This window comes from Kribbella sp. NPDC004138, assembly GCF_053603655.1.
Genome location: NZ_JBSGFZ010000027.1, coordinates 1 through 53,976 on the forward strand (window position 1 = coordinate 1; position 53,976 = coordinate 53,976).

At 70.3% G+C, this 53,976-nt stretch carries 60 protein-coding genes (1 of these 60 only partly in view); 29 read left to right on the forward strand and 31 right to left on the reverse strand.

Annotation, left to right across the window (positions count from 1 at the left end; all coding sequences use genetic code 11):
• Positions 1 to 102: 102 nt before the first annotated feature.
• The 13 genes from ACWEOO_RS32510 (at position 103) to ACWEOO_RS32570 (ending at position 12,491) form a co-directional block, all read left to right on the forward strand.
• Entirely contained in the window at positions 103 to 1,815 is a 1,713-nt protein-coding gene (locus ACWEOO_RS32510) for a GMC oxidoreductase (protein ID WP_452146288.1), read from the forward strand.
• Between the two features lie 517 nt (positions 1,816 to 2,332).
• Positions 2,333 to 3,328 carry a biotin synthase BioB gene (gene bioB / locus ACWEOO_RS32515; RefSeq protein WP_452146289.1) on the forward strand — a complete coding sequence of 332 codons (996 nt, stop codon included), beginning with the start codon at positions 2,333 to 2,335 and terminating at the stop codon, positions 3,326 to 3,328.
• Positions 3,325 to 3,513 (forward strand): biotin synthase auxiliary protein BsaP, encoded by a 189-nt coding sequence (gene bsaP / locus ACWEOO_RS32520; RefSeq protein WP_359927565.1) that lies wholly within the window; start codon positions 3,325 to 3,327, stop codon positions 3,511 to 3,513. The genes bioB and bsaP overlap by 4 nt, the downstream gene beginning before the upstream one ends.
• A gap of 71 nt (positions 3,514 to 3,584) precedes the next feature.
• The gene (locus ACWEOO_RS32525) at positions 3,585 to 3,782 is read left to right on the forward strand and encodes a hypothetical protein (protein ID WP_452146290.1); all 198 of its coding nucleotides are present in this window, start codon (positions 3,585 to 3,587) and stop codon (positions 3,780 to 3,782) included.
• 51 nt (positions 3,783 to 3,833) lie between these two features.
• Positions 3,834 to 4,214 (forward strand): hypothetical protein, encoded by a 381-nt coding sequence (locus ACWEOO_RS32530; RefSeq protein ID WP_452146291.1) that lies wholly within the window; start codon positions 3,834 to 3,836, stop codon positions 4,212 to 4,214.
• Positions 4,207 to 5,163, forward strand: a complete 957-nt coding sequence (locus ACWEOO_RS32535) for a zeta toxin family protein (RefSeq protein WP_452146292.1) — start codon at positions 4,207 to 4,209, stop codon at positions 5,161 to 5,163. The genes ACWEOO_RS32530 and ACWEOO_RS32535 overlap by 8 nt, the downstream gene beginning before the upstream one ends.
• 137 nt (positions 5,164 to 5,300) lie before the next feature.
• Positions 5,301 to 6,572: an adenosylmethionine--8-amino-7-oxononanoate transaminase gene (gene bioA / locus ACWEOO_RS32540; protein WP_452146399.1), complete on the forward strand. Its 1,272-nt coding sequence runs from the start codon at positions 5,301 to 5,303 to the stop codon at positions 6,570 to 6,572.
• Entirely contained in the window at positions 6,572 to 7,693 is a 1,122-nt protein-coding gene (locus ACWEOO_RS32545; protein ID WP_452146293.1) for an 8-amino-7-oxononanoate synthase, read from the forward strand. Before bioA ends, ACWEOO_RS32545 begins: the two co-directional genes overlap by 1 nt.
• A 192-nt stretch (positions 7,694 to 7,885) precedes the next feature.
• Entirely contained in the window at positions 7,886 to 8,548 is a 663-nt protein-coding gene (gene bioD, locus ACWEOO_RS32550) for a dethiobiotin synthase (RefSeq protein WP_452146294.1), read from the forward strand.
• Positions 8,545 to 9,633, forward strand: a complete 1,089-nt coding sequence (locus ACWEOO_RS32555; protein WP_452146295.1) for a hypothetical protein — start codon at positions 8,545 to 8,547, stop codon at positions 9,631 to 9,633. The genes bioD and ACWEOO_RS32555 overlap by 4 nt, the downstream gene beginning before the upstream one ends.
• 11 nt (positions 9,634 to 9,644) lie before the next feature.
• Positions 9,645 to 9,842 carry a hypothetical protein gene (locus ACWEOO_RS32560; protein ID WP_452146296.1) on the forward strand — a complete coding sequence of 66 codons (198 nt, stop codon included), beginning with the start codon at positions 9,645 to 9,647 and terminating at the stop codon, positions 9,840 to 9,842.
• Positions 9,843 to 9,851: 9 nt separating this feature from the next.
• Positions 9,852 to 11,414: a glutamine-hydrolyzing GMP synthase gene (gene guaA / locus ACWEOO_RS32565; protein WP_452146297.1), complete on the forward strand. Its 1,563-nt coding sequence runs from the start codon at positions 9,852 to 9,854 to the stop codon at positions 11,412 to 11,414.
• Positions 11,415 to 11,513: 99 nt separating this feature from the next.
• Positions 11,514 to 12,491: an ArsR/SmtB family transcription factor gene (locus ACWEOO_RS32570; RefSeq protein ID WP_452146298.1), complete on the forward strand. Its 978-nt coding sequence runs from the start codon at positions 11,514 to 11,516 to the stop codon at positions 12,489 to 12,491.
• Positions 12,492 to 12,506: 15 nt separating this feature from the next.
• Here ACWEOO_RS32570 and ACWEOO_RS32575 read toward each other — a convergent pair whose 3' ends face one another.
• A complete protein-coding gene (locus tag ACWEOO_RS32575) occupies positions 12,507 to 13,310 on the reverse strand; it encodes a TetR/AcrR family transcriptional regulator (protein WP_452146299.1) in 804 nt (267 codons plus the stop codon).
• A 68-nt stretch (positions 13,311 to 13,378) separates the two neighbouring features.
• On the opposite strand from ACWEOO_RS32575, the gene ACWEOO_RS32580 reads away from it, so the two are divergent.
• From ACWEOO_RS32580 to ACWEOO_RS32590, 3 genes are read left to right on the forward strand one after another with little or no spacing between them, the layout of a single operon-like run.
• Entirely contained in the window at positions 13,379 to 14,242 is an 864-nt protein-coding gene (locus ACWEOO_RS32580) for an NmrA family NAD(P)-binding protein (protein ID WP_452146300.1), read from the forward strand.
• Positions 14,223 to 14,786 carry a DinB family protein gene (locus ACWEOO_RS32585; protein ID WP_452146301.1) on the forward strand — a complete coding sequence of 188 codons (564 nt, stop codon included), beginning with the start codon at positions 14,223 to 14,225 and terminating at the stop codon, positions 14,784 to 14,786. Before ACWEOO_RS32580 ends, ACWEOO_RS32585 begins: the two co-directional genes overlap by 20 nt.
• A 32-nt stretch (positions 14,787 to 14,818) precedes the next feature.
• Positions 14,819 to 15,847: an Rv2578c family radical SAM protein gene (locus tag ACWEOO_RS32590; RefSeq protein ID WP_452146302.1), complete on the forward strand. Its 1,029-nt coding sequence runs from the start codon at positions 14,819 to 14,821 to the stop codon at positions 15,845 to 15,847.
• Positions 15,848 to 15,859: 12 nt separating this feature from the next.
• On the opposite strand, the gene map is transcribed toward ACWEOO_RS32590, so the two are convergent.
• Positions 15,860 to 16,627, reverse strand: coding sequence for a type I methionyl aminopeptidase (map, locus tag ACWEOO_RS32595; RefSeq protein WP_452146303.1), 768 nt, complete (start codon positions 16,625 to 16,627; stop codon positions 15,860 to 15,862).
• A 106-nt stretch (positions 16,628 to 16,733) separates the two neighbouring features.
• On the opposite strand from map, the gene ACWEOO_RS32600 reads away from it, so the two are divergent.
• Together ACWEOO_RS32600 and ACWEOO_RS32605 are read left to right on the forward strand one after the other, a co-directional pair.
• Positions 16,734 to 17,873, forward strand: a complete 1,140-nt coding sequence (locus tag ACWEOO_RS32600; protein ID WP_452146304.1) for a CapA family protein — start codon at positions 16,734 to 16,736, stop codon at positions 17,871 to 17,873.
• 61 nt (positions 17,874 to 17,934) lie between these two features.
• Positions 17,935 to 18,477, forward strand: a complete 543-nt coding sequence (locus ACWEOO_RS32605; protein WP_363713294.1) for an rRNA adenine N-6-methyltransferase family protein — start codon at positions 17,935 to 17,937, stop codon at positions 18,475 to 18,477.
• A gap of 65 nt (positions 18,478 to 18,542) precedes the next feature.
• On the opposite strand, the gene ACWEOO_RS32610 is transcribed toward ACWEOO_RS32605, so the two are convergent.
• Both ACWEOO_RS32610 and ACWEOO_RS32615 read right to left on the reverse strand, forming a co-directional pair.
• A complete protein-coding gene (locus ACWEOO_RS32610) occupies positions 18,543 to 20,279 on the reverse strand; it encodes an ABC transporter ATP-binding protein (RefSeq protein ID WP_452146305.1) in 1,737 nt (578 codons plus the stop codon).
• Positions 20,276 to 22,003, reverse strand: a complete 1,728-nt coding sequence (locus ACWEOO_RS32615; protein WP_452146306.1) for an ABC transporter ATP-binding protein — start codon at positions 22,001 to 22,003, stop codon at positions 20,276 to 20,278. Before ACWEOO_RS32615 ends, ACWEOO_RS32610 begins: the two co-directional genes overlap by 4 nt.
• Before the next feature lie 169 nt (positions 22,004 to 22,172).
• Here ACWEOO_RS32615 and ACWEOO_RS32620 point away from each other — a divergent pair, with 169 nt between their 5' ends.
• Positions 22,173 to 23,138 (forward strand): glycerophosphodiester phosphodiesterase, encoded by a 966-nt coding sequence (locus ACWEOO_RS32620; RefSeq protein WP_452146307.1) that lies wholly within the window; start codon positions 22,173 to 22,175, stop codon positions 23,136 to 23,138.
• Here ACWEOO_RS32620 and ACWEOO_RS32625 read toward each other — a convergent pair.
• The gene (locus tag ACWEOO_RS32625) at positions 23,135 to 24,394 is read right to left on the reverse strand and encodes a M48 family metalloprotease (RefSeq protein WP_452146308.1); all 1,260 of its coding nucleotides are present in this window, start codon (positions 24,392 to 24,394) and stop codon (positions 23,135 to 23,137) included. The two genes, ACWEOO_RS32620 and ACWEOO_RS32625, sit on opposite strands and share 4 nt — an antisense overlap.
• 95 nt (positions 24,395 to 24,489) lie before the next feature.
• Complete coding sequence (locus ACWEOO_RS32630; RefSeq protein ID WP_355699568.1) at positions 24,490 to 24,825, reverse strand: PspC domain-containing protein; 336 nt, start codon at positions 24,823 to 24,825, stop codon at positions 24,490 to 24,492.
• Positions 24,826 to 24,954: 129 nt separating this feature from the next.
• Here ACWEOO_RS32630 and ACWEOO_RS32635 point away from each other — a divergent pair, with 129 nt between their 5' ends.
• From ACWEOO_RS32635 to ACWEOO_RS32645, 3 genes are read left to right on the forward strand one after another with little or no spacing between them, the layout of a single operon-like run.
• Entirely contained in the window at positions 24,955 to 25,446 is a 492-nt protein-coding gene (locus ACWEOO_RS32635; RefSeq protein ID WP_452146309.1) for a SigE family RNA polymerase sigma factor, read from the forward strand.
• Entirely contained in the window at positions 25,443 to 26,300 is an 858-nt protein-coding gene (locus ACWEOO_RS32640) for a PASTA domain-containing protein (protein WP_452146310.1), read from the forward strand. Before ACWEOO_RS32635 ends, ACWEOO_RS32640 begins: the two co-directional genes overlap by 4 nt.
• Before the next feature lie 37 nt (positions 26,301 to 26,337).
• A complete protein-coding gene (locus tag ACWEOO_RS32645) occupies positions 26,338 to 26,673 on the forward strand; it encodes an MmcQ/YjbR family DNA-binding protein (protein WP_359927508.1) in 336 nt (111 codons plus the stop codon).
• Here ACWEOO_RS32645 and ACWEOO_RS32650 read toward each other — a convergent pair.
• Positions 26,654 to 27,217 carry a GNAT family N-acetyltransferase gene (locus ACWEOO_RS32650; RefSeq protein ID WP_452146311.1) on the reverse strand — a complete coding sequence of 188 codons (564 nt, stop codon included), beginning with the start codon at positions 27,215 to 27,217 and terminating at the stop codon, positions 26,654 to 26,656. The two genes, ACWEOO_RS32645 and ACWEOO_RS32650, sit on opposite strands and share 20 nt — an antisense overlap.
• Before the next feature lie 234 nt (positions 27,218 to 27,451).
• Here ACWEOO_RS32650 and groL point away from each other — a divergent pair, with 234 nt between their 5' ends.
• On the forward strand, positions 27,452 to 29,077 hold the full coding sequence (gene groL / locus ACWEOO_RS32655; RefSeq protein WP_355699573.1) for a chaperonin GroEL: 1,626 nt from the start codon (positions 27,452 to 27,454) through the stop codon (positions 29,075 to 29,077).
• Between the two features lie 210 nt (positions 29,078 to 29,287).
• Here the strand turns inward: groL and ACWEOO_RS32660 are convergent, their stop codons facing one another.
• The gene (locus ACWEOO_RS32660; protein ID WP_452146312.1) at positions 29,288 to 30,235 is read right to left on the reverse strand and encodes a glycoside hydrolase family 6 protein; all 948 of its coding nucleotides are present in this window, start codon (positions 30,233 to 30,235) and stop codon (positions 29,288 to 29,290) included.
• Between the two features lie 55 nt (positions 30,236 to 30,290).
• Positions 30,291 to 30,725 (reverse strand): ribonuclease domain-containing protein, encoded by a 435-nt coding sequence (locus ACWEOO_RS32665; protein ID WP_452146313.1) that lies wholly within the window; start codon positions 30,723 to 30,725, stop codon positions 30,291 to 30,293.
• A 215-nt stretch (positions 30,726 to 30,940) separates the two neighbouring features.
• On the opposite strand from ACWEOO_RS32665, the gene ACWEOO_RS32670 reads away from it, so the two are divergent.
• A complete protein-coding gene (locus ACWEOO_RS32670; protein WP_452146314.1) occupies positions 30,941 to 31,873 on the forward strand; it encodes a GNAT family N-acetyltransferase in 933 nt (310 codons plus the stop codon).
• 70 nt (positions 31,874 to 31,943) lie between these two features.
• Positions 31,944 to 32,405 carry a hypothetical protein gene (locus ACWEOO_RS32675; RefSeq protein WP_452146315.1) on the forward strand — a complete coding sequence of 154 codons (462 nt, stop codon included), beginning with the start codon at positions 31,944 to 31,946 and terminating at the stop codon, positions 32,403 to 32,405.
• Here the strand turns inward: ACWEOO_RS32675 and ACWEOO_RS32680 are convergent.
• From ACWEOO_RS32680 to ACWEOO_RS32735, 12 genes are all read right to left on the reverse strand, one after another.
• The gene (locus ACWEOO_RS32680; RefSeq protein ID WP_452146316.1) at positions 32,402 to 33,142 is read right to left on the reverse strand and encodes an FHA domain-containing protein; all 741 of its coding nucleotides are present in this window, start codon (positions 33,140 to 33,142) and stop codon (positions 32,402 to 32,404) included. The two genes, ACWEOO_RS32675 and ACWEOO_RS32680, sit on opposite strands and share 4 nt — an antisense overlap.
• Positions 33,139 to 34,416, reverse strand: coding sequence for a vWA domain-containing protein (locus ACWEOO_RS32685; RefSeq protein WP_355699579.1), 1,278 nt, complete (start codon positions 34,414 to 34,416; stop codon positions 33,139 to 33,141). The genes ACWEOO_RS32680 and ACWEOO_RS32685 overlap by 4 nt, the downstream gene beginning before the upstream one ends.
• 28 nt (positions 34,417 to 34,444) lie before the next feature.
• Positions 34,445 to 35,500 (reverse strand): protein phosphatase 2C domain-containing protein, encoded by a 1,056-nt coding sequence (locus tag ACWEOO_RS32690; RefSeq protein WP_452146317.1) that lies wholly within the window; start codon positions 35,498 to 35,500, stop codon positions 34,445 to 34,447.
• A complete protein-coding gene (locus ACWEOO_RS32695; RefSeq protein ID WP_452146318.1) occupies positions 35,497 to 37,842 on the reverse strand; it encodes a tetratricopeptide repeat protein in 2,346 nt (781 codons plus the stop codon). Before ACWEOO_RS32695 ends, ACWEOO_RS32690 begins: the two co-directional genes overlap by 4 nt.
• Positions 37,839 to 38,954 carry a hypothetical protein gene (locus ACWEOO_RS32700; protein ID WP_452146319.1) on the reverse strand — a complete coding sequence of 372 codons (1,116 nt, stop codon included), beginning with the start codon at positions 38,952 to 38,954 and terminating at the stop codon, positions 37,839 to 37,841. The genes ACWEOO_RS32695 and ACWEOO_RS32700 overlap by 4 nt, the downstream gene beginning before the upstream one ends.
• On the reverse strand, positions 38,954 to 39,949 hold the full coding sequence (locus tag ACWEOO_RS32705; RefSeq protein ID WP_452146320.1) for a glutamate ABC transporter substrate-binding protein: 996 nt from the start codon (positions 39,947 to 39,949) through the stop codon (positions 38,954 to 38,956). The genes ACWEOO_RS32700 and ACWEOO_RS32705 overlap by 1 nt, the downstream gene beginning before the upstream one ends.
• Positions 39,946 to 41,277, reverse strand: a complete 1,332-nt coding sequence (locus ACWEOO_RS32710; RefSeq protein WP_452146321.1) for a hypothetical protein — start codon at positions 41,275 to 41,277, stop codon at positions 39,946 to 39,948. Before ACWEOO_RS32710 ends, ACWEOO_RS32705 begins: the two co-directional genes overlap by 4 nt.
• Positions 41,274 to 42,692 carry an AAA family ATPase gene (locus ACWEOO_RS32715; RefSeq protein WP_452146322.1) on the reverse strand — a complete coding sequence of 473 codons (1,419 nt, stop codon included), beginning with the start codon at positions 42,690 to 42,692 and terminating at the stop codon, positions 41,274 to 41,276. Before ACWEOO_RS32715 ends, ACWEOO_RS32710 begins: the two co-directional genes overlap by 4 nt.
• Positions 42,689 to 43,267: a hypothetical protein gene (locus tag ACWEOO_RS32720; protein WP_359927472.1), complete on the reverse strand. Its 579-nt coding sequence runs from the start codon at positions 43,265 to 43,267 to the stop codon at positions 42,689 to 42,691. Before ACWEOO_RS32720 ends, ACWEOO_RS32715 begins: the two co-directional genes overlap by 4 nt.
• A gap of 37 nt (positions 43,268 to 43,304) precedes the next feature.
• The gene (locus ACWEOO_RS32725; RefSeq protein ID WP_452146323.1) at positions 43,305 to 44,579 is read right to left on the reverse strand and encodes a toxic anion resistance protein; all 1,275 of its coding nucleotides are present in this window, start codon (positions 44,577 to 44,579) and stop codon (positions 43,305 to 43,307) included.
• 120 nt (positions 44,580 to 44,699) lie between these two features.
• A complete protein-coding gene (locus tag ACWEOO_RS32730; RefSeq protein ID WP_452146324.1) occupies positions 44,700 to 45,155 on the reverse strand; it encodes a dihydrofolate reductase in 456 nt (151 codons plus the stop codon).
• A complete protein-coding gene (locus ACWEOO_RS32735) occupies positions 45,152 to 45,943 on the reverse strand; it encodes a thymidylate synthase (protein WP_452146325.1) in 792 nt (263 codons plus the stop codon). The genes ACWEOO_RS32730 and ACWEOO_RS32735 overlap by 4 nt, the downstream gene beginning before the upstream one ends.
• 33 nt (positions 45,944 to 45,976) lie before the next feature.
• Here ACWEOO_RS32735 and ACWEOO_RS32740 point away from each other — a divergent pair, with 33 nt between their 5' ends.
• Complete coding sequence (locus ACWEOO_RS32740; protein ID WP_452146326.1) at positions 45,977 to 46,654, forward strand: peptidyl-tRNA hydrolase; 678 nt, start codon at positions 45,977 to 45,979, stop codon at positions 46,652 to 46,654.
• 5 nt (positions 46,655 to 46,659) lie between these two features.
• On the opposite strand, the gene ACWEOO_RS32745 is transcribed toward ACWEOO_RS32740, so the two are convergent.
• Genes ACWEOO_RS32745 through ACWEOO_RS32760 form a run of 4 tightly spaced genes read right to left on the reverse strand, consistent with a single transcriptional unit; the run spans position 46,660 to position 48,647 of the window.
• Positions 46,660 to 47,247: a dihydrofolate reductase family protein gene (locus ACWEOO_RS32745; RefSeq protein ID WP_452146327.1), complete on the reverse strand. Its 588-nt coding sequence runs from the start codon at positions 47,245 to 47,247 to the stop codon at positions 46,660 to 46,662.
• Positions 47,247 to 47,846, reverse strand: coding sequence for a dihydrofolate reductase family protein (locus ACWEOO_RS32750; RefSeq protein ID WP_452146328.1), 600 nt, complete (start codon positions 47,844 to 47,846; stop codon positions 47,247 to 47,249). Before ACWEOO_RS32750 ends, ACWEOO_RS32745 begins: the two co-directional genes overlap by 1 nt.
• Position 47,847: 1 nt before the next feature.
• On the reverse strand, positions 47,848 to 48,318 hold the full coding sequence (locus tag ACWEOO_RS32755; protein ID WP_452146329.1) for an SRPBCC domain-containing protein: 471 nt from the start codon (positions 48,316 to 48,318) through the stop codon (positions 47,848 to 47,850).
• 2 nt (positions 48,319 to 48,320) lie between these two features.
• A complete protein-coding gene (locus tag ACWEOO_RS32760) occupies positions 48,321 to 48,647 on the reverse strand; it encodes an ArsR/SmtB family transcription factor (RefSeq protein ID WP_452146330.1) in 327 nt (108 codons plus the stop codon).
• A gap of 124 nt (positions 48,648 to 48,771) precedes the next feature.
• Between ACWEOO_RS32760 and ACWEOO_RS32765 the strand changes: the two genes are divergently transcribed.
• A complete protein-coding gene (locus ACWEOO_RS32765; RefSeq protein ID WP_355699594.1) occupies positions 48,772 to 48,996 on the forward strand; it encodes a hypothetical protein in 225 nt (74 codons plus the stop codon).
• Positions 48,996 to 49,478: a Clp protease N-terminal domain-containing protein gene (locus ACWEOO_RS32770; RefSeq protein WP_452146331.1), complete on the forward strand. Its 483-nt coding sequence runs from the start codon at positions 48,996 to 48,998 to the stop codon at positions 49,476 to 49,478. The genes ACWEOO_RS32765 and ACWEOO_RS32770 overlap by 1 nt, the downstream gene beginning before the upstream one ends.
• 10 nt (positions 49,479 to 49,488) lie before the next feature.
• On the opposite strand, the gene ACWEOO_RS32775 is transcribed toward ACWEOO_RS32770, so the two are convergent.
• From ACWEOO_RS32775 to ACWEOO_RS32800, 6 genes are all read right to left on the reverse strand, one after another.
• Positions 49,489 to 50,994 (reverse strand): multicopper oxidase family protein, encoded by a 1,506-nt coding sequence (locus ACWEOO_RS32775; protein ID WP_452146332.1) that lies wholly within the window; start codon positions 50,992 to 50,994, stop codon positions 49,489 to 49,491.
• Positions 50,991 to 51,425 carry a hypothetical protein gene (locus ACWEOO_RS32780; RefSeq protein ID WP_452146333.1) on the reverse strand — a complete coding sequence of 145 codons (435 nt, stop codon included), beginning with the start codon at positions 51,423 to 51,425 and terminating at the stop codon, positions 50,991 to 50,993. The genes ACWEOO_RS32775 and ACWEOO_RS32780 overlap by 4 nt, the downstream gene beginning before the upstream one ends.
• Positions 51,422 to 51,787, reverse strand: a complete 366-nt coding sequence (locus ACWEOO_RS32785; RefSeq protein ID WP_452146334.1) for a hypothetical protein — start codon at positions 51,785 to 51,787, stop codon at positions 51,422 to 51,424. The genes ACWEOO_RS32780 and ACWEOO_RS32785 overlap by 4 nt, the downstream gene beginning before the upstream one ends.
• A 58-nt stretch (positions 51,788 to 51,845) precedes the next feature.
• Positions 51,846 to 52,190 carry a hypothetical protein gene (locus tag ACWEOO_RS32790; protein WP_355482883.1) on the reverse strand — a complete coding sequence of 115 codons (345 nt, stop codon included), beginning with the start codon at positions 52,188 to 52,190 and terminating at the stop codon, positions 51,846 to 51,848.
• Positions 52,191 to 52,303: 113 nt separating this feature from the next.
• A complete protein-coding gene (locus tag ACWEOO_RS32795) occupies positions 52,304 to 52,528 on the reverse strand; it encodes a hypothetical protein (protein ID WP_363713357.1) in 225 nt (74 codons plus the stop codon).
• Between the two features lie 84 nt (positions 52,529 to 52,612).
• Complete coding sequence (locus ACWEOO_RS32800; RefSeq protein WP_452146335.1) at positions 52,613 to 53,650, reverse strand: LacI family DNA-binding transcriptional regulator; 1,038 nt, start codon at positions 53,648 to 53,650, stop codon at positions 52,613 to 52,615.
• 100 nt (positions 53,651 to 53,750) lie between these two features.
• Between ACWEOO_RS32800 and ACWEOO_RS32805 the strand changes: the two genes are divergently transcribed.
• On the forward strand, positions 53,751 to 53,976 hold the 5' end (the start) of the coding sequence (locus ACWEOO_RS32805) for a copper homeostasis protein CutC (protein ID WP_452146336.1). Its footprint extends 479 nt past the window's final position; the window shows 226 of its 705 coding nt (coding positions 1–226); its start codon is at positions 53,751 to 53,753; its stop codon lies beyond the right edge, outside the window.

Below are 53,976 nucleotides of genomic sequence, written 5' to 3' on the forward strand. Positions count from 1 at the left end.
CTCGCTCCCGCGGGGGGGGTCTTGGGGGGGTGACTCCGGGTCTTCCCTGGGCGCACCGGTCGCTTCGCTCCCTCCGCTCCTCAGTCCAGACCGGGAGGCCCCATGACCAGCCACGACTACGACGTCGTGATCATCGGGTCCGGCTTCGGTGGGTCGGTGTCGGCGCTGCGGCTGACCGAGAAGGGCTACCGGGTTGCCGTCCTGGAGGCCGGGGCGCGGTTCGAGGACGCCGCCTTCGCGAAGAACTCGTGGGACGGCAAGCGGTTCCTGTTCGCTCCGAAGCTCGGGATGTACGGGATCCAGCGGATCAGCGCTTTGCGCGACGTGATCATCCTGTCCGGCGCCGGGGTCGGCGGCGGGAGCCTCAATTACGCGAACACGCTGTACGAGCCCCTGCCCGCGTTCTACACCGACCGGCAGTGGGCGCACATCACCGACTGGCGGTCCGAGCTGGCGCCGTACTACGACCAGGCGAAGCGGATGCTGGGCGTGACGACGTACCCGGGGTTCACGCCGGCCGACAAGGTGATGAAGCAGGTTGCCGAGGAGATGGGTGTCGGCGAGACGTTCCGCCCGACACCGGTCGGTGTCTTCTTCGGTGAGCCCGGCGTGGAGGTCGACGACCCGTACTTCGGCGGCGCGGGCCCCCGCCGTACCGGCTGCATCAACTGCGGCGAGTGCATGACGGGCTGCCGGCACAACGCGAAGAACACGCTGACCAAGAACTACCTGTACCTCGCGGAGAAGGCCGGCGCGGAGGTGTACTCGCTGACCACGGTCACGTCGGTCGAGCCGCTCCCTGAAGAAACCGGCGGCGGGTACGCGATCGACACCCGGCGGACGTCGAACAAGAAGGCCACCCGCCGGTTCACCGCGCAGCAGGTCGTGTTCGCGGCCTCGGCCCTCGGGACCGCGAAGCTGCTGCACCGGCTCCGCGACGAGGGCAAGCTGCCCCGGCTGTCGGACCGGCTCGGCGTCCTCACCCGGACGAACTCGGAGTCGCTGCTCGGCGCGATCTCCCGCGACCGCGACGTCGACTACAGCTATGGCGTCGCGATCACGTCGTCGTTCCACCCCGACGAGATCACCCACATCGAGCCCGTGCGGTACGGGAAGGGCAGCAACGCGATGTCGCTGCTGCAGACTGTGCTGACCGACGGCGACGGGGACAAGCCGCGCTGGCGGACCTGGTTGCGCGAGCTCGGCGTGCAGCGGAAGAACATCCGCTGGCTGTACGACCTGAAGCACTGGTCCGAGCGGACCGTGATCGCGCTGGTGATGCAGACCGCGGACAACTCGATCACGACGTTCGGCAAGCGGGACCGGCTGGGCCGCTGGCGGCTGACGTCGAAGCAGGGCCACGGCGCGCCGAACCCGTCCTGGATCCCGGTCGCGAACCAGGTGGTCCGGCGGATGGCGCGGCTGATGAACGGTACGCCGGGCGGCACGATCGGCGAGCCGTTCAACGTGCCGATGACGGCGCACTTCATCGGCGGCTGCGCGATCGGCGACTCACCGGCGTCGGGCGTCGTGGATCCGTACCACCGCGTCTACGGGTACGACGGCCTGCACATCGTCGACGGCTCGACGATCTCCGCGAACCTCGGCGTCAACCCGTCCCTGACGATCACTGCCCAGGCCGAGCGGGCCCTGTCGTTCTGGCCGAACAAGGGCGAGGCGGATCCGCGTCCGGCGGCCGGATCGGCGTACGAACGCGTGCAACCGGTGAAGCCGGCGCACCCCGTCGTACCGGCCGAGGCTCCGGGGGCGCTGCGGTTGCCGATCTTCCCGAAGCAGGCTGTGACGGAGCCGTAACAAAGCGGTGCGAAAAGAAAGCAAATGAAAAAGCCTCAGCAGTAGGTTGCTGAGGCTTTGTGAAAAGGTCCGGAAAAGGGAGCAGGTCCCTCGGGAACGTTTCCGCCCAAATCGTTTCCCGAGGGACCCACTCAAGCCGGGGTGAGGCGCCCGGCGCTTTGGGATCGGGTCACCAACCACAGCTGGCGACCCGAGCTCTTGGTCACTACCTTACATCCGATTTCCGCGAGCTTCAGGGCTTGTGACCACTCTGCGTGCTGATCGTAATGATCGGCCTTGTCGCTCTTGGTAATCAGGTGGCGGTCTTCCTTGCGGTAACCGCCTTCGTACACATCAACGAGCCCTTCTACAGGGGGTTACGAGTTTCCCAGAAAAATCCAGAAACTTTTCCGGGAGAGTGCGGAGAGTGGCGATGAGGCACTCCGGGGGCATCTGTTCCACGTGACGCCCGCCGCAGCCCCGGCGTACCCCTCTGACCTACTGTGAGCCCGGACCGTTGAGTTGAGGCAGGAGAATGATGAGCGACATCCTGGACGTGGCACGTGGGCAGGTTCTGGAGCAGGGCGTCGGGCTGAGCCAGGAGCAACTGGTCGAGGTTCTCCGGACCCCTGACGACCGGCTGCCCGAGCTGCTCGCGCTCGCCCACGACGTCCGGGTGAAGTGGTGCGGCGAGGAGGTCGAGGTCGAGGGGATCATCTCGCTGAAGACCGGCGGCTGCCCCGAGGACTGCCACTTCTGCTCGCAGTCCGGCCAGTTCACCTCGCCGGTGCGGGCGGTCTGGCTGAACATCCCCGAGCTCGTCGAGGCCGCCAAGGAGACCGCGAAGACCGGCGCCACCGAGTTCTGCATCGTGGCCGCGGTCCGGGGGCCGGACGAGCGGCTGATGTCGCAGGTGAAGGCCGGTATCGAGGCGATCAACGCCGAGGTCGACATCAACATCGCCTGCTCGCTCGGGATGCTGACCCAGGCCCAGGTCGACGAGCTGAAGTCGTGGGGCGTGCACCGCTACAACCACAACCTCGAGTCGGCCCGCTCGTACTTCGGCGACGTCGTCACCACGCACTCGTTCGAGGAGCGCTGGGAGACCTGCCTGATGGTGCGCGACTCCGGCATGGAGCTGTGCTGCGGCGGTCTGGTCGGCATGGGCGAGTCGCTGGAGCAGCGCGCCGAACTCGCGGCCCAGCTCGCCGAGCTCGACCCGCACGAGGTGCCGCTGAACTTCCTCAACCCGCGGCCGGGGACGCCGTTCGGCGACCTGGACGTGATGGACGGCAAGGACGCGCTGCGCACCATCGCCGCGTTCCGGCTGGCGATGCCGCGGACGGTCCTGCGGTACGCCGGCGGCCGGGAGCTGACCCTCGGCGACCTCGGCACCCGCGAGGGCCTGCTCGGCGGCATCAACGCGGTCATCGTCGGGAACTACCTGACCACCCTCGGGCGTCCGGCCACCGCCGACCTGGACCTGCTCGCCGAGCTGAAGATGCCGGTGAAGGAACTCCAGAAGACGCTGTGACCGAGACGTACTGCGGCCGCTGCGGCCGCGAACTCGCCGACGGCAGTCACGAGGACTGCCGCCAGGCGCTGGCCCTGGAACCTCCCAGGTACTGCGGGACCTGCCGCCGCCGGATGGTCGTCCAGGTCCACCCGATGGGCTGGTCGGCGCGCTGCTCCGTCCACGGCGTGCTGACCGCGGGCTGATTCGAGCGCCCGTTTGCTCCTGCACGCTCGTAGAGTCGCCGCATTCCATCGATCGTGGGGATGTGATCGCAATGGGCAAGTGGGGACAGAAGCGGGCCGAGACGCGGCGAGTGGTGGCGAACGGCGGCACCGTGTCGGGCGGTCAGGCGAGGCGGGCCACGCAGGTCGGCGGTCTCGGTGACGACGGACTGGTCCGGGACCCGCAGGGCCGGGTCACCGGCGACTTCCGGAAGCGGACGAAGAAGGCGGAGAACCAGAACGGCGTCTGAGTCCCGGCGGCCGCCGTCGGGCTGACCCGAGGCGTCGGATATCGTTTATCTGTGGGTAATCTCGCCGACCTGACTGTGCTTCCGGCGCTGGGTAAGGCGAGGTGGACGACCGCGCAGATCTTCGGCTACGAGATCGCGCTCGAAGCGGTCCGGCAGGCGATCGGGGCCTGCGCCCGGCGGATCGCCGAGGCCGAGGCCGCCGACGAACCCGATCAGGACCTGATCGCGGCGTTGCGCGCCGAGCAGGCCGCCTGGGCGGCCCGCGGCGAGCAGCTCGACCCGCTCGACACCCGCGCCGTCAGCCGGGTTCGCGTCGACGCCGACAACCTGCTCAGCGTCGACGACGAGGACGAAGACGACGGTGAGGGCGCCGACGAGCAGGACGACGAGGCCGAGGAGGAGCCGGGCGGGCAGGATGGCCGAGGTGACTGAGCAGGACCGGTTCGTACCGAACGGCTTCTCGCCGAGCGGCTTCCGGCCGCGCGAGTTCGTGCTGAGTGACGCGGACAGCGAGCGCGTCTTCCGCGAGCGGATCGTCCCCGACCGGCTCACCGGCATCCCGCAGGACGATCCGCTGGTGGTCTTCGTCGCCGGTCAGCCCGGTGACGGCAAGGCCTCGATCACCGCGCTCGTGAAGGCCGTGCTGGCGCGTCGCGGCCGGCCGGTCGTGCTGAGCAGCTTCGCCCTCGAGGCGTACCACCCGCGGCTGTCCGAACCCATCAGCGACGAGCCCTCCACCGCCGATCGGTACGTCGAGACCGACGGCCGCCGCTGGCTGGCTCGCGCCGAGGAACTGGTCGCCGAGCAGCGGTACGACGTCGTCGTCGAGACCGAACTGGCCGACCCGGAGGCGTTCGCGGCATCGGCCCGCGCGTTCAAGGCGGCCGGCTACCAGGTCGAGGTCGCCCTCCTCGCCGTCCACGAGGCCGTCAGCCGCCTCGGCGTACTGCAGCGCCACATCCGCGCCCTGGAGGACTTCGGCTTCGGCCGCCTCGTCACGCAGGCCCGCCACGACGCCGGGTACGCCGGTGTACTGCGCGCGGCCGAGCTGATCGACGAGGGCGACTGGGCGGACCGCGTCGGCGTACTGCGACCCGACGGCCAGCTGATCTACGGCAACGAGCGCGACCCCGACTGGCAGCAACCACCCCGCGCCGCCGACGCGATCACCTGGGAGCGCGAACGCATCTGGTCGGTCACCGAATCCCGCGACTTCCTCGACGCCACCAGCTCCGTCGAACGCTTCGGCCTGTCCGCCCCGGTCCAATGGATCCGCGACGAGTCCGTCGACGGCGCCAGGGCCTTGATGACGCTGGCGAAGCCCCGCCTCGACCCCGTGGCTGTCACCTTGCACATCGCCAAGGCGGGGACCGCGTTCTAGCGGCGAGCGAGGTACTGATCACATCGGGCCCACCTGCGGGTCGCGCGTGCGGGAGAAGCGATTACCGTTGGGAATCCTCAGGACGGAGGAGGACGGTGTCACAGTCGGTCAATGCGTGGCGACAGCGGGACGCGGAGGTGCTCTGGCATCCGTACTCCTCGCTGACCGAGCCGTCGCCGGTGCGGATGGTGCGGGGCGCATCCGGCGTGCGGTTGCAGCTGGACGACGGCCTGGGCGGGACCGTCGAGGCGATCGACGCGATGGCGTCGTGGTGGTGCATGATCCACGGCTACCGGAACCCGGTGCTGGACGCGGCGCTGAAGCGCCAGGTCGACGAGTTCAGCCATGTCATGTTCGGTGGGCTGACCCACGAACCGGCGATCCGGCTGGCGGACCGGCTGATCGAGATCACGCCGGAGCCGCTGCGGCACGTGTTCTTCTGCGACTCGGGATCGGTCTCGGTCGAGGTGGCGATCAAGCTCGCCCTGCAGTACCAGGTTGCGCGCGGCAACCACGGCCGGACCCGGATGCTGACGGTGCGCGGCGGGTACCACGGCGACACGTTCGCGCCGATGAGCGTCTGCGACCCGGTCAACGGTATGCACTCGCTGTTCACCGGCGCCCTCAAGGAGCAGGTCTTCGGCCCGCAACCACCCGCCGGCTTCGACCGCCCGGACGACGACCCGGAGCTGCGGTCCTGGGCCGACGCGCTGGCAGCGCTGGCCGAGCAGCATTCCGGTGAGGTCGCGGGCATCGTCGTCGAGCCGGTTCTGCAGGGCGCCGGCGGCATGTACCCGTACAGCCCGGCCTGCCTGCGCGTTCTCCGCGAGATCGCCGACCGCCACGGTTTCCTGCTGATCTTCGACGAGATCGCCACCGGGTTCGGCCGCACCGGCACGATGTTCGCGTCCGAGCACGCGGGCGTCGACCCCGACATCCTGTGCGTCGGCAAGGCACTGACCGGCGGGTATCTGACGCTGGCGGCGATGCTGTGTACGACCGACGTCGCGCACACGGTGTCGAACGGGCCAGGCGGTGCGTTGATGCACGGTCCGACGTTCATGGCCAACCCGCTCGCCTGCGCGGTCGCCCTGGCCTCGATCGACTTGCTGCTGTCCCAGGACTGGGCCGCACGAGTGGACCGGATCTCGGCCGGTTTGTCGGCGGGGCTGGCCCCGGCGCGGGAGCTGCCTGCCGTGAAGGACGTGCGGGTGCTCGGGGCTGTCGGCGTGGTGCAGCTCGGCGGGCCGGTGGATCTGCCGCGGATGACCGAGGCGGCGTTGCGGCGGGGCGTGTGGGTGCGCCCGTTCCGCGATCTCGTCTACACGATGCCGCCGTACGTCTGCACCGACGACGACATCGCCGCCATCGGCGCGGCGATCACGGGTGCGGTCGAGGAGGCCGGCTGATGCTGGAGGACTGGCTCGCCCCGAAGGCAGCCGCGCTGGATGCCCGCGGCCTGACCCGGCGGCTGCACGCCCGCGCCGCGGACGCCGACCTGATCGACCTCGCAGGCAACGACTACCTCGGCCTGGCTCGCGATCCGCGGGTGGTGGCGGCCGCCGCGGACGCCGTACGGACGTGGGGCACGGGCGCGACGGCGTCCCGCCTCGTCACCGGTACGACGGAACTCCACGAGCAGCTCGAGTCCGCGCTGGCGGCGTACGCCGGGCAGGAGTCGGCGCTCGTGTTCTCGTCCGGGTATCTGGCCAACCTCGGCGTGGTCACCGCGCTCGGCGGCCCGGGCACGCTCCTGGTCTCCGACGAGCACGTCCACGCCTCCCTCGTCGACGCCTGCCGCCTGGCCCGCTCCCGCGTCGAGATCGTCCCGCACAACGACGTGGACGCCGTCGAGAAAGTACTTGCCGAGCGCAACGAACCGCACGCGGTGGTGATGACCGAGTCGGTTTTCAGCGTCCTCAGCGACGAGGCGCCGCTGTCCGAACTCGCCGCGATCACCGAGTCCCACAACGCCGTACTCCTGGTCGACGAGGCCCACGGTTTGGGTGTCACCGGCAACGGTCACGGATCCGTCCACGCGGCCGGCCTCGCCGGTCTCGAGCATGTCGTCGTCACGATGACGCTGTCCAAGTCCCTGGCCTCGCAGGGCGGAGTGGTTCTCGGGCCGTCCCTACTCCGCGAGCACCTCGTCAACCGGGCCCGCCCGTTCATCTACGACACCGGCCTCAACCCGGCCGCCTGCGCCGCCGCCCTGGCAGCCCTCCAGATCTTGCAAGCCGAGCCTGACCGCCCCGACGCAGTCCACGTAGCCGCAGCCCAACTGGCCACCGCCTGCGCGGTCCCGCAGCCCCGAGGCGCGGTCGTCTCCGTCCCCATGCCGGGCCCCCGCGAAACCGTTCAGGCGGCGGAGGCCTGCCTGGCCGCCGGGGTACGAGTCGGCAGCTTCCGCCCCCCATCCGTCCCCGACGGCATCTCCCGCCTCCGCCTCACCGCCCACGCCGGCCTGACCACCGCCGACCTGGACAGAGCCTGCACGGTGATCACCGCCGCAATCGCCGAAGCGTCCTGAGACCGGCGTCGGCTGAGGTATACCAGGCGGGCACCACCAATGCGGCGATGACTCCTGCCTCGCCATGGTCTTGATCGACGGCCCTCGTGCCTCCGCAGGACGTAGCGATCCCGCCACCATGCGTGACAGGCGTCCACGGCGCTCCAGGGTCTCCTAGCCGGGCCGCCGGGCGCCGCGCCTAGACTCGGGCGGGTGACCCGGATCCTGCTTGTCACCGGCACCGATACCGGCGTCGGGAAGACCATCACCACCGCGGCCCTCGCTGTCCGCGCGACCGGTTCGGTTGCCGTCGTCAAGCCCGCGCAGACCGGCGTCGGGCCGGACGAGCCGGGGGACCTCGACGACGTGCACCGGCTGAGTGGGCTGACCAAGCTGCACGAGGGCGTCCGGTTGCGGGATCCGTTGGCGCCGACGACCGCGGCCCGGCGGGAGGGCGTCAGGCTGCCACCGGTGGTGGCGCACGCGCGGGCGATCGACGAGCTGGCCCGGACGAACGACACCGTGCTGGTGGAGGGCGCGGGCGGCATCCTCGTCGGTTTGGATGCCGAAGGCAACAACCTTGCGGATCTCGCCCGGCACCTGACGTCGCCGTTCGGATTCGTGGTGGTGGCGAGGGCGGGTCTGGGCACGCTGAACCATGCCGGCCTGACCGTCGAGGCGTTGCGGTCCCGGGGCCTGCCGATCGACGGGCTGGTGATCGGGTCGTTGCCGGAGCAGCCGGATCTGGCCGAGGAGTGCAACCTGGAGGACCTGCCGGCGACGACCGGGGTCCCGGTGCTCGGGCGGATCCCCGCCGGGGCGGGATCACTGAGCCAGGAGGAGTTCGTCGCCGCCGCGCCGGGATGGTTCGAGTGACCGGCTGCCCGGCGCGGTACGACGAGCAGCTCGGGTACTGGGTCGTCGACGATCCGGCGCTGGCGCACGACGTGCTGCTCGATCCGCGGACGTTCCGCCCGGACAACGCCGTCCTCGCGCACACTCCGCTGGCGGTGAAGGCATTGCGGGTGCTGTCCGGAGTGGGGTTCGCGCTGCCGCCGACGCTGGCGAACAACGCGGGGGAGTCGCACCGGCCGATCCGCGCCGCCGTCGCCCGGTTCTTCAGCCCGGCGCGGGTGGCGGCGGCCGAGCCGTTCACCCGGGAGCTCAACGCCGTGCGGGTCGCGGCGGCAGCTGCGGAGCTCGCGAGCGGGCGTGAGGTGGATCTGGTCCAGGCGATCGCCGCCGAGCCGCCCGCCCTCGTCGTACTGCGGTTGCTCGGCCTGACGGATGTCGACGTACCAGCGTTGAAGGCGTGGAGCCTGGACTCGCTGGAACTGTTCTGGGGATGGCCCGACGAGGACCGGCAGCTGGAGCTGGCTCACAGCGCGGCCGAGTTCTATGCCTGGCTGCGCTCGCGGACGACAGCCGCGCGGCGGGCGCCGGCTGACGATCTGTTCGGTGCGCTGGTCGGGCTGGGGCTGACCGACGAGGAGGTCTGTGCGGTCGGCTACTTCCTGCTGATCGCCGGTCAGGAGACCACCACCCAACTCATCTCCGCCGCTTTCCACCGTGTGCTGGGAGAGGCCGATCGCGCTGCCGAGCCGGCGGAGCTGGTCGAGCGTGTACTGCGGGATGCGTCCTCGGTCCCGACCTGGCGGCGGATCACCGCTGAGCCGACGACCCTCGGAGACGTGGAGCTGCCGGCGGGAGCGCCGGTGCTGCTCGGGCTGAGCGGCCACGGCGGCCCGGCGGATCTCGCGTTCGGAGTCGGGATCCACCGCTGCCTGGGCGCGGGCCTGGCGCGGATGGAGACGCGGGTCGCACTGGAGAGCGCCGGCGAGCTGCTGGCCGGCGTCCGGCCGGTGGAGGAGCCGCCGCTGATCGACCTGCTCTCGTTCCGGGCGCCGAAGCGTCTCCGGGTTGTAACGCGCGGTAACACCGAGGACAACTCGCGGGCCTAGCGTCACTTCTCGTGAGCTTCCCATCGCGCCGCCGGGTGCGGCTCTGGTTCGGACCGCACCAGATCGCGGACTACATCGGCGAACCGGCCGCGGCCGCCCGTCATGAGGCCGCGATGCGGCGCCGGTTCCCGGGCCTGGACGTCACCAACGACCCGCTGCCGGTGTCCCGGCGTTCGGCGGATTACAGCCCTGCTGACCTGCACCGATAGGCTTTGCGCGTGGCCCACGAAATCCCGCAGCACGAGTTGGTCCTGGTCGTCGACTTCGGCGCGCAGTATGCACAGCTGATCGCCCGCCGGGTGCGCGAGGCGAAGGTGTACTCCGAGATCGTGCCGCACTCGATGCCGGTCGAGGAGATGCTGGCCAAGCAGCCGAAGGCGATCATCCTGTCCGGCGGCCCGCAGTCGGTGTACGCCGAGGGCGCGCCGCGGGTCGATTCCGGGCTGTTCGAGGCCGGCGTCCCGGCGTTCGGGATCTGCTACGGGTTCCAGGCGATGGCGCAGACGCTCGGCGGCGACGTCCGGCGGACCGGGCTGCGCGAGTTCGGCCGGACGCCGGTCACGGTGAGCGCGGCCGGCACGCTGCTGGCCGGCATCCCCGAGGACCTGAACGTGTGGATGTCGCACGGTGACGCGGTGCACGCGCCGCCCGCCGGCTTCGCGGTGCTCGCCGCCTCCGAGGGCGCGCCGGTGGCCGCGTTCGAGGACCTGGACCGGCGGCTCGCCGGTGTCCAGTGGCACCCGGAGGTCCTGCACTCGCAGGCGGGGCAGGCCGTGCTCGAGCACTTCCTGTACGAGATCGCCGGCTGCAAGGGCGACTGGACGACGACCAATGTCGTCGAGGAGCAGGTCGAGCTGATCCGGCAGCAGGTCGGCGACAAGCAGGTGCTGTGCGCGCTGTCCGGCGGTGTCGACTCCGCGGTCGCGGCGGCCCTGGTGCACCGGGCGATCGGCGACCAGCTGACGTGTGTGTACGTCGACCACGGCCTGCAGCGGGCCGGGGAGTCGGAGCAGATCGAGAAGGACTTCGTCGCCGCGACCGGGATCCGGCTGGAGGCGGTCGACGCCGAGGAGCAGTTCCTGACCGCGCTGGCCGGGGTGACCGACCCGGAGCAGAAGCGGAAGATCGTCGGCCGGGAGTTCATCCGGACCTTCGAGGCGACCGCGCGCAAGGTGGACGCCGAGCGGCACATCGAGTTCCTCGTCCAGGGCACGCTGTACCCGGACGTGGTCGAGTCCGGCGGCGGCGCGGGCGCGGCGAACATCAAGTCGCACCACAACGTCGGCGGCCTGCCGGACGACCTGCAGTTCAGCCTGATCGAGCCGCTGCGGACGCTGTTCAAGGACGAGGTCCGCGAGCTCGGCCTGGCGCTCGGCCTGCCGGAGACGATGGTCTACCGGCATCCGTTCCCGGGGCCCGGCCTGAGCATCCGGATCATCGGCGAGGTGACCCGCGAGCGGCTGGACATCCTCCGCGCCGCGGACCTGATCGCCCGCACCGAGCTCACCGCGGCCGGGCTGGACCGCGACATCTGGCAGTTCCCGGTGGTCCTGCTGGCCGACGTCCGGTCGGTCGGCGTCCAGGGCGACGGCCGGACGTACGGTCACCCGGTCGTCCTGCGCCCGGTCACCAGCGAGGACGCGATGACCGCCGACTGGGCCCGCCTGCCGTACGACGTGATCGAGCGGATCTCGACCCGGATCACCAACGAGGTCGACGAGGTCAACCGCGTCACCCTCGACGTCACCAGCAAGCCCCCGGGCACCATCGAGTGGGAGTGAGCGCGACCGCAGTCACAGCGGGTGACCCGCACGACTGTTAGTGTCGTAGTGTCGCCCGTTGACCACGGCGGGTGATATTCCTCGGGGGAGGAGACCGTGGTGTTCCGCGTTCATTTCGAGTGTGCGGATCTGGCGAGGACGACGATCGCGCAGCAGCCCGATCCGTTGTGGGAGGTCCTGCTGGGTCTCCACGTCCTGCAGACCGATGACGAGCCGGAGACGTTCGGCAGCTGGCGCGAGCGGGCGAGAGCCCGGCTGAGCGCCCTGGAGCAGGAGTTGCTCGCGGTGACCCCACCAGTGGGGTATTCGCCGGACTTCCTGACACCGCGTGCCGCGGGCGAGGGACTCGAGGCGGGACTGGCGGCTGTCGCCGCCACCCCGCCCGGTCAGCTGCGGTCCGAGCTGGGCCGGTTGTCGGACACCGTCCGGCTGCCCGCCTGGACCCGGCGGCTCGCGGCCGGCGAGACCGCCGTGATGCACGGGCTCGTGCAGGGCCTGAAGTCGTTCCACCGGACCAAGATCGCGCCGCAGATGCCGATGATCACGACCGCGATCGAGCCGGCCGTTGCCAAGCACAACGACACGGTCGCGAACGGCGGGCTCGAGTCGCTGATCCCGCAGCTGCACCCGACGCTGCACTGGGACGCGCCGGTGCTGTCGGTCGACCTGCCGCACATCGACCGCGACCTGCACCTGAACGGCCGCGGACTGCGGCTGGTGCCGTCGTTCTTCTGCTGGAAGTACCCGATGATGCTGCTCGATCCCGCGCTGCCGCCGGTACTGGTGTACCCGGTCCGGCACGAGGCCTTTCCGGTGGTGACGCGCCGGGTGGACCGTGACGGCGCCGTCGCCGATCTGCTCGGGAAGACCAGGGCGCGCGTCCTGCGGAGCATCTCGAGTGGTGCCTGCTCGACCAGCGAACTCGCGGCCCGTGCCGGCATCTCGCTGGCCTCGGCCAGTGAGCACGCGCGCGTCCTGCACGACACCGGCTTGGTGACGACGCGCCGTATCGGCAGCTCCGTGCGGCACATGCTGAACCCGGTCGGCGCGGACGTCCTCACCGGAGTCCGCGGCTGAGCCGGAGCCCTTGATCTATTGGGGTTTCATGGACTGGATGCCGTCGAGGAGGCGGTCCAGGCCGTACCGGTACGAGTCGGCGGCGGCCTGCCGGGTGGACGACTGGTAGCCGTCCGCGTGCCAGATCGCGGTCATCGCGGGATGCCGGTCGACGTCGAAGTACGTCTCCCACAGGTCGTTCCGCTCGTACCACCAGGCGTCGTTCGTCTGGCCGGTCGCGCGCTCGACGAGCCGGCTCTCCGCCTCGAGACTCGCCGCGGAGTCGACGTACGTCGTGAGGGCGAGCGCGGCCGTGTTGGTCTCGAGTGCGCCGAGCCCGAGGCCGAGTAACGCGGACAGCAGGTACTCGCGGCCGGCCAGCATGCCCGGGCCGACCGGCGGGCGGATCGTCGACACCTGTGACAGCCACAGGTGCCGCTGGAACATCGCACGGGTCTGCTCGGAGTAGATCTCGACCTGCTCCCGCCAGTCCTCCGGTCGCGCCGCACCCGGGCCCGGGAGCTCGCGTTCGCCGAGCACCTGGTCGACCATCAGGTCGAGCAGCTCGTCCTTCGACGGCACGTACGTATAGAGCGTCATCGTGCCGACGCCGAGCTCCTTCGCCAGCCCGCCCATCGACGCAGCCGCCAGGCCCTGGTCGTCCGCGAGCTGGATGCCTGCGCGCACGACGTCGTCCACGTTGAGCGACGGCCGCCGGCCGGCGCCCCGCTTGCGCGCCGCTCCGTCGGCGAATTCACCGGCGGCCGGCTGGCGGTGGTTGCGCCACAGCAACGCCAGCGTCTTGTCCGGCCGCCCCTCGCCACTCCGCCGCTCGCTCACGGCCCAACGATAGGCGCTCCGATCAATTCTCGTATACCCTACGAGAATTCGAGTGAGGGGAGATCCGGATGACCATCCTGGTGACGGGTGCGACCGCGAGTGTGGGGCGCCTGCTGGTCGACGAACTGGTCGCGGCCGATGCGCCGGTGCGGGCGTTGACCAACCAGCCGGCCCGGGCCGCGCTGCCGCCGGAGGTGGAGGTCGCGCGCGGGTATCTCGGCAAGCCCGAGACGCTGCCCGCGGCGCTCGCAGGCATCGACACCGTGTACCTGGCGCCGCTTCCGGCGTACGTCGACGACTTCGTCCGCTGCGCGCGCGACGCCGGCGTGCGGCGGGTCGTCGTACTGTCGGGGGAGCCCGCGGACTACGAGGCGCAGGGCGATCCGTCGACGTGGCACTACTACCGGATCGAGCGGGCGATCGAGGCGGCCGGCTTCGACTGGACGTTCCTGCGGCCCGGGCAGTTCATGAACAACACGCTCGACTGGGCTCCGTCGATCAAGGCCGATTCCGTCGTGCGCGCGCCGTACGCCGGCGCCGTGCAGACGCCGATCGACCTCGCCGACATCGCGGCGGTGGCGCGGGTGGTGCTGCTGTCCTCGGCGTACGACGGGCAGAAGATCACGATGAGCGGGCCTGAGGGGCTCACGCCGCCGGAGCAGGTCGCCGCCATCGCGGAGGCGATCGGGCGGGAGGTGCGGTTCGAGGAGCTCACGCCGCAGGAGTACCTGGACGGCCTGGCGCCGGTGATCGGGCTCGAGACGGCGCAGTGGCTGCTGGACGGATTCCGGATGATGGCCGAGCACCCGATGAAGCCGGAGCCGGCCGTGGCCGAGCTGACCGGGCGGCCGGGGACGACGTACCGCGAGTGGGCGTTCTCGAACGTCGGCGCCTTCCGGCATGATCGCGGGCGTGAAGGAAACTCTGCATGACTACCTCCGTAACGCCCGCGAGGCGATCGTCTGGAAGCTCGACGGTCTGGGCGAGTACGACATCCGCCGGCCGCTGACGCCGACCGGCACGAACCTCCTCGGCCTGGTCAAGCACCTGACGATCGTCGAGGCCTGGTACTTCGGCAAGAGCTTCGACCGGCCGTTCCCCGAAGAGCTGACCTGGTGGGACGACGACGCCGAGCCGAACGTCGAGATGTGGGCCACGGCCGACGAGACGCGCGCCGGGATCGTCGACCGCTACCGGCGCGCGTGTGCGCACGCCGACGCGACGATCGAAGCGCTCGACCTGTCGGCGGTCGGGCAGGTCCCGTGGTGGCGCAAGTCCTCGGTCACGCTGCACGGGATGCTCGTCCACGTCCTCGCCGAAACCTGCCGGCACGCGGGCCACGCCGACATCATCCGCGAACAGGTGGACGGCGCCGCCGGCCTGCGCTCGGACAACTCGAACCTCCCCGAGCAGGACGCCGCGTGGTGGGAGGCCTACCGCGCAAACGTCGAGGAGGCCGCGCGGGCCGCTGTTTGACGTCCATGCGAACATGTGTTCGACTATGAGGCATGAGGTGGGCGGGACAGCAGATCGACGCCGAGGCTCCGGGGACGTTGCCCGGGCTCGGGTCGATCGCCGGGCTGGTCCGGTCGGTGACGACGCCCGAGTTCCAGGGAGTCACGTTCCATGAGGTGCTCGCCCGCTCGGCGCTGAACTCAGTGCCCGGATCGGCGCTGCCGTTCAACTGGACCGTCAATCCGTACCGCGGGTGCACCCACGCCTGCCGGTACTGCTTCGCCCGGCCGACGCACACGTACCTCGAGCTCGACACCGGCCGCGACTTCGACCAGCAGATCGTCGTGAAGACGAACGTGGCCGACATCCTGCGCCGCGAGCTCGCCCGCCCGGCCTGGCGGCACGAGCGGGTTGCCCTGGGCACCAACACGGACCCGTACCAGCGCGCCGAGGGCCGCTACCGCCTGATGCCCGGCATCATCGACGCGCTCGCGTCCTCCGGCACGCCGTTCTCGATCCTCACGAAGGGCACGCTGCTCCGCCGCGATCTCGGTCTCCTGTCGGCGGCCTCGGCCGACGTCTCCGTCGGTATCGGCATCTCGCTCGCGCTCGGCGACGAGGAGCTGCGCCGGCGTCTGGAGCCCGGCGTGCCGTCGGTCCGCGGCCGCCTCGACCTCATCCGCGCCCTGCGCGCCGCCGGCCTCCCGTGCGGCGTCATGGTCGCGCCCGTCCTTCCCTGGCTGACCGACTCGACCGACCAACTGGACCATCTCCTGGAGGAGCTGTCCGCCGCCGGCGCCACCGGCGTCACCCCGCTCGTCCTGCACCTACGCCCCGGCGTCAAGGACTGGTTCATGCAATGGCTGGCGCACGACCACCCCAACCTGGTCAGCCGCTACGAATCCCTGTACGGCCACGGCTCCTACGCCTCACCGAGCTACCGCAAAGCCTTCGAGGAGAAGGTCCGCCCCCTGCTCGCCAAACACGGCTTCGCCGGCCCGTCGTCGCACCGTTCCGAACCGATCCGAGGCATGCACGCCACCCGAGCCGCCGGCGCGCCCTCGCAGCAACGCCTGTTCTGACCGCGGAGCCGGCTACGGGAGGGTGAGGATCTGAGGGCCTTCGGGGGTGATGGCCACGGTGTGCTCGGCGTGCGCGCCCCGGGTGCCGTCGCTGGAGCGGAGGGTCCAGCCGTCGTCGTCGATGGTGTAGGCGGACCCGGGGCCCGCCCAGAACCAGGGCTCGATCGCGAAGACGTGGCCGGCGTGGAGTTTGAGGCCGCGGCCGGGACGCCCGCCGTTGGGGATGTGCGGGTCCTCGTGCATGCGCCGGCCGACGCCGTGGCCGCCGAAGTCAAGGTTCGTGCCGACGCCGGCGTCCTTCCCGACCCACCCGATCGCGGCGCCGATGTCGCCGATCCGGTGGCCCGCGACGGCGGCGGCGATTCCGGCCGCCAGCGCCTCCTCGGTCGTCGCGATCAGCTCCAGGTCCTCGGGGCGCGGGGTGCCGACGCAGAAGCTGATCGCCGAGTCCGCGCACCACCCGTCGACCGAGGCGCCGCAGTCCACGTTCAGCAGGTCGCCGTCGGCGAGCCGCAGGTCGGACGGCAGCCCGTGCAGGACGGCGTCGTTCACCGACGTACAGATCACGCCGCTGAACGGCGACGCCGCGAAACCGGGCTGGTACCCGTCGAACAGCGACACCGCGCCGGCGGCCCGCAGTACGTCGCGCGCCACCTCGTCGAGCTCGCGCAAGGACACCCCGACCGCGGCCTCCTTCTTCACCGTCGCGAGCGCGGTGCCGACGACCCGCCCGGCGACGCGCATCTGCTCGATCTGCGCCGGTGTCTTCAACTCGACCATGGTTCCTCCGGGATAGTTATACCGGCAGTCCTACCACAACGCGCTCTCAACCAATCCGCCCCGCACAGCGTCGTAGACAACAACAGCAGAGTTCGGGGGGCGGGGGATGGCGGTACGACGACGCGCGGTGCTCGGGGGAGTACTCGCCGGCGCCGCGGCGGTGGCGACGAGCGGCTGTATCGCGGACACCTTCGCGAGCACGCCCACCGGTGGACCCACGCCGGCAGAGAAGCCGAAGCCGGGCAAGCAGCCGGAGCGGCTGACCGTGGTCGCGACCGGCGACGTCCTGCTGCACGAGCGGCTGTGGACCACCGCGAAACGTGACGGCAAGGACGGCCGCTGGGACTTCGCGCCGTTGATGAGCAGCGTGAAACCCCTGGTGCAGAAGGCGGATCTCGCCATCGCGCACCTGGAGACACCGCTCGCCCGCGCGGGCGGTCCGTACCACGGGTACCCGCTCTTCCAGGGCCCGCCGCAGATCGCCACGGCGCTCAAGCAGACCGGGTACGACCTGTGCACGACCGCGAGCAACCACAGCTTCGACGGGGGCGCGGACGGTGTCGACCGGACGCTCGACACGTTGGACAGGGTCGGCCTCAAGCACGCCGGCACGGCACGCTCGCGGGCAGAGGCCGAGCAGATCACGATCGTCGACGTCCACGGCGTGAAGGTCGCTTCACTGAGTTTCACCTTCGGTTTCAACGGCCTGCCGTACCCGAACGGCCAGACCTGGCGGGCCGGCACGATCAGCGCGAAGACGATCAAGCTGAAGGCGCAAGAAGCCCGGGACCGCGGCGCCGACCTCGTGCTGGTCAGCTGCCACTGGGGTACGGAGTACTCCAGCAAGCTCAATGACCAGCAGCGCGAGATCGCCCCGCAGCTGCTTGCCGACAGCAACATCGATCTGGTGATCGGCCACCACGCGCACGTCGTGCAGCCGATGGAGGAGATCGACGGCAAGTGGGTCGCGTACGGGCTCGGCAATCTGGTCGCCGCGCATCGCGAACCCGGCAGCACCAAGGCCGAAGGTCTGCTGGCCCGCTTCACGTTCACCCGCAGCGGCGACCGCTGGACGACCGAGGCCGAGTATGCGCCGCTGCTGATGACGGACGACCTGCCGGTCCGGGTCCTCGACGTACGCCGGGAGCTCGCGAAGGACACCGCCCGGCGCAGCCGTCTCGAGCTGGCGCAGCGGCGGACGACGGACACCGTCACGGCACTGGGCGCGACGCCGAAAATGCTTTGAGTCATGGCGTTGCGGCGGTCTAGGGTCGGTCGCATGATTACGTACTTCGTGATGGTCCGTCGTGCCCGCCTCCGGGCAGGCGCGGGGTGCCTGGGGATGGCATCCGCTCGATAGTCGTTGGGCCCAACGGGTCGTGGACGCGGCCGGGATCGTTCCCGGCGAGCTCGTCCTCGACGTCGGGGCCGGCCTCGGTGCGCTGACCGCGCCGCTGGTCCGGGCCGGCGCCCGGGTGGTCGCCGTCGAACTCCATCCCGGCCGGGCCGATCGGTTGCGCCGGCGGTTCGCCGACGCGCCGGTGACGGTCGTCCGGGCCGATGCCGGTGACCTGCGGTTGCCGTCGCGGCCGTTCCGGGTGGTGTCGAGTCCGCCGTACAACATCTCCACGGTGTTGCTGAAGCGCTTGCTGTCGCCGGGCTCCCGCCTGGTGTCGGCCGATCTGGTGCTGCAGCGGCAGGTGGCGAATCGGTGGGTTCGCGGTGACGCGCCCGGGGCGAACCGCTGGTTCCGCCACTACGACCCGTCGATCGGGCTTCGCCTTCCCCGCAAGGCTTTCACCCCACCGCCGCATGTCGATTCAGCAGTGTTGATACTGCGCAAACGCTAGAACCTGAGACCAGCAATTGTGGGCTGGGACCTGCTATTTCAGGTCCCAGCCCACCCGTTCAGGTCTCAGCCGTGCCAGGAGTTCCAGAGGGCGGCGTACGAGCCCTGGCGGGCGACCAGCTCGTCGTGGCTGCCCAGCTCCGAGATGCGGCCGTCCTCCACCACGGCGACGCGGTCGGCGTCGTGCGCGGTGTAGAGGCGGTGGGCGATCGCGATGACCGTCCGGCCTTCCAGTACGGCGGCCAGCGAGCGCTCCATGTGCCGCGCGGCCCGCGGGTCGATGAGCGAGGTCGCCTCGTCGAGGACCAGGGTGTGCGGGTCCGCCAGCACCAGCCGCGCCAGCGCCAACTGCTGCGCCTGCGCCGGGGTCAACGCCAGCTGACCCGATCCGACCCGGGTGTCGAGACCGTCCGGCAGCGCCTCGGCCCACTCCCGCGCGTCCACTGCACCGAGCGCGTCGAGCAGCTCCGCGTCGGTCGCCGAGGGACGCGCCATCGACAGGTTGTCCCGCAGCGTGCCGACGAAGACGTGATGCTCCTGCGTGACCAGCGCGACCTGCTTGCGCAGCGCGTCCAGCGGCAGCTCGGTCATCCCCACGCCGCCGACCGTCACCGAACCGGTCCGGGGCGGATGGATGCCCGCGACCAGCCGGCCCAGCGTCGACTTGCCCGCGCCGGAGGGTCCGACCATGGCGATCCGCTCACCCGGCTGGATCGTCAGGTCGACGCCGTGCAGCACGTCGCGACCGTCGACGTACGAGAACCGCACGTCGCGGGCCTCGACCAGCTCACCGGCCGGTGCCTGCCCCGACGGCGTCCGGTCGTCCGGCACGTCGCTGATGCCGAGCAGCCGGGCGAACGCCGCGCCGCCGGACTGGAGCTCGTCCAGCCAGGACAGCAGCCGGTCGACCGGGTCGATCAGCTGGTTCACGTACAGCACGGCGGCCGTCACGGCACCGAGTGACGCGTGGCCGTTGAGGTGCATCCAGCCGCCGAACAGCAGCGTGCCGACGACCGGCACGAGGTACCCGAGCTCGGCGGCCGGGAAGTACACGGTGCGCAGGAACAGCGTGTAGCGCTCCGCCAGATAGCTGCCGCGGATGTCCGCGTCGCCACGCCGCACACGGTCGTCGTACCGCCGGAGGGCCTCGACGGTGCGCGCGCCTTCGACCGTCTCGGCGAGCGAGCTGGTCATCTGCGCGTACGCCGCGTTCTCCCGGAGGTAGCCGTCCTTGGCGCGCCGCAGGTACCACTTCGTGCTCAGCCAGAGCAGCGGGACCATCGCGACCAGCGGCACCAGCACCCAGACGCCGACCAGCGCCGTCGCGACCACGGTGAACACCACGGTCACGAACGCGATGATCGTCTCCGGTACGGCGAAGCGCACGGTGCGCGACAGCGTGTCGACGTCCCGCGAGGTCCGCGACAACAGGTCGCCGGTGCCGGCCCGCTCGACGGTGCCGATCGGGAGCGCCAGCGCGTTGTCGACGAACTCCTCCCGCAGCTCGGCCAGCACCTGCTCGCCCAGCGCGAACGACCGGTACCGCGCCCAGCGGGTGAGCAGCGACTGCGCGACGATGAAACCGGCGATCACGCCGATCACCAGATTGACCTTCGCGGCGGTGGTGCCGTTCTGAACGTCCTCCACCAGGTCGCCGATCAGCCGCGGCGCGGCCAGACCCGTGACCGCTGCCAACCCGTGCAACCCGAGCGCGATCAGCAGGCCGCGCGGATGCCGGCGGGCCAGCCGCCGGGCATGCCGCCGGATCTCGGCCGACCCGGCCACGGGCAGGATCTGTCTCATCGCAGGGCCTCCTCTGCTTCGGCCTCGGTCTCACGGGTAACGGTCCGGCGGTACTGCGGGGTGGTCTCGAGCAGCTCACGGTGCTTGCCGGTAGCAACCACTCGGCCGGCGGCGACGAAGATCACCTCGTCGACGCGGTCCAGCAGCAGCGGGCTCGCGGTCAGCACCACGGTGCTGCGACCGGACCGGTGCTCGTGCAGCCGGTCCGCGATCCGTGCCTCGGTGTGCGCGTCCACGGCCGAGGTCGGCTCGACCAGGACCAGCACGGACGGGTCGGCGAGCAGGGCGCGCACCAGCACCAGCCGCTGACGCTGTCCGCCCGAGAACGAGCGGCCCTTCTCCTCCACCTCGGAGTCGAAGCCGTCCGGCAGCGCGACCAGCACGTCCTCTGCAGACGCCGTACGCATCGCGGCCATCAGCTCGTCGTCGGTGCACCGGCCGGACGGGTCCAGCTCCGTGCGCAGCTGTCCGGTGAACAGTAGGGAGCCTGTGTCGCTGACCAGGATCCGCTCACGGATGTCGGCACGCGTGGCGCTCGCCAGCGTCACCCCGCCGTACCTGACCTCGCTGGCGTCGCCATACCGACCTAGGCGGTCGGCGAGCTCGCCGTAGCTGTCGGGCTCCGCGCTGACGACCGCGGTCAGCAGACCGTCGCGGGCGCGGATGCCCGAGACCGGATCGACCAGGTCGCCGTGCTCCGGCAGCCGCACCGACGTCTCCGGCTCGGTGATCTCGGTCTCGAGCTTCAGCACGCGGATCACCCGGCCCGCGGCGACCAGCCCGCGCATCAGCTGGTTGGCGAACTCGGTCGCCGTCCGCAACGGCAGCACGAGGAACGTCGCATAGCCGTAGAACGCGACCAGTGAGCCCGCGCTGAGCTCTCCGCGCAGCGCGAAGTGCGCACCCAGGCCGACCACCAGAACGACGAAGACGCCCGGCAGCAGCACCTGCGCCGCGTCCAGCACGGACTGGATGCCGGCCACGCGCACGCCTGCCTGGCGGACCTGCTGCGACTCGCTGCGGTACCGCCGGGAGAAGGACTCTTCACCGCCGATGCCGCGCAGCACCCGCAGGCCCGCCACGATGTCGGAGCCGAGCGAGTTCAGCTCGCCGACCGCCTCGCGCTGCGCGGACTGCCGCTTGTGCAGCGGCCGCAGCATCGGGCCGAGGCAGAACAGCATGATCGGCACGCCGATCAGCACCACCAGGCCGAGCACGGTCGACGACGACAGCAGGATCGCCGCGACCACGACGAACGCGACGATCGCGCCCGCGAACCGGGCCGAGATCTCCATCAGGTTGCCGATGTAGGACAGGTCGCCCGCGCCGATGCTGACCACCTCGCCGGTGGCCAGTTGCTTGGGCAGCGTGGCGCCGAGGTCCGCCGACTTCCGCGTCACCACCTGGACCGTCCGGTACGCCGCGGTCAGCCAGTTGGTGACCGCGAACCGGTGCCGCATGATGCCCGCCGTCGCCTGCACCACGCCGACCGCGAACAGCAGCGCGGTCCAGCGCAGCAGCCGCTCGCCGTCCTGCGCCGCGATGCCCTCGTCGATCGCCCGCCCGAGGATCGCCGGGATGAACGCCTGCGCCGCCATCCACAGGATGCCGAACGCCATCCCGCCGGCGAGCGTGCGCGCCTGACCGCCCGCCACCCACCACAGGTAGCGGGCCGGCGAGCGATGGTTCGGGACGCCGGGATCGGCGAGTGGAAGTTGTCTCATGGCCCACTCAGGCTAGGTGTCGCCACGGACACTCCGCATGCGAATTACTCGCACCTGTGGACCCCGCCGACGGCCGGCCGGTGGGCTGCGTGGTGACGGTCGGTAGACCTTCACCTTGCGTTGGGCAACGGGTTCCCGTCGGGCCATGTCGGGCCCCTGTCCTGGATCCATGTTGGTGATCGCGCATCGGGGAGCCAGTGGCTACCGCCCGGAACACACGACGGGGGCCTATCGGCTGGCGGCGGTCCAGGGAGCCGACTACCTGGAGCCGGATCTGGTCGCCACGCTCGACGGCGTCCTGGTCTGCCGGCACGAGAACGAGATCTCCGGTACGACGGACGTCGCGGAGCACCCGGTGTTCGCGGACCGGAAGATCACCAAGATCGTCGACGGGACCGCGGTCACCGGCTGGTTCGTCGAGGACTTCACGTACGCCGAGCTGCGGACGCTACGGGCCCGGGAGCGGATGCCCGCGCTCCGGGCGAACAACACGGCCTACGACGGGCTCGAGGAGATCCCCACCTTCGACGACGTGGTCGCGCTGGCGCGCCGGGAGTCGGCACGGCTCGGCCGGCCGATCGGGGTGATCCCGGAGATCAAGCACCCGGCGTACTTCCGGCGGCTCGGCCTCCCGCTGGAGGAGCTGCTCACCGAGCGGATCCTGGCGCTCGGGCTGCGCCCCGACGAGGTCATGATCCAGTCCTTCGAACCGACGAGCCTGCGCCGGCTGTCGGTGATGACACGCGTCCCGCTGGTGCAGCTGATCGACTCCGAGAGCGCACCGAACGACTTCCTGCGGATCGGCGACGGCCGCACGTACGCCGATCTGATCGAGCCGCGCGGACTCCGGGAGATCGCGACGTACGCCCAGGTGCTCGCGCCGTACAAGGACCTCGTCCTGCCGCGCACAGCCGACGGCTGCCTCGGCGAACCCACCCGCCTGGTCGACCACGCGCACCGCGCCGGCCTGGCTGTCCAGGTCTGGACCTTCCGCGCCGAACGCCGCTTCCTCCCCACCGCCACCGACTTTCCCACCGAACTGACCCGCTTCGCGGCTCTCGGCCTGCAGGGCGTCTTCACCGACCACCCCGACCAAACCGCCGCCGCCCTCCGCAAACCGGCCCTGAACGTCTAGAGGCCGGCCCGCAGTTCGGCCAGTGCCTTCGCGCCCGCCGGCAGGAGTTCACGGTCGATGGCGCGACTGCGATCGATTCCCAGGACGAGGCGTGCGGTGGTGGCCGGGCGGCTGCGGATGAGCCTGGTGCGGAGGTACGTCGGCGGGTGCGTCGCGTCGGTCCGGACTTCGCGGAGGCGGCTGACTCGCAGCTGCCGCTCGATCTCCCGCGCCGGGACCTCGGTCACCTCGCGCCGGACCGCCTCCAACGGATCGATCCCGGCCGGGAAGCGGAGGGCTCGCTCCATGGCACGGTACGAGACGTCGGCGAGGAGCAGCCGTTCCAGTGCGTGTGCGGCAGCGTCCGAACCGGCGATCTCGCCGGCTTTGCGGTCAGCGAGGTATTCCGCTCGCTGGCCGCTTCGCAGTGCCAGCCGCTCCAGCAGCCACTCGACCCCGCGCACAAGTGGACCAACCGTCGCGTTGACCATCCGGGTGAACAATTTGGCACCGGTCGGTTCGTCGTAGCCGAGCTCTCGCCTGACGCGGTCGCTGTAGTGCTCGGAGAATGTCTCCTCGAGTTCCTGCAGGACAGACCATGCAGCGTTGACCAGCCAACTGCTCCTGCCGTCGCCGTGCCTGCCGTGGCCGAGCTCATGCGCCAGGACCGCGATCCGCTCCTGGGGTCGTAGATCCGTCCACAGCGGAAGCCCGATGCCGACCACCGGGTGGAAGCGCCAGCCGATCTGGTGGTACCAGACGTTCGCCTCCGTGCTGACGACGGCAGTCGCGACCCTCCTGGTGCCGATGGCGTCGGCCAGTTCGTCGAGTACGGCGTACAAGGTGGGGGCCTGATCGCGTGGCACCGGTTGCACGTCCTCAGGCAGTCGCCCGGCGCGTGGACGCAAGAGGAACGCGGCCGCGAAGGCAACCAGCGCCAGCATCCCGCTGAGCCAGAGCGGCCGGTAGAAGACGAGCAGAGCGATGCCGGCCAGCAGCGCGATCAGCGGCAGTAGCAAGATCAGTGCGGACAGTACGTGCGCGCCGATCCGGGCCGCGTCCCAGCCGGGGCGGTGGATGCTCCCGGTCTCCAGTTCGCGGTAGAGCGATTCGGCGAGGCGGTGCTCCAGCCGGAGACGCCACGGCGGAGTGTGGTCCTCGCGAGGACTCGGGTCGACGTTCCAGTTGCACTTGTCACACCAGGTGACGTACCGGCGGTCGACCCGGATCCGGTGCCCGCAGTCGGGGCAGACGGCGATCTCTTCGGCGCGCTGCACCACCGAAGTGTGGCAGCGCGGCGGCGGGGTGGCGAGTTGTCGTCACCCCGCCGCTCGGGCCGGGGGTGCTGCGCCGTGCTGAGGCGCAGTGCGGATCACGCCGCCGGGGGCTTGTTGTTGGTGTCGTCGTAGATGCGGGAGGCGATGTCCTGCTCGGTGGTGTCCTGGTTCTGGTTGACCGAGTGCTGGACGTTCTGCCAGACCGCCTTGCCGTCGGACTCGGGCATCACGATCCAGGCGACCGCGTAGCCGATCATCGCGGCGCCGCCGGTGATCAGGGTGAGGCCGACCCAGCCGAGGCGGACCAGGGTCACGTCGACGTTCAGGTACTCGGCGATGCCGCCGGACACGCCGGAGAGCATCCGCTGGTTCGCGGAACGACGGAGGACCTTGCCGGAGAGGTTCTGGAACGGTGCGTTGGAGTTCGTCATGGCTCCACTGTCCCGTTTCGGCGCCCCGCTCCACATCCGGATCGGTACCGACCGGTCCCTGATCCGACCCCGACGACTTTCGTGGAACCCTCGTGACACCCGAGCCTGTCTCTAAGGGTGAGGAGGGACATGGACGAGTTCACCGAGTACGTCACTGCCCGCTGGCCCACTCTGGTGCGGTCCGCGGTTCTGCTCGGCTGTACGCCGCCTGAGGCCGAGGACCTGGTCCAGTCCGCGCTGGAGCGCTGTCTGCTCAAGTGGAACCGGGTGCGGGTCGCGGAGGACCGGGACGCGTACGTGCACCGCGTACTGGTCAACTGCTTCCGCTCCTCCCGCCGGCGCCGCTGGCACGGGGAGCTGCCCTCGGCGTCCCTCCCGGAGTCGCCGGGGAGCGATCAGACGGCCGGTGTCGACGACACGGACGCCGTGATGCGCGCACTCGACCGCCTTCCCGGCGACCAGCGCACAGCCGTCGTACTGCGGTACTACGCGCACCTGAGCGAGCAACAGATGGCGTCCGCGCTGGGCGTCGCCGCCGGCACCGTCAAGAGCCGACTGTCCCGCGCGGTGAAGGCCCTGGCGCAGGACCCACACCTGGCAGAACTGCGAGAACCCCGATGACCGACCTGACCGACCTCCTGGAACGGACCGCCGCGCAGACACCGGTAGGCGAACCCCCACTGGATGCCCTGTACGCCGGAGCAACCCGTCGTCGACGCCGCCGCACGGTGGGACTCACAGCGCTCACCGCGGTAGCTGTCGGCGCCGTGATCGCCGGCTCGAACTTGCTGACCTCAGCCACACCGAACGCGCCTGTGACCTCGCCAACCCCAGCACCGACGACGGCAGCTCCGGTGCCGCCTGCGATGCGGCTGGTTGCGTTCGGTCATGCCGCCATCGCCGTACCGGCCGCCTGGCCGACCAACAAGAGCAGGTGCGGCACCCCGCAACAGGACACCGTCCAGATCGACGACCCCACCGCGGCACAGTTCTGCCAGAGCCACCGTCCGAAGGGTGTGGAGAGCGTGCAGCTGACCGGCGCGCCGCCGTCCCTCGACTACCACGCCGACGAGGCGATCGTCATCGACGGCGTACAGGCCCAGCGTCAGCGCACGAGCTGCCGCGACGGCTGGCAAGGCACCAGGGTGTGCACCGGCGCGGTGGGTATCCCGTCGCTCAAGGTCTGGTTCTACGCCGAGTCCTCCACGAGCGCCGCGGAGGTCGACCGGATCCTGGACCGGATCCAGATCCTGCGGGACCGGTCCGGTGTCCCGAGCTACTCGTCACTCGGTGGGCCGCCTTTCAACCCCATCGCGAAGAACTACGGGCCGCTGTTGCTGGCCGCGGAACTCAAGGCCCTGTACAAGTGGGTGACGGCGCCTGGCTACCCGTCCGGCACGATCCTCGGCGTCTCGCCGGCGGTCGGGACGCTGCTGCCGGTCGGAACTACGGTGACGGTGACGATCGCAAGATGAGCAGAACTGTCGGTGCCGGCGTCTAGCGTCAGGGGGTATGGACGCGCAGGCGGTGGTGAAGGTGATGGCGGGGCTGCCGGGTGCCGAGGAGCAGGAGGGGTGGGCCGGGCAGCCGGTCTTCAAGGTGCGCAACAAGAGCTTCGCGTACCTGTCCGAGGACCAGACCCGGATGCACCTGAAGGCGCTCCGCGAGGAGCAGGAGGCGCTCGTCGCCGAGAACCCGGAGGTCTACGAGGCTTCCTGGGAGGGCGGCCGGTTCGCCTGGATCCTGATCCAGCTGGACCTCGCCGACGAGGAAGAGCTGGCCGAGCTCATCACGGAGGCCTACCGCCTCACCGCCCCGAAGTACCTGGTCACCCAGCTGGACGCCTGACCAGGACCCACTGCGGGCTGGTGCGGCTGACCTCGGTGAAGCCGGCGTCGAGGTAGACGGACAGCGGGCCGCGGTACAGGTCGGCGGACGGGATGCGGCCGGCAGTCGTGGTGTCGACGGCACACGCTTCGACACTGGGGGCGCCGTACGAGCGGGCCAGGTCGAGGGCGCCGCGGACCAGTTCACCCGCGACCCCCTTGCGGCGGTGGCCGACCGGTACGACGAAGCAGGTGATCACCCAGGCGTCCAGGTGGTCCGTGCGCCAGTTGGGCGAGGCGACCACCCGCGGGTACGACGTACGCGGCCCGACGGCGCACCAGCCGACCGGAGCATCCCCGTCGTACGCAACGACACCGGGCGGTAACTCACCGTCACGGACCTGCGCCTGGAGGCCGTCCCGGTTGTCCGCGGGGCTGCTGCCGGACCACGCTTTGCCGCGGAGGCGGAAGTACTGGCAGAAGCAGCGGGAAGGGTCGCCGCGCTCGCCCATCACCGTCGCGACGTCGGGCCAGGAGTCCGGGCCGGCCGGGCGTACGTTCACCATGGGCTCACCGTAGCCGGGGCTGGCTTGCACTCGCTTGGGGCGAGTGCTAATACTTGGTTAGCACTCCATGGGTGAGAGTGATAAGAGCTCGCGCCCGGCGGAGTGTGCAAGAAGACGGCCTCGATGAGGTGCCGGAGTTGCGGCGGGACATGAGCGTCGCGGTGCCGGTGCCGTCCGTCGCGGGCATCGAGCCGGCTGGACCACAAAGACTCGACGCGGGAGGACTCGCGGAGAATGCCCAAGCTGATTTCGTTCGATGAAGAGGCGCGCCGCGGCCTCGAGCGGGGAATGAACACCCTCGCCGACGCGGTCAAGGTGACGCTCGGCCCGAAGGGCCGCAACGTCGTGCTGGAGAAGAAGTGGGGTGCACCCACGATCACCAACGACGGCGTCTCCATCGCCAAGGAGATCGAGCTCGAGGACCCGTACGAGAAGATCGGGGCCGAGCTCGTCAAGGAAGTTGCCAAGAAGACCGACGACGTCGCGGGTGACGGTACGACGACCGCCACCGTGCTGGCCCAGGCTCTCGTCCGCGAGGGGCTGCGCAACGTCGCCGCCGGCGCCAACCCGATGGGCCTGAAGAAGGGCATCGAGAAGGCGACCGAGGCCGTCAGCGAGCAGCTGCTGTCGCTGGCCAAGGACGTCGAGACCCGGGAGCAGATCGCCTCGACCGCGTCGATCTCCGCCGCGGACACCCAGGTCGGCCAGATCATCGCCGAGGCGATGGACAAGGTCGGCAAGGAAGGCGTCATCACCGTCGAGGAGAGCAACACCTTCGGCCTCGAGCTCGAGCTCACCGAGGGTATGCGCTTCGACAAGGGCTACATCTCGCCGTACTTCGTGACCGACACCGACCGGATGGAGGCCGTCCTCGACGACCCGTACATCCTGGTCGTGAACAGCAAGATCGGCAGCATCAAGGACCTGGTCCCGGTGCTGGAGAAGGTCATGCAGACCGGCAAGCCGCTGGCGATCATCGCCGAGGACGTCGAGGGCGAGGCCCTGGCCACCCTGGTCGTCAACAAGATCAAGGGCACCTTCAAGGCCGTCGCCGTCAAGGCGCCGGGCTTCGGTGACCGCCGCAAGGCCATGCTCGTCGACATCGCCGTCCTCACCGGCGGCGAGGTGATCTCCGAGGAGGTCGGCCTCAAGCTCGACACCGTCGACCTGGAGCTGCTCGGCCAGGCCCGCAAGATCGTCGTCACCAAGGACGAGACGACCATCGTCGAGGGCTCGGGCGACGCCGACCAGATCACCGGCCGGGTCAACCAGATCCGCGCCGAGATCGAGAAGTCGGACTCCGACTACGACCGCGAGAAGCTGCAGGAGCGGCTGGCCAAGCTGGCCGGCGGCGTTGCGGTGATCAAGGTCGGCGCGGCCACCGAGGTCGAGCTGAAGGAGCGCAAGCACCGCATCGAGGACGCCGTTCGCAACGCGAAGGCGGCCGTCGAGGAGGGCATCGTCGCCGGTGGCGGCGTGGCGCTGCTGCAGGCGTCCGTGGTCGCGTTCGAGAAGCTGGAGCTCGAGGGTGACGAGGCGACCGGTGCGGAGATCGTGCGCAAGGCCGTCGAGGCGCCGCTGAAGCAGATCGCCGTGAACGCCGGCCTCGAGGGCGGCGTCGTGGTGGAGAAGGTCCGCAACCTCGAGCCGGGTCACGGTCTGAACGCCGCGACCGGTGAGTACGTCGACCTGATCGCCACCGGCATCATCGACCCGGCCAAGGTGACCCGGTCCGCGCTGCAGAACGCGGCGTCGATCGCGGCCCTGTTCCTCACCACCGAGGCCGTCATCGCCGACAAGCCGGAGAAGGCCGCGGCCGCTCCGGGCGGCGCGCCCGACATGGGCGGCATGGACTTCTGATCCCCTGAAGTCCGCACAGCACACGCAGTAACCAAGCGGCCCCGAGCTCACGCTCGGGGCCGCTTGCCGCTCCCGCCCGAACTGCTCCGCGCGCTGGCCATTTCAATGGTCAACCTCTGAAATGGCACCTTCGCTGCGCGTATGCGAGGTGTGAACGGGCCGTCTCGGAGGTTAACCACTCAAACGGCTCTGGGGCGGGCGGCCGGTGGGTCAGGTGCCGGTGATCAGACGGTGGGCCAGGAGGGGGGAGAAGGTGCGGGTGGGGAGGTCCGGGGTGAGGCCGCAGGGGCCGTCGGATTCGCCGGGGGTGCGGAGCCAGAGGTGGAGGTCCACGGGGGCGGCGGTGCGGGCGGGGGGTGTGCCGAGTTTGCGGGTCGGCGGGTTGCAGGAGCTGCCGTCGGAGCCGTTGCCGTTGCGGCTGGTGTCGACGACGTAGTGCGTGCCGCCGCCGAGCGCCTGCAGGATCTCGTTGCCGCGGGCTACCGACTGGTCGGTGGTGAAGTAGTTCGCGGTGTTCAGGGCGAACCCGCGGATCTTGCCGACATCCGCGAGCCGCAGCCGGCGGGCCATCTCCTTCGCCTCGCCGGACGTCACGTTCCCGGCGTCGAGGTACGTCCAGGTGTTCGGGTTCTTCGCCGCGAAGACCCCGACGGCGTACTTCAGCAGGGCGATCCGCCCATCCCACTCCGCCGGCGGGTAGCAGTCGAGTCGCGCCAGCGCGTCCGGTTCGAGCACCACCACCGCGGGCCGTGCTCCGACTCCGGCCGACACGGCCGCGATCCACGTCCGGTACGCCGCGTCCGACGCGGCCCCGCCGCCGATCCCGCACTGGCGCCCCGGCAGGTTGTCCGTCACCAGCACCGGCAGTTTCCGGGCCTGGTCCGCGGCCGTCGTGTACGCCGTGACGCCCGCCTTCACGTCGCCGCTCCACGCGCCGACCCATCGCGCCGACGCCTGCGCGGCGATCTTCGACGCGAGCTCGGTGTCCTCCGGGTGCCGTCTGACGTAGGCCGCCGCGGAGGAGGCCGGGTCGACGTAGAACCCGATGGTCAGCTTCAACGGATCACCGGTCGCTTCGGCCCGCCCGGACTCGGGCGGACCGAAGGCGAGCAGCGCGGCGGTCAGCAACAGCGCGGTCGTGAAACGCAGAGTCGGCATCGGTGAAGGACCCTCCTGATCACTCAACGTGCCGACGACATTACTCGCAGACAGCTCAACTGTTCTCGTCGACCTCGCAGAACGAGGAGTAGTGGTCGGCGGTGTAGTAGACGTGCTCGGGCGTGGTCTTCGCCCCGCCACCGACCAGCCGGCGGGCGCCCCGGTCGGGGGAGCCCGGCGTGATCACGGTGTACTCGTGGTAGTAGCCGCTCGACTCCGACGGCAGGATGCCCTCCCGGTTCGAGAAGACGGTGCCGTCCTGGTCGTACGGGAACGGTCCACCGGAATGGATCAGGTCGAGGGTGTCCGAGGCCTCGGGCGGCAACGAACTCAAAGCACAGGTGTCGATCGCGGCCGGCGAGCTGACGACGGACACGGCGGCAGTGGTGGGGGCTGGGGCGGCGTAGGCCGCGGAGCCGGAGGCGACTGTTGTTACAGAGCCGAAGGTGGCAGTGGTTGCCAGGGTCACGGCGGCGATGAGGGTTCTCATGCCCGGAGGCTTCCCGTGGGCAGCGGCGTCGGTACATCCCAGCTGTGAATAACAGGTGGACTATGACCCCGTCGTACCTCTAGAGTCTGGCGCGGCGAGAGAGATCCCGGAGTGGAAGGAGCGACCGATGAACACACTGACTTGTTTCCCGGCGCGCCCGATCCACTCGCACAGCTCGCACTGAGCGGAGCAGCGCGCCTCCTGCTGGAGGATCTGTGACCATCCGCACCACCGTCGAGGCCGACCTCGACACCATCCTTGCTCTGATCGAGCAGCAGTCCGTCAACACCGTCACCCTCGACCGGTACCGCGAATACGTTGCCGCGGGCTACTACAAGCACGACTGGAACTGGGTCGTCGAGGAGAACGGCACGATCCAGGCCCTGGCGATCTGGTGGGGCCTCCCGGGCGAGACTCACCCGTACAGCATCGACGGCCTCTACTACGCCGGCGACGGCGACCCGGTCCCGGTGTGGACCGAGCTGCTGAAGAACGCCGTCGCGTCCCGCCCGGCCGATGCCGAGCCGCCCGAGTACCACTTCTTCCTGGACGGCGACTGGCAGGACCGGCCGGACGTCGTCGCGGCGCTCGAGCCGCGGGCCCGCGCGGCTGCGGCGGTCGGCATGAACACCGTCACCGACCGGCTGCGGTACGAGTGGAAGCCGGCGTACGGCCTGCCGGAGCGCTCCACCCGGCTCACGTTCGGGCCGGCCGACGACGAGGCGTTCGCCGACGTGTTCGTGCGCGTCAGCCAGGGCAGCCTGGACGCCGCGACCGCGCGGGAGATCGCGCGGCTGGGCGCCGAGGGCGCGGCCCGGGAAGAGGTCGCGATGTACAAGTCGATGCCGGGTGACCGGGACCTGTGGCGGCTGGCGTTCGACGGCGACGGTGACCTGGTCGGCTTCGCGCTGCCGACGGCGAACGCGGGCGGGCCGGTCGTCGGGTACCTCGGCGTCGTCCCCGAGCATCGCGGCAAGGGGCTGAGCGACGACCTGCTGGCCGAGATCACGCACCTGCTCGCGGAGACCGGCGCCGAGCAGATCCGGGCCGACACGGACTTCGGCAACATCCCGATGGCGAAGAGCTTCGATCGCCAGGGATACCGGAACTTCGCGGTCCGCCGCGTGCTGTCGTTCCCGGAGAACTAGCCCGAGGTACTGACGCGCCACGCCCGGATCCCTATGCTCCCTGACATGTCAGAGAGCTCCGGGGGAGCCGATGCGTGACATCGCGTTGATCCTGCATGTCCTGGCGGGGGTTGTTGCCGTCCTGTTCGGCCCGTTGGCGATCGTGCTCACACTGCGCCGCCGCGGGCTGAACTGGGGCGGCGAGGTGTACCACTGGGCGATCGCGCTGGTCTGCCTGACCGCGCTGGTGATGGTGCCGTACGACTGGGCGCGGCTCTGGTACTTCTGGCCGATCACGATCGCGTCGTACCTGTTCGTGTACGTCGGCCAGCGCGCGGCCGAGGCGCCCGGCGGACTCTGGTACCGCGGCGTGCTGCGCGGGTACGGCGGCGGCTGGGTCGCACTCTGGACGGCGATCGCGGTGGTCTCGCTGCCGCACCAGTGGTGGGCGTGGCTGATCCCGATCGTGATCGGCTCGCCCGTGATCGAGTGGCTGTGCTTCAACCCGGCGCCGGGCTGGACCCAGCAGGCCCAGCCCGGCCACACCAGCTAGGCCTGGCCGGCCTGCTCCTCCGGCGTCGCCTTGCGGACCACGAGGCGGGTCCAGGCGCCGACGTAGATGCGGTCGTCCGGGTTCAGCTCCTGGCGCTGGCCCGGGATGATCGGGGTCTCCGGGAGCGGCCCGGCCGCGGACGCGACATACGTGCCGTTGGAGGACTGCAGGTCCTCGACCCACCAGCGCTGGCCGTCCGTGGTCAGCTGCGCCTGCCGGCGGCTGACGCCGGTGTCGTCGCCACAGTCGATCTCCGGCGAGATGCCGCGGCTCTTGGACGGCCGGCCGATCAGCAGGCTCTTCTCGGTCAGCGCGATCACGGCCGGCAGACCAGGTGACGGACACGGGTCGTCGCTCTGCTGTACGGCGTACCAGTCGGGGTCGACCCAGCGCTCGACGACCCACTCGGCCACCGCGGCGGGCGCCGGCGGGGGCGGCGGACTCGCCGGGTCGGGGCCCAGGTCGAGCGAGGACGCCGGCCGCGGCATCGTCCCGGTGGTGAAGTCGTAACCGCAGCTCTCACAGAACAGCGCGTCGGCTGCCGCCGGCTCGGAGCAGTTCGGGCAGGTCTGGCCTGCCGGTGCCGGAGCCGGGGTAGCAGCCGGGCCGGGCGCCGCGACGGCCGGAGCCGGGGTGCCGGCCGCTGCCGGAGTCGCGGCGGCGCCGATCGGCAGGCCGCAGACATCGCAGTAGTCGGTCGACGTGGAAGGGTGTCCGCTCGGACAGTTCACGGTCATTTCCGCACCCGGGTGGTCTTGGTGGAGGCTGTGTCCAGCGCCATCTCGTCGGCCTTCTCGACCGTGCGCTTGAGCCGCACCGTACCCGTTTCCTGGTCGTCGATGTCCACGACCTTGCGCAACCGCGTGGTCGCTTCCTCGTTGCCGGTCGCCGCGGCGAGTTGCACGGCCCGGCCGAGCTTGGTGGTCGCGGTCGCGGTGTCGCCCGCGGCCTTGGCGGCCAGACCTTCCTGGATCGCCTGCGCCAGCTCGGTCTGTCCGGTGTAGTGCGCGACCTCCGGGCTGATCCGGGTGGTGAGCGCCTCGTCCGCGGACCACAGCGCCTTCACCAGACCCTGTGCGACCGTGTCGTCGCCGAGCACCAGCTGCACGCGCGCGGCGAGCTGCTCCTGCCCGACCGCCTTCGCGGCCAGCCGGATCGCCACGTGGTAGTCGCGGGACTCGTCGCCCCACGAGCCGGTCGGGTACGACCCGGTCAGCGGGTTGACCGCCGTACGGCGCGACGTCAGGTCCTCGACCGTCGGCGCGACCTGCCGGACGAACAGCACCTCGGCGCCCTGCGGCGCCCAGACGCGCAGATCCGCCTGCGCGACACCGCGGCTCATCGCGTTCTGGATGATCTTGGCGAACTCGGCGGCCAGCTGGTCCGGCGCCGGGATGATGTCGACGGTGCCGAGCAGCGCCTGCGCGATCCGCCGTACCTCGTCGACCTGCCAGGCCACGCCGACGCCGCGGGCGTCGCACTGGAACTGGCCGGTGACGGAGGTGATCGCCTGGGTCAGCGCCTCCGGGGTCTCGTGCTGGTTCTCGCCGTCGGTCAGCAGGAGCGCGTGCTTCTGCGACAGCGACGGCACGGTGGCGAACACCCGCGAGGCCAGCCGCAGCCAGGTGCCCATCGCGGTCCCGCCGTCGGCGTAGAACCGGGACACGGCGTCCTTGGCGGCCTGCCGGGTGTACGGGTCCATCTTGACCATCACCGGCTCCGCGGAGGGCGGGAACGCCAGCTGCGCGCGGTCGTTGCCGGAGATCACCGCGAACCAGACGCCGTCGAGGATCTGGTCGAGCGCGGTCTGCGCGGCGTACGCGGCGGCCTGGACACCGTCGCGGCCCATCGAGCCGGAGGTGTCGACGATGATGATCTCACCCGCGTCGCCGCTGCCGGACTGTCCCGCGGCGCCGGCACCGGTGCAGTTCACCGTGACGATGGCGTGCACGTCGGTCCCGCCGTCGGGCAGGAACTCGTTCTGGTAAACGGTGGCGGTGAAGTCGGCCATCTCGGTCCTCTCCTTAGGTCCGCGCCGGTCAGAGACGCGCGAGCGCGACGGTGATGTTGTCCTGGCCGCCCTGGGCGTTGGCCCAGTCAACCAGGGCGGACGCGGTGGCCTTCGGCTCGCCTCCGTGGTCCGCAGCTGTCTGACGTACGAGGTCGGCCAGCGGTGCCGCCTCGGAACAGTAGTTCCACAGGCCGTCCGAGCACACCAGCAGCCAGCCCGGCCCGGTCACGTGCAGCGTCGTGGTCCGCGGCGTGTGGTCCGGCGCGTCCTTGCCGAGCCAGCGGGTGATCGCGTGCGCGTGCGGGCCGGACTCGGCCTCCGCGCGTGACACCCCGGTGGCGATCAGCTCGGCCGCCCACGAGTCGTCAACGGTCAGCGCGATCGGCTCGGCCGTGTCCGGGAACCAGTACGCCCGGCTGTCGCCGACGTTGCCCGCCACGAGCAGCCCGTTCTCGAGGACGGCGGCCACGAACGTGCAGGACGCCGGGTTCGGGCTGTCCGGACTGGTGTTGTCGAGTACGGCGTCACTCGCCGCGTCGGCCGCCGCCTTCAGCCGGGCCGCGACCGCCCCGGCCCGGGAGGTCTCGATGCCGAGGCCCTGCGCGTGGCCGGCCTCCAGCACGTCACGCGCCGCCCGAGCGGCCGCGAGCGAGGCGACATCGGAGTCGAGCGACGAGCTGACGCCGTCGCAGACCACCAGCAGCGCCCGGCTACCCGGCTCCGCGTCCGCCGCGATGGCCATCGCGTCCTCGTTGCGGCTGTGCCGGATGCCGCGGTCGCACACCCCGGCCACCCACGGAGCGGGCTGCTCCTCGAAGTGGTCCCGCGGCTTGGCGGCCTTGGTGCCGCACGTCTCGCAGTAGCCGTCCGCGCCGATGGTGCCGCCGCACGACCTGCAAGGACCCACCGCCTCCACGACGGCTGCGGTGATCTCCACCGTCGGCTCGGTGTCGGTGTCCAGCGCCGGGGAGGTCGGAGCAGCGGCCCCCGGCTTCAGCTCGGTGCCGCAGGCTTCGCAGAACAGGTCGGCCTCGGCCACCGGCCCGCCGCAGTTGGGGCAGACCGTGTCGGTCGAACTCGTCATCGCAACGTCCATCCTCGAACCTCGTTCGCCCAGTCGACCAGGACGATCCGTTCCGTCCGGGTCGGGGCCTGGTCGGCCAGAAACCGGTACGTCGCCTCGAGGCCGTCCCGCAGGGAGGACTCGGTCGCCGCGCGGCCGTCGATCCGGAGCGCTTCCTGTGGACCGGACTGCTGGACCTCGGTCAGCGCCGTCCGGAACACGTCTGCGGCCAGGTTGGCCCGGTCGACCGGGTCGATGGTCAGCGTCGCGATGCTGTCCATCGCCTGGGCGAGCGCGGGAAGGCCACGCCCCGATCCTGCCAGTAGTCCGGCTCGCTGGCGACGAGCCCGCACGTACGCGCCGCTGGTGCGGGGCACCAGGTCGAGCGCCGCGAGCGCGCCGTCCACGTCACCGCGCGAGGTCCGGATGTCGGTCAGACCGAACGCGGACGGGGCGATGTAGTTGGCGTCGGTGCGTGCACAGGTCAGGTAGAGGCCCTCGGCAACGTCGAACTCGCCGCTGTGCTCACAGGCGATTGCCAGGGCCAGCTTCGGCGCCAGCTCACCCGGCACCTGGCCGTAGACGGCGTTGAACGCGGACTGAGCGCTGGCGGAGTCACCACGGGCAAGTGCGACCAGCCCGGCCATCCAGACCGCTCGCCACTCCCACGGGTCGGCGTTGAGCAGGTCGGCCACCGCGGTGTCGACCATGTCGTAGCGGTCCGGCCCGACCTCCAGCGCCGCCTCTGCGATCTCCAGCAGCGTCTGCGGCGACTGCTCCGGCGCGTCGATGAGCAGCTCCAGCCGCTTGGCCGAGTCCGGCACACTGACCGTCTTCAGCCAGCCGGCCATCTTGTCGCTGTCGTCCGGCGCCAGCGACGGCAACTGCTGCCAGGGCAGGGCCGCGTCGCCCAGCCCGAGCGACTTGTCGCCCGGCGTACCGAACAGCAGCGACGAGGCCGAGTGCTGCGCGGCCTTGACGCCCTGCTTGTCGGCCACCACCTCACGCAGTACGCCGAGCAGCTGCACGCGGAACTCGTCCGCGGACTGGAAGCGGTCCGCCGGGTCCTTCGCGCACGCCTTGGCCAGCAGGCGGTACACCGAGTCGTACTTCTGGAACAGCGGTACGTCGCTGACCGGCGGCAACGAGTCGACGTACCGGCTCTGGTAGCCGCGGAACTCCATCGCCAGCACGCACAGCGTCCGGCCGAGCGTGTAGATGTCGGAGGCGATCGACGGGCCGACCTCGGCCACCTCGGGCGCCTGGAAGCCGACCGTGCCGTAGATCGCCGAGTCCAGGTCGTCGATCCGCCGGACACCGCCGAGGTCGATCAGCTTGACCGCGTCACCGACCTGGATGATGTTGTCCGGCTTGAAGTCGCAGTACACCAGGCCGAGGTCGTGCAGGTACGAGAACGCCGGCAGGATCTCCAGCAGGTACGCGATCGCCTGGTCGATCGGCAGCGCGTCGTACTGGCCGTTGTTCGCGGCCATCCGCTGCTTGAGCAGGGTCTTCAGCGAGGTGCCGCCGACGTACTCCATCACGATGTAGCCGGCGCCGTCGTGGGTGACGAAGTTGTAGATCTCGACGATCAGCGGGTGCTCGACCCGGGCCAGGAACGTCTGCTCGGCGATCGCCGCCGCCACCGCGTCCGGGTCCTCGGAGTTCAGCAGGCCCTTGAGCACGACCCAGCGGTCCGAGACGTTCTTGTCCCGGGCGAGGTAGATCCAGCCGAAACCGCCGTGCGCCAGACAGCCGGCCACCTCGTACTGGTCGTTGACCAGCTCGCCCGGCTGCAGCTTCGGCGAGAACGAGAACCGGTTGCGGCACTTCGGGCAGAAGCCCTCGGTGCGGCCCGGCTGCCCGTTGCGGGAGCGGCCGACCGGGTTGCCGCAGTTCGGGCAGTTCCGGCGGTCCTCCGGGACCATCGGGTTGGCCAGGATCGCCTTGCTCGCGTCGATCGCGGGGATCGACGGGACGTGCGTCAGTCCGGCGCCGAGCCGCGCCCCGCGCAGCCGCGTGGACGACGTACCGAGCTTGCGGGTCAGCTTGGAACCGGCCTGCGCCGCCCGCGCCGAACCGAGCGGCGTCGAGGCCAGGCGGTTGGAAGCGCGCGAGACGGTCGACACCGTGCTGATCGGATCCGGGTCGGCCGCCGTACCGCCGTCCGGCGCGGGCGAGCCGCACACGTCGCAGTAGCCGTCGACGTAGGTGCCCGTGCAGCCGGGCTCGGTGCACTTGCCGGTCGCGGGGGCAGCGGCGGGTGCGCTCGCTGCCTTGCTCGGCGCGGCGGGGGAGCCGCAGACGTCGCAGTACCCGTCCACGATGGTGCCGGTGCAGCCGGGCTGGGTGCAGGTCGTCATTTCGTTCCTTCCAGGTAGGCCTGGTAGGCCGCTACCAGTGCAGCGAGGCGAGGCAGGTCGACCGGCTCGTTCTCGATCGCCGCTCGGCCGCGCCGGTACAGCTCGCCGAGATCTTCGTTGCCCGGAGCAACACTTGCCGCCTTCACCTGATACGCGTCCAGCAGTTGGGCCAGCTCGTCGCGGCGTTGCAGCGCGCCGCCGTACGCCGCCTGTGCCTGGCCGAGCGCCCGCCGGACGGCGTCCAGCCGGGTCAGGTACTTCTCCAGCTCGGCCGGGGTGTTCGGCACCGGTCCGAGCGCGGTCACATCGGGTACGGCGAGGCGCGGGGCGGGACTGACCGTCGCGACCGCCTTGTCCGCGAGCGCGCGGACCGCCGTACCTTGTGCCTCGAGCTCACCGCGGAGCGTGCGGGCCCGCGCGACGTCGGCGGCGCGCTCCTTGCGGGTGGCGGCGCCGACGATCAGGTCGCGTTCGACCTTCGCGGCGTCCATCTCGAACGGGCCGATCAGCCCGCCGATGTCCGCGCCGCGCTTGTTGCGGTCGGCAAGATCCGTGAGCCGCCGGTCCAGGTCGTGGTGCTTCGCGAGCGCGTCGTTGCGGGTGTTCGCCGGCTCCAGTTTGACCAGGTCGCTGATCCGCTCGACCTGCGCGCGCAACTGCCGCAGCCGGGCCGCCAGGTCGGCGTCGCCCGGCTCGAGCGCGAGCTTGGCACGCAGCGTCGCCGCCAGCGCGTCCGACAGCTTGCAGGCCTCAGGCAACGAAACCGCGAGCGACCCGCCCGCACCGCCGGCGTCCAGCCCGCCCCAGATCAGCGCCGAGATCTGCTCGGTCTCCTTGGCCCCGACCCGCCCCGAGTCCCAGGTCACCAGAATCAACTCGTACCGATCCGAGACCGCCTTCCAGACCGTCATGCTGAGCACGACATCCGCACTCAGCGCATCGGCCTCGGCCGAGTGCAAGGCAGCCTGATCCAGCTCGTCCAGCTCAGCCTTCCGCCGATCCCGCCACTCCCCGAGCGCCCCCAAGAAGCCAAGCAACTCCGCCGCCGGAACCCCGCTCCCCATCTTCCCCGGCGGCACAGGCGCCGACACAATCGGCGTACGAACGGTCATCAGCGACCGTACTCAGGAGTCGGCGGAGCCTTCAGCGCACCCAGGTCTGTGCCGAGCCACTTGCTGTAAGAGGTCATCCACTCGGACGGTCCAGCGGCGGTCGGCTTCTTCATCTGCTCGAGGACGCCGTTGACGAACCGGACGAAGTCGATGTTCTCCTTGTTGATGCCGAGACCATACGGTTCATCACTGATCCGCTCGTTCAGCACCTTCGCGTACGGGTCCTGTGCCGCGTCACCGGCCAGGACCGTGTCGTCACCGCTGATCCCGTCGGCCTTGCCCTGCTGGAACAAGACCAGGCAGCCGGTATCGGTGTCGGCGGTGACGGGCTTGATCTGCGGGTTCGCCTTCTTGAGGTTGTCCAGGCTGGTCGAGCCGGCCGGAGCGCAGATCGTCTTGTTGGACAGGTCGGCAAGCTTGGTGGCTGTGGAGTCCAGTTGGACGAGGGTCTTCTGCCCGGACCGGTAGTACTCCGCCGAGAACGCGATCCGCTTCCAGCGCTCGCAGTTGATCGTCATGTTACGGGCGACGATGTCGACGCTCTTGTTCTCCAGCAACGGGATGCGTTGCGGGCTGGAGATCACGCGCAGTTCGAGGTTGGGCTGTTGGCCGGGTCCCCGCTTGCCGAAGATCGCGTCGGCGACGGCCTGCACCATGTCGATGTCGAAACCTTCGATCTTGCCGGTGATCGGGTTCCGGGCGCCGAGGTGCAGGCTGTCCGCGGAGACCCCGGCGACCAGCCGGCCACGCTCCTGAATCTTCGCCATCGTCGAGTTGGCCGGCATCTGCATCGGCGCCGGCAGCGGGCCCTCCGGTGCGTAGGACTGCAGTTCGGTGGCCTTCTCGGTCTTTGTGCACGGCGGAGTCGCCGCCGGCGCGGAGGACGACGCCGGTGCTTCAGGCTCCGCGGGAAGCTGGGTGGCGGCGTAGTTTCCGGTGCTGCAGGCGGTGAGGAGTAGGGCGGTGGTGGCGGCGATCGGGATCAGTTTCTTCATCGGTACTCCTCCAGGCGCTGCGACATGCCCCACGCGACCAGCAGTGCGGCGACGATACCGATCGGTATCCCGAGCCACCCGATGGGAGGCAGGCCGTCGCGGGCGTCGGTCAGGTCGCCGGCGACGGCGTCGCTGCTCGCGGTCAGTTGTTGCGACGAGGAAGCGTCGAAGGCGGCGAACGTCTGCGCCGAGTCGTTGGTGCCGGCCTTCTCGCCGCCGACGGCCATCACGACTGCGCCGTCCCAGTTGCCGCTGGAGTCGGCCTCGCGGACCTTGCTGTGCACCTGCTTGTACTCGGCCCAGGCCTGCTGGAGGCCGTCGGTGGTGCCGGACGACTTGCCCAACTGATTGTCGACCTCTGCGGCGGCGGTGTTGTACGCCTTGTCGAAGGCGTCGCCGGAGCCGCGGGCGATGAGGGTGAGGCTTTCGTTGGAGCGGGCGTCGTACGCGGCGATGCGGGCTCGGGAGAGCGCGAGCGTGCGTTCGTACTCGGAGTTGCGGGTGTCCTTCGCGGCACCGGAGGCGCTCGCGAGGGAGACGCCGCCGATGACCGTGGTCAGCAGGACGAGGGCGGCGCCGGCCGCGATCGGGAGGTTGAGGTAGCGGTGCGTACGGCGCGCCAGCCAGCGCAGGGTGATCACGAGGACCACCAGGCTGAGGAGGCCGCCGACGAGGATCCAGATGGTGCCCTTGCTGATGCCGTCGAACTCGGCGTCGACGCGCTTCTCGTTCGCCTCGACCAGCGCCTTGACCAGCGGGAGCGAGTCGTCCTGGAGTACCGAGTTCGCGTCCTTCAGGTACTGCGAGCCGATCGGGAGGCCCTGGCGGTTGTTGGCGCGGGCCTGTTCGATCAGGCCTTCGTAGGTGATCAGCGTCTTGTTCAGCGCGCCGAGGACTTCGCGGTCCGCGGGCTGTGCGCTCGCGGCGTCGGCGATCAGCCCGGCGGCCGCGGCCATCGAGTTGACGAAGTGCGCCCGCTGTTCGGGCGGCTCGAGCCCGCCGACCAGGAACGCGTTGGTCGCGTCGGCGTTCGCGCTGACCAGGTTGGTGTGGATCGCCTGGATGCGGACGAGCTGGGCGGTGTTCGCCTGCGCGCGCTCGAGGGAGCCGTCGGACTGGCTGAAGCCCTGCGCGGCGGCGAGCCCGAACACCACGCTCATCGCGGCGGCGAGGATCAGGAACGCGCGCATCCGGCCCGGCGTACCTTCGAACCACTGCGCGACCGCGCCGCGTGGACCGGCGCTCCGGGCGTTCGGCGCCTGCCCGGCCGCACCCTGCGGCGGGGCCGCCGCCACACTCGGGGGCGGCGCACTCTGCGTCTGGGTCACGCCTCTTCTCCTTGCTCCTGCTCCGTTACGTCCGAAGGACCGGCGACATGTTTCGCCAGTTCTTCGGACGTAAGTGAGTCGGATGGGTCGTCTGTGAGGTCCTCCGCGTGGATCTGACGCAGCTGGTCCCTGGTCGGTGCCTTGACGTCCCGGAGGCGCCAGGCCTGGCGGCCGATGGCGGCTTCCAGGATGTTGCGGGCGAAGCGCCCGTTGCCGAAGGAGCTGTCTCGTGGGGTGACCGCGAGGATCTCGTGGAACTCGTCGACCGCCTCCGGCACCAGCTCGTAGTCGGCGGCCTCGGCGAGCCCGGTGAGGATGTCGGTGAGCTCGTCGTCGCTGTAGTTCTCGAACTCGATGGTGGTCCGGAACCGGCTCGCCAGCCCGGGGTTCGCGGCGATGAACACTTCCATCGGTTCGGGGTACCCGGCAACGATCACGACCAGGTCGTCGCGCCGGTCCTCCATCTCCTTCACGAGCGTGTCGACGGCCTCCCGCCCGTACTGGTCGGCGCCCAGGTCACCGGCGGTCAGGCTGTACGCCTCGTCGATGAACAGCACGCCGCCCGCGGCCGAGGCGACCACGTCGGCCGTCTTCGTCGCGGTCTGCCCGAGATACCCGGCGACAAGCTCGGACCGGTCGACCTCGACCAGCTGCCCCTTCGACAGCAGGCCGAGCGCCTTGTAGATCCCGCTCACCAGCCGCGCGACGGTCGTCTTCCCGGTCCCCGGATTCCCCACGAAGACCAGGTGCCGCGTGATCGTCGGACTCTTCAGCCCTGCCTCGGTTCGCAGCTTCTCGACCCGCAGTACGGCGACCTGCCGGTGCACCTCCTGCTTGACCCGGGCCAGCCCGGTCAGCTCGTCGAGCTCCGCCAGCAGCTCCTCGACCGTCTTCACCGGAGCAACTTCCTCCGCCGGCGTCGTAGCCACCGCAGCCGCCTCGGTTGTGCCGGCTGCGGCAGCGGGTGCGTCCGCGGTCGGCGGCACCTGCACAGGTCCATGTCCGACCTGCAGCGGCCGCGCGCCCGCCGCCTGCAGTTGTGCAGCAGCCGCGACCGAGGCATTGCCCACGACCCGCATCGTCGGTTCGCCCAACGTGCAGGCAGCGGAAGCCACCTCCGCGAGCGCCTCGGCGTACGCCGATTTCTCGGACGAACCGTTGGCGATCAGCTCGGTGAGTACGGCGGTGGGCGCGCCCCGCCAGCGACGGCCGCGAACGGCGGCGTCGAAGAAGTCCTGTGTTGTTCCGCCCGGGACCGCCTTGCCCCAATCCGCCGAAGCGCCCGGCGCCGACTCGGCCAGGGCCGCTGCGAGCGACAGCGCCTCGCTGCGCGCGGTGTCTTCGGCGACGCCGGCCCGGCCCGCCACGGTGAGGAGCGCGGACAGCGCCTCCTGAAGTCCCCCCGCGCCGCTCATGACCCTCCTCGTCCAGGTGGTGGTGCCAACGGTCCCGCCCCGGGATCGGGTGGCGGGGTCGACGCGGTCGGTCCGAGGGCCAGTCCGCCGCCGGTGGAGCCGGTGCCGAATTTCTCCTGCAGGAACCTGCCGTGGGCGATCAGCGCCGCCGCGTCGGCGCGGTTCACTGCGTCGAAGACCTTGTCCATCGTCGCGGCCAAGAGGTCCAACTGGTCGATCAGGATCATCAGCGACGTCTTGCCGCGGTCCACCGGGCGGGTGTCGGCCCACTGCCGCGGCAGCCGCAGGTACCCGCCGATCGCCTCCGGCAGGTAGTCCGTCGCGGTCGCCATCACGGAGTACGCCTGCACGCTGCCGCCGAGGTTGCCGAGCCGCGGGATCGTCTCCCGGACGACGCGCACCACCCGTGCGACGCGGGACGCCACCACAGCCGGTACGGCGCCGCCCGCGACCAGCTGCTCGACCCGGACCAGCGCCGCCAGCAGGTCGTCGTTCGTCGGCGGCCCGGGAACCGGCGCAGGCTCGGGCTCCTCCTTGCGACCGGTCAGCCGCGCGAAGAAGTCACCCAGAGCCAACGCCGTACCCCCTTACTTCCTGTTGCTTTCCAGTGACTCAGCGACCGAGGTTGAGGTCGAGGCTGCCGTGCACGACCTGCTGGTTCTGCTGGGCGACCCGGTCCAGGTACGAACGGGACTTGGTCACCTCGGTCTCCAGCGTTCCGATCGTCGCGGCCATGTTGTCCAGGGCCTCCACCTTGAACGTGTCGATCGCGTCCATGGTCGCGTAGATGTTCGCGAACGCGGCCTGCAGCTGCGGCAGCCCGATGGTCGCCGACGCGGCCTGCTGCTGGATCGCCACCGAGTTGTCCTTCAGCATCTGCGAGGTGCGCTCGATCATGCCGCTGGTGGTGGTGTTCAGCGCGGTGATCTGGTCGAGCACGAGCTTCTGGTTGCCGAGCGCCTGCGCGACGATGACCGCCGTACGCAGCGCCGACACGGTGGTCGTGGACGCCCGGTCGACGCCCTTGATCAGCTCGATGTTGTTCTTGATCACGATGTCGATCGCGAGGTAGTTCTGGATCGACACGGCGAGCTGGGTGAGCAGGTCCTGGTGTTTCTGCCGGACGTAGAACAGCACGTCCTCGCGGAACGCCTTCGCCTTGTCCGGGTTGGTCGCCTCCAGCTCCGCGATCGCCGCGGACAGCCGCGCGTCGAGGCGCTCGGCGACGTACACGTACTGGTTCAGCCGGGTCATCGCGTCCCAGAGCTGCTGCTTCTCCAGGTTCAGCGCGGCGTTGTCCTTGCCGAGCTCGTCCTGGCCGTTGCGCAGGCTGTGCAGGATGCCCTCGAGGTGACTCTGCGCGGTCTGGTACTTGCGGAAGTAGTCCTCGATCTTGTCCCCGAACGGGATCATCCCGAGGAACTTCTTCACCCCGGTGGCTTCCTTCGGGTCCAGCTCCTCGACCGTACGGCGCAGCTCGAGCAGGGTCTTGCCGACCGTCGACCCCTCCGACAGCCCACCCTCCTGCAGCGCCCGGACCGGCGACTGCAGCAGCCGGTTCGAGCTCTCGGCCGCAGCGCGGATGTCGACGTCACCCATGCTGCGCACGTCGCTGGCCTTCGCCGCGAACTCCGGCGACCGCGGCTCGGCCGCCATCAACGCGGTCAGGAACGTGTCCACCTTGCCGTCCAGCCCCGGCAACGCGGCCGGGTCGACAGCCGGCGCCATGCTCGGCGCCGCAGTGGCCGCAACAGGCTGTGACGGCGCCGGGGCGGTCAGTATCAACCCCGGCGCGGTCGCGGTCGGCGGCTGCAGCGGCATCGCCGCCTGCGCTGCCGGCTGCGCGCCCGTGGCGCCTCCACCTGCTGCGTTGTCTGCTTCGGTCATCGTCGTTCCCCTCCGGTGGCCTCCGCGAGGCGTCCCCTCGCCGCGCGCTTTCTCCTCCGTGACGCGCGCCCAATCTAGTCGGTTCCGGGTCCCCGCGGGCGGCCCGTTGCCTACTCGTTGTTAGCTGCGGCGGTAACCAACGAAGGAGAAGCCGTCGTGCGTCTCGCGGGCGGTCTCGGTCCAGTCGGCCTGAGCGATCTCCGGGAACGTGACGTCGCCGTCGGGTGACTGGTCGACCTCGGTGAGTTCCAGGGCGTCGGCGTGCGGGAGGGCCTGGCGGTAGATCTCGCCGCCGCCGGCGACGTACAGCGTGCCGTCGTACTTCAGGGCGTCGTCGAGGGAGTGGACGACGTCGACGCCGTCGGCGGACCAGTCGGGTTGCCGGGTGACGACGACGGTACGGCGGCCCGGGAGCGGGCGGCCGATCGAGTCGTAGGTCTTGCGGCCCATGACCAGGGTGTGACCGAGAGTGAGCTGCTTGAACCGCTGCAGGTCTTCGCGGATCCGCCAGGGCAGGTCGTTGTCCCGGCCGATCACACCGTTCCGTCCGACGGCCGCGATCAGGATGATCGTCATACGGCGATGGGGGCCTTGATCCCAGGATGCGGGTCGTAGCCGACCAGCTCGACGTCGGCGATCTCGTAGCCGTCGATCGAATCCCGCTTCGCCAGTTGGAGGGTCGGCAGCGGCCGCGGCTCACGGGTGAGCTGCAGGCGGGCCTGGTCGAGGTGGTTCAGGTACAGGTGGGCGTCGCCGAGCGTGTGCACGAAGTCGCCGGCCTCGAGACCGGTCTGCTGCGCGACCATGTGGGTCAGCAGCGCGTACGACGCGATGTTGAACGGCACGCCGAGGAAGATGTCGGCCGACCGCTGGTACAGCTGGCAGGACAGCCGGCCGTCCGCGACGTAGAACTGGAACATGGTGTGACACGGCGGCAACGCCATGTCGTCCACATCCGCGACGTTCCAGGCGCTGACGATGTGCCGGCGGGAGTCCGGGTTCTGCTTGATCGACTCGACCAGCTTGGTGATCTGGTCGACGTGCCGCCCGTCCGGCGTCGGCCAGGACCGCCACTGGTAGCCGTACACCGGACCGAGCTCACCGTTCTCGTCGGCCCACTCGTCCCAGATCGAGATGTTGTTCTCGTGCAGCCACTTGATGTTGGTCGAGCCGCTCAGGAACCAGATCAGCTCTCCGATAACGGACCGCAGATGCAGCTTCTTCGTCGTCACCGCGGGGAAGCCCTGGCGGAGGTCGTACCGCGACTGGTACCCGAACACACTCAACGTGCCCGTCCCGGTCCGGTCCCCCTTCTCGGTCCCGTTGTCCAGCACGTGCCTCAACAGATCCAGGTACTGCTGCATGGGGCCAACCTACAGCCCTGGCAGACTCGCGGCGTGGAACAGGTGCTGACGCTCGTGGTGCGCGTCGAGAAGAACGCCCGGCCGGCGCAGACTGATGCGCTGGAGACGGCGGCGCGGGCCGTGCTCGCGATGCTGGCCGACGAGCGGTCGTACGGCGAGGGGGAGTGGGCGGAGGCGATGGCCGCCTGGCAGGACAACCGCATCCGCAAGATCACCAAGCGAGCCCGCGGTATCGAGTGGCGTCGCGCCGAGGCCCTGCCGGGGATCACCGTCCATGGGTACGGCAGCGGCGCCGAGCCCGAGTCCGCGGCGGCCGAGGTTCGGGTGTTTCCGCCGACCGGGGTGGACGAGGTGCCGGTTGACCTGTTCAAGCTTCAGGTGAGTGGTACCGACTTCGAGGACTCCGGTGAGCTGCCGCCGGTCGCGGCCGGCGTGCCCGTGCTGTGGGTGAATCCGGCCCTGGAGATGTCGAGTGGGAAGGCGATGGCGCAGGTTGGTCATGCTGCTCAGCTCGCCTGGTGGGCGTTGCCGGCCGAGGCGCGGAAGGAGTGGGTGGCAGTCGACTTCGAGCTCGCTGTTCGGACGGCGACTCCGGAGCACTGGCGAACGCTGCTCACCAGCAACCTCCCGGTGGTGCAGGACGCCGGCTTCACCGAGATCGCACCCGGCTCCCGCACCGTCATCGCCGACCACCCTCAGCTCCGGCGGTAACCCTGCTACCGGACGACGCGGTAGTGCAGGTGGGTGACGCGGTCGCCTTGGACCACGCGAGGGTTGTCCAGCAGGACTTGCGGGCCCACGTAGTCGCCGAAGAACTTGATGCCAGTGCCGAAGACGACCGGGACGACGTTGTAGGCGATCTCGTCGACGAGGCCCGCGGCCAGCGCCTGGCCGGTGAGGTTTCCGCCGGTGACCGCTACGTCGTGGTCGCCGGCGTGTTCCTTGGCGCGGGTGATCGCCTCCTCGATGCCGTTGACGAACGTGAACGGGGCGTCGGGGAACGGCCATTCGGCCGGCGGCTGGTGGGTGACGACGAAGACGTGGTCACCCACCGAGGGCACGCCGTCCCAGCCGTTGGTGATGTCGAACAGCCGTCGCCCGATCACACAGGACCGGACGTTCGGCCAGGTGGAGTTGATGTAGTCCGCACTCGCCCGGCTGACGTGGAAGGGCCGTCCGGGGTCGGTGCCGTACACCTCGACCGGCCCGTTGTTGTACCAGTCGAACAGCGGCCCGACCGCGTCCTCGGTGTCCGCGACGAAGCCGTCCAGCGAGACGACCGCCGTAGCGATGACGCTGCCCATTACCTCACCACCCGGTACGTGAGGTGCTGCGCGGCCGGCGTCGACACGGCCTCGATCAGCTCCAGCGCGTACGCCGGTGCGCTCTCGGCCGGGAACAGCCGGGTCCCACCACCGAGCACGACGGGCGCCAAGTGCAACCGCAGTACGTCGGCCAGCCCTCCAGCGAGCACCTCGTGGCAGATCTGCCCGCCGCCCATCACGTACACGTCCTTGCCGCCGGCAACCTCCTTGCCCTGGGCGACCGCCGCGGCCGGACTGCCGACGAAACGGAACCGGTCGCCCAGCCGGGGACTGGCCGGCGGCGTGTGGGTGACGACGAAGACCGGCGGGTTGACCTCGCCGGTCGGCTTCGCGCCGTACCCCATCTCGTCGCTCCACCCGTCCGGGGCGTCGATGACGTCGAAGAGGTTCCGGCCCTGGACGACCGCTCCGCTCGCGTCGAAGGCGGCGTCGAGGACGGCGCGGTCCGCGTCGGTGCCGTGGAAGACCCAGTCGTGCAGGGCCTCGCCGCCGTCGCCGAGCCCGTTGCCGACGCCGGCGTTGGGCCCGGTGACGTAGCCGTCCAGCGACACCGAGATGTCGACGACGACCTGGCTCATGTCAGCCCTCCTTCGCGACCAGCTCGGCCAGGCGGTCCATCGAGTCCTCGATGCCGTTGGCCATGCCGTACTCGATCGACTGGTCGCGGGCCTCGACCGACGGGAACACCGACCGTTGGTGCAGCCGGACGCCCTTCTCGGTGGGCTCCAGGGTCATCTTCTCGATGCACACCTCGCCCGGCGCGCCCTCCCACTCGAACGTCTGGATGACCAGCTTGTCCGGCTCGACGGTGTGGAAGACGCCGCGGAACGCGTACTCACCGGACTCGTCCTTGTGGACGTAGCGGTACTTGCCGCCGGTGCGGACGTCGTACTCCTCGACGGTCGCGTCGAGGTTGCGCGGGCCGAGCCACTGGGCGACCAGGTCGCGGTCGGACATCACCCGGAACAGCTGCGCCGGCGTGGCGGCGAACTCGCGGGTGACCTCGACGAAGGGGGTGCCGGCCGGGGTGTTGATCGTGGTGCCGTTCATGGTTACTGCTCCTTGTCCAGTAGTGCTTCCATCCGGCGGAAGCGGCGTTCGGTTTCGAGCCGGTACTCGTCGATCCAGCCCGTCAGTGCTTCGAGGGCGGCCGGCACCAGGTGGCACGGGCGGCGCTGGCCGTCCCGGGTCCGGGTGATCAGCCCGGCGGCCTCGAGCACCTGGATGTGCCGCGACACCGCCTGCTTGGTGATCGGGAACGGGTCGGCCAGCTCGTTCACCGTGGCCGGTCCGCGCGACAGCCGCGCGATCATCGCCCGCCGGACCGGGTCGGCCAGTGCCGCGAACGCCCGGTCGAGCTGATCGTCGTCAACCGTCATCTTTATCAACCATTCCCTTGATCAACCGATGTGTTGAATATAGCCACGCGCCGCGGCGGTCGTCAACCCGTCGATCCGAGCAACTTTGGTTGACAACCTGGAGTTGTCAACTTAGGTTGCTTAGATGACCGAGTTGGTGGATCCCGAGGACCCCGCGGCCGGCCTGGCCGCGGTGGTGGCGCTGCGCCGGCTGGCCGACCGGCTGGAGGACAGCCAGGTGGAGCGCGCGATGCGGGCCGGCTGGAGTTGGTCCGACGTGGCCGAGGTGCTGGGGGTCACCCGGCAGGCCGTGCACAAGAAACACGCCCGGCGGCTGGTCGCCGCCGGTGTCGCCCTGAGGAGGCGCTGATGCCGTCCGACGTTCGTTCGATCCTGGTGCGGTCCGCGCGCGACGAGGCGCGCCGCGACGGCTCCCGCACCATCGAGGCCGAGCATGTGCTGCTCGCGCTCGCACGCCGCGACGAGACCGCGGCCGCGCGGTTGCTCGCCGAGGCCGGGCTGACCGAAGGCGCGATCCGCGACGCGCTGAACCGCGAGTGGGAGCAGAGCCTGGCGATCGCCGGGATCGCCGTCCGGATCGGTTTGTTGCCCGAGGCAACGCCGGACCCGGATCGGCACCCGCAGATCGGCGAGTCCACGAAGCTGTTGCTGAAGCGCGCGATGGACGCACCGCCCAAGATCGGTGGCGGCGGCCTGGGACCGATGCGGATGCTGGTCGGCATCCTCGACACCGAGCGCGGCCGCGTGGCGCGCGCCTTCACGGCGGCCGGCGTCGACCGCGCCGCCCTCCGTGCCCGAGCTGTCACGGCCTTGGCCGCCGGCACTCGCTGATCCGGCGTGCCTAGATCGTCTCGAAGGCCGCCATCATGGCCATGTCCTCATGTTCGAGGTTGTGGCAGTGGATCAGGTACTTGCCCTTGTGGGCCGTGAACCTGACGAGCACCTCGACGACCTCGGCCGGGCGGATGTCGACGGTGTCCTTCCAGCCGCGGTCGTACGCCGAGATCTTGCCGCCGCCGCGGCTGAGGACCTGGAACGGGGCGAGGTGGACGTGCACCGGATGATGGACATCGGTGACGAACGACCAGATCTCGTCCTGGTCCAGCTTCACCTGCGCCTGCATCACCGCCGGATCGAATCCCTTCCCGTTGATCGTCCAGCCGCGGTGATCACCCGCGCTTCCGCGCCGGAACCGCCACTCGCGCCGTACGACGCCCTTCGGCCGCGGGGCCGTGGCGTACGACGAGAGCGTCGCCGGGACCCTCGTGTCGTCCGGCGCCTTGCGCGCGATCTTGAAGCGCAGCACGTTCGCGTTGCCGTCGAGCTTGTTGACGACCGTGACCTCGTCGCCCGGCTGGTACTGCGAGAAGTCCACGATCACGTCGAACCGCTCGGCGGGCGCGATCACCAGCGTCTTGTGCTCGACCGGCCTGTCGAGCAGTCCGCCGTCGCTGCCGATCTGCATGAACGTCGCCGGGCCCTTGTCGAGAGCGAGCTCGTACCGGCGCGCGTTGCTCGCGTTCAGAATGCGGAAGCGGTACCGGACCGCGTCCACCTCGTGCACCGGCCACGGCGCGCCGTTCACCAGCGTGACGTCGGCGACGACACCCTCCATGTACGCCGACTCGACGCCGGGGCCGTCCTTCGCGGCCGGGTACAGGAACGACCCGTCCGCGTCGAACGCGCGGTCCGCGATCACCAGCGGGATCTCCCGATCGCCCTGCGGCAGTGGAAGATTCTCCTCCTCGTCGTCGCGGATGATGTGCAGGCCGAACAGGCCGCGGTACACCTGCGGTGCGGTGTAGTCCATCGTGTGGTCGTGGTACCAGAGCGTCGCGGCGCGCTGCGTGTTCGGGTACGTGTAGGTGCGCTTGCCCATCGCCATGTCGCCGCCGGACATGTGGTGTCCGCCGTGCTGACCGTTCGCGGGCATGATCAGGTCGAGCGGCCAGCCGTCGCTCGGCGCGGGTGTGTGGCCGCCGTGCAGATGTACCACGGTCGACACGTCCAGCTCGTTGACCTGCTCGACCACGGTGGTCCGCCCGCTCCGCACGTCGAAGGTGGGGCCGGGGAACAGGCCGTCGTACCCCATCACCTCGGTCTTGAGACCGGGCAGGATCTCCAGGCTCGCCTTGCGCTGGACGACCCGGTAGTAGTCGGCCTTCGCGTCCGACCGGGTCGGCTTCTTGACCGGTGGGACGGGCAGCGGTACCTGGAACGGAGCAGGGAGTTTCGCCTTGCTGCGCAGGAGTTCTCCGGCCTGCGCGGGCTTGGCCTCCTGGCCGCAGGCGGTGAGAACCACCGCGCCGCCCGTAGCGGCCAGAAGTCCTCGGCGGGAAAGCCTCATCGTTTCGCCTCCTGGCGGCTCAGACGTGCGGTGCGGCGGAACGACCAGACGGTCATCCAGCAGACGGTGCCGACGATCGCGGTGCCGAGCGGGACGTGGACGGCGAAGTTCTGCAGGTAGCCGAAGGTGAGCTGGACGATCTCGGCGACGACCAGGAGCACGGAGATCAGGGCCGGCCAGATCCGGCCGCGGCTGCCGATCGCGTAGCAGACGGCCGCGACCGTCTGGAGCAGCGCGATCATCCAGATGGTGCTGCCGATCACGCTGTGCACGTTCGTCATCGCATCGACGTTGCCGGCCAGGAAGTACCCGGCCGCGATCGGCTGCGCGATCACGAACGCGGTGTGCAGCAGCAGGCTGCCGCGCAGCACCTGCAGACTGACGCGCGGCCGTCGTACCTTGGCAGCCGGCTGGGGCTCGAGGGTGATCACGCGGCGACCGCCTGACGCCTGCCGACCCGGAGCGCGAAGGCGACCGAGACCACGACCAGCGCGATGCCCAGCGGGACGTGGATCGCCAGTTGGCGGCCGTACCCCATCGCGACCTGGACGACCTCGCCGGCCACGATCAGCAGACTCACCGCCGGCGCGATCCGGTCGCCGCCGGCCCGCCACCAGATCGTTGCCAGCAGCAACTGCGCGAGCCCGAGGAAGACCAGCGCCAGGCCGATCGGTTCGTGCAGGCGCAGGCCGGACGGTGAACCGTTCAGGTACACACCCGCGAACACCGGTTGCAGGCAGATCGCCAGCGCATGCACCGCGGCCGTTATGCGGAGCGCGTTCAACACCTTCATGTAGACAGACAATAGTAGTCTGGCTACATGTAGAGCAATCAGGTATTACCCCGAGGGGTCAGGTGAGGTGCCCCAGGGGTGCGACGGTGATGCCGGCCCGCTCGCAGACCCAGTGCGGGTCGGGGCCGAGCTCGGGCTCGATGCGGAGCTCGTGGTCATGCAGGTCGTCGCAGGCCGTGCAGCGCGGCCAGCGGACGCCGGAGTCGACCAGGCGGTCCTGGACGTCCTGCGCCACCAGACCCGCGATGTGCTCGGCGCCGTCGGGCCACTGGTCCAGCCACCACTGACGGCCGGCGACGGCGTCCTCGAGCAAGGACACCATCACCGCGTCGTCGAAGCCGCGCGCGGCGAGGTCGTGCAGCACCATCGCCCGCGCGGTCAGCAACACCCCTGGCTCGTTCATCGCCCTTCAGGGTGCCAGACACCTCCGACAAAACCACGCGCCCCGACGACCTCCTTGGGCCCGCCTCAACCAAATTTCCGCTGCGGAAGTGGTTGGGGCGGGCTCAAAGTTGGTCAGCGGGCGGGGGTGGGGCAGGTGGGGGCGGGGTCGATGCGGTTGGCGAGACGGAGCTCGCGTTCGGCGGCGGACCGCAGTACGGCGCTCAGGCGCGCGCGGACCGCGATGGTGCGGCGCGGCGTCGGCTCGTCGTGCGGCTGCTGGGGAGCGTTCGGGAGCGCGGACTGGGTGAGACTGCGCGCGTTCTCGACGGCGGTGTTGCCGGCAATGAAGTACGTCATGGTTCTGCTCCCTCCTGAGAGCGTGGTCGATCGACCCGGGAACCGGACGGTTCCTGGGGAGATGTGTGTGGTTGTCAGTGCTTGTCAGGGCTTGGGCGCGGGTCCGCTGCTGGAGCGGACGATCAGCTGCGTCGGCATCAGCAGCTGGCGCTCGGTCGAGGCCGGGTCGAGCAGGATGCGGCCGACCGCGCGCCCCTTGTCCTTGATCGGCTGGCGGACCGTCGTCAGCCCGGCGGCCGCGGCGGCCGGAATGTCGTCGAATCCCGCCAGGGTCAGATCGCGACCCGGGGTCAGGCCCCGGACCTTCATCGCTTCCAGTGCGCCGAGGGCCTGCACGTCACTCAGCCCGACGATCGCCGTCGGCCGGTCCTGCGAGTCGAGCACGAACTCCGCGCCCTTCAGCCCGGACGCGAACGCGTTGTGCCCACCGGAGACGATCCGCAGCCGGGCGTCCGGCATCGCCTTCTGCAGGCCCTGGATCCGCAGTTCGCAGTCGGTGTACCCGACCTCGTCGAGCGTCAGCTCCACCGGCCGGCCGCCGGCCGCCTGCGCGTTGTCGACCAGGACGACGACCTCGCGGTGACCGAGCCGGGCCAGGTGCTCGCCCAGCTGGGCGGCCGCCTCGACCTCGTCGATCGCGACCCAGGACAGGTCCGGGTGGTCGCCCCGGTCGGTCGACACCGCCGGGATCCCGCGGTTGGCGAGGATCTCGAGCGCCGGGTGCCCACTCGGCACGCAGAAGATCGCCGCCGCGTCGATGGCGGCCTGCTGGACGGCGTTGCTGCCGCCGGCGATGTCGGTCGAGCTGAGCGGCATCAGCAGCAGGCTGGTGGCGAACTCCTCGGCGACCTCCGCGAGCCCGGCCAGGAAGCCGACCGCGTACGGGTCCGAGAAGGCGTAGGCCAGCTTGTCCGTGAACAGCACCCCGACGGCGCCCGCCTTTCCGCTGCGCAGCGCGCGGGCCGACGCGTCCGGTCCGGCGTACCCGAGCTCCTGGGCGGCGGCCAGGATTCGCTCGCGCAGCGCCGTGGAGAGCTGGTCGGGCTTGTTGTAGGCGTTCGAGACGGTCGACGGCGAGACGCCCACGGCCTTCGCCACGGTCTTCAGCGTCACTCCCGCCACCTCGATCACCTCATCTGTATCGTTCTTCTAAATCGTTCTAGAAAAACGATACAGATGGTCGTGCGCGAGTGCAACCGCAATATGGGAGATGATGGCGCGCATGGGTTCGTTGCTGGAGATCATCGCGTTGCATCCGGCGGACGCGGAGGCGGCGCAGGAGGGCGGGGCGGACCGGCTGGAGCTGTGCGCCTCGATGGAGGCGGACGGGTTGTGCCCGTCGGTGTCGACGGTCAGTGCGATCCGCCGGGTCACCGACCTGCCGCTGCGGGTGATGCTGCGGCTGGAGAACTCGTTCACCGCCAACGGCGCCGACCTGAACCGGCTGA

What these genes read in the sequence shown, in the direction of transcription:
- ACWEOO_RS32510 (WP_452146288.1), top strand. Translation starts at nt 103, where the DNA reads ATGACCAGCCACGACTACGACGTCGTGATCATCGGGTCCGGCTTCGGT.
- bioB (WP_452146289.1), top strand. Translation starts at nt 2,333, where the DNA reads ATGAGCGACATCCTGGACGTGGCACGTGGGCAGGTTCTGGAGCAGGGC.
- ACWEOO_RS32525 (WP_452146290.1), top strand. Translation starts at nt 3,585, where the DNA reads ATGGGCAAGTGGGGACAGAAGCGGGCCGAGACGCGGCGAGTGGTGGCG.
- ACWEOO_RS32545 (WP_452146293.1), top strand. Translation starts at nt 6,572, where the DNA reads ATGCTGGAGGACTGGCTCGCCCCGAAGGCAGCCGCGCTGGATGCCCGC.
- ACWEOO_RS32580 (WP_452146300.1), top strand. Translation starts at nt 13,379, where the DNA reads ATGACCATCCTGGTGACGGGTGCGACCGCGAGTGTGGGGCGCCTGCTG.
- ACWEOO_RS32590 (WP_452146302.1), top strand. Translation starts at nt 14,819, where the DNA reads ATGAGGTGGGCGGGACAGCAGATCGACGCCGAGGCTCCGGGGACGTTG.
- map (WP_452146303.1), bottom strand. Translation starts at nt 16,627, where the DNA reads ATGGTCGAGTTGAAGACACCGGCGCAGATCGAGCAGATGCGCGTCGCC.
- ACWEOO_RS32600 (WP_452146304.1), top strand. Translation starts at nt 16,734, where the DNA reads ATGGCGGTACGACGACGCGCGGTGCTCGGGGGAGTACTCGCCGGCGCC.
- ACWEOO_RS32610 (WP_452146305.1), bottom strand. Translation starts at nt 20,279, where the DNA reads ATGAGACAGATCCTGCCCGTGGCCGGGTCGGCCGAGATCCGGCGGCAT.
- ACWEOO_RS32615 (WP_452146306.1), bottom strand. Translation starts at nt 22,003, where the DNA reads ATGAGACAACTTCCACTCGCCGATCCCGGCGTCCCGAACCATCGCTCG.
- ACWEOO_RS32620 (WP_452146307.1), top strand. Translation starts at nt 22,173, where the DNA reads ATGTTGGTGATCGCGCATCGGGGAGCCAGTGGCTACCGCCCGGAACAC.
- ACWEOO_RS32630 (WP_355699568.1), bottom strand. Translation starts at nt 24,825, where the DNA reads ATGACGAACTCCAACGCACCGTTCCAGAACCTCTCCGGCAAGGTCCTC.
- ACWEOO_RS32635 (WP_452146309.1), top strand. Translation starts at nt 24,955, where the DNA reads ATGGACGAGTTCACCGAGTACGTCACTGCCCGCTGGCCCACTCTGGTG.
- ACWEOO_RS32640 (WP_452146310.1), top strand. Translation starts at nt 25,443, where the DNA reads ATGACCGACCTGACCGACCTCCTGGAACGGACCGCCGCGCAGACACCG.
- ACWEOO_RS32645 (WP_359927508.1), top strand. Translation starts at nt 26,338, where the DNA reads ATGGACGCGCAGGCGGTGGTGAAGGTGATGGCGGGGCTGCCGGGTGCC.
- ACWEOO_RS32650 (WP_452146311.1), bottom strand. Translation starts at nt 27,217, where the DNA reads ATGGTGAACGTACGCCCGGCCGGCCCGGACTCCTGGCCCGACGTCGCG.
- groL (WP_355699573.1), top strand. Translation starts at nt 27,452, where the DNA reads ATGCCCAAGCTGATTTCGTTCGATGAAGAGGCGCGCCGCGGCCTCGAG.
- ACWEOO_RS32660 (WP_452146312.1), bottom strand. Translation starts at nt 30,235, where the DNA reads ATGCCGACTCTGCGTTTCACGACCGCGCTGTTGCTGACCGCCGCGCTG.
- ACWEOO_RS32665 (WP_452146313.1), bottom strand. Translation starts at nt 30,725, where the DNA reads ATGAGAACCCTCATCGCCGCCGTGACCCTGGCAACCACTGCCACCTTC.
- ACWEOO_RS32675 (WP_452146315.1), top strand. Translation starts at nt 31,944, where the DNA reads ATGCGTGACATCGCGTTGATCCTGCATGTCCTGGCGGGGGTTGTTGCC.
- ACWEOO_RS32680 (WP_452146316.1), bottom strand. Translation starts at nt 33,142, where the DNA reads ATGACCGTGAACTGTCCGAGCGGACACCCTTCCACGTCGACCGACTAC.
- ACWEOO_RS32685 (WP_355699579.1), bottom strand. Translation starts at nt 34,416, where the DNA reads ATGGCCGACTTCACCGCCACCGTTTACCAGAACGAGTTCCTGCCCGAC.
- ACWEOO_RS32690 (WP_452146317.1), bottom strand. Translation starts at nt 35,500, where the DNA reads ATGACGAGTTCGACCGACACGGTCTGCCCCAACTGCGGCGGGCCGGTG.
- ACWEOO_RS32695 (WP_452146318.1), bottom strand. Translation starts at nt 37,842, where the DNA reads ATGACGACCTGCACCCAGCCCGGCTGCACCGGCACCATCGTGGACGGG.
- ACWEOO_RS32700 (WP_452146319.1), bottom strand. Translation starts at nt 38,954, where the DNA reads ATGACCGTTCGTACGCCGATTGTGTCGGCGCCTGTGCCGCCGGGGAAG.
- ACWEOO_RS32705 (WP_452146320.1), bottom strand. Translation starts at nt 39,949, where the DNA reads ATGAAGAAACTGATCCCGATCGCCGCCACCACCGCCCTACTCCTCACC.
- ACWEOO_RS32715 (WP_452146322.1), bottom strand. Translation starts at nt 42,692, where the DNA reads ATGAGCGGCGCGGGGGGACTTCAGGAGGCGCTGTCCGCGCTCCTCACC.
- ACWEOO_RS32725 (WP_452146323.1), bottom strand. Translation starts at nt 44,579, where the DNA reads ATGACCGAAGCAGACAACGCAGCAGGTGGAGGCGCCACGGGCGCGCAG.
- ACWEOO_RS32730 (WP_452146324.1), bottom strand. Translation starts at nt 45,155, where the DNA reads ATGACGATCATCCTGATCGCGGCCGTCGGACGGAACGGTGTGATCGGC.
- ACWEOO_RS32735 (WP_452146325.1), bottom strand. Translation starts at nt 45,943, where the DNA reads ATGCAGCAGTACCTGGATCTGTTGAGGCACGTGCTGGACAACGGGACC.
- ACWEOO_RS32745 (WP_452146327.1), bottom strand. Translation starts at nt 47,247, where the DNA reads ATGGGCAGCGTCATCGCTACGGCGGTCGTCTCGCTGGACGGCTTCGTC.
- ACWEOO_RS32750 (WP_452146328.1), bottom strand. Translation starts at nt 47,846, where the DNA reads ATGAGCCAGGTCGTCGTCGACATCTCGGTGTCGCTGGACGGCTACGTC.
- ACWEOO_RS32755 (WP_452146329.1), bottom strand. Translation starts at nt 48,318, where the DNA reads ATGAACGGCACCACGATCAACACCCCGGCCGGCACCCCCTTCGTCGAG.
- ACWEOO_RS32760 (WP_452146330.1), bottom strand. Translation starts at nt 48,647, where the DNA reads ATGACGGTTGACGACGATCAGCTCGACCGGGCGTTCGCGGCACTGGCC.
- ACWEOO_RS32765 (WP_355699594.1), top strand. Translation starts at nt 48,772, where the DNA reads ATGACCGAGTTGGTGGATCCCGAGGACCCCGCGGCCGGCCTGGCCGCG.
- ACWEOO_RS32770 (WP_452146331.1), top strand. Translation starts at nt 48,996, where the DNA reads ATGCCGTCCGACGTTCGTTCGATCCTGGTGCGGTCCGCGCGCGACGAG.
- ACWEOO_RS32775 (WP_452146332.1), bottom strand. Translation starts at nt 50,994, where the DNA reads ATGAGGCTTTCCCGCCGAGGACTTCTGGCCGCTACGGGCGGCGCGGTG.
- ACWEOO_RS32785 (WP_452146334.1), bottom strand. Translation starts at nt 51,787, where the DNA reads ATGAAGGTGTTGAACGCGCTCCGCATAACGGCCGCGGTGCATGCGCTG.
- ACWEOO_RS32790 (WP_355482883.1), bottom strand. Translation starts at nt 52,190, where the DNA reads ATGAACGAGCCAGGGGTGTTGCTGACCGCGCGGGCGATGGTGCTGCAC.
- ACWEOO_RS32795 (WP_363713357.1), bottom strand. Translation starts at nt 52,528, where the DNA reads ATGACGTACTTCATTGCCGGCAACACCGCCGTCGAGAACGCGCGCAGT.